At 42.5% G+C, this 57,671-nt stretch carries 45 protein-coding genes, 2 tRNA genes, 1 other RNA gene and 1 pseudogene (1 of these 49 only partly in view); 17 read left to right on the top strand and 32 right to left on the bottom strand.

The annotated features are described in order from the left end of the window. The 3 genes from mfd to B2863_RS05265 form a co-directional block, all read left to right on the top strand. Nucleotides 1-929, top strand: the end of a protein-coding gene (gene mfd, locus B2863_RS05275) for a transcription-repair coupling factor (RefSeq protein ID WP_296208014.1). It extends 2,782 nt beyond the left edge of the window; the window shows 929 of its 3,711 coding nt (coding positions 2,783-3,711); the start codon falls outside the window, past its left edge; it ends in the stop codon at nucleotides 927-929. A gap of 151 nt (nucleotides 930-1,080) precedes the next feature. After that, the gene (locus B2863_RS05270) at nucleotides 1,081-1,512 is read left to right on the top strand and encodes an HIT domain-containing protein (protein WP_057759208.1); all 432 of its coding nucleotides are present in this window, start codon (nucleotides 1,081-1,083) and stop codon (nucleotides 1,510-1,512) included. 310 nt (nucleotides 1,513-1,822) lie between these two features. After that, complete coding sequence (locus B2863_RS05265) at nucleotides 1,823-3,244, top strand: adenylate/guanylate cyclase domain-containing protein (protein WP_296208012.1); 1,422 nt, start codon at nucleotides 1,823-1,825, stop codon at nucleotides 3,242-3,244. Nucleotides 3,245-3,341: 97 nt separating this feature from the next. On the opposite strand, the gene fdx is transcribed toward B2863_RS05265, so the two are convergent. The 8 genes from fdx to B2863_RS05225 all read right to left on the bottom strand — a co-directional run bounded on the left by fdx (nucleotide 3,342) and on the right by B2863_RS05225 (nucleotide 10,506). Further along, complete coding sequence (gene fdx, locus B2863_RS05260) at nucleotides 3,342-3,680, bottom strand: ISC system 2Fe-2S type ferredoxin (protein WP_057759211.1); 339 nt, start codon at nucleotides 3,678-3,680, stop codon at nucleotides 3,342-3,344. Nucleotides 3,681-3,766: 86 nt separating this feature from the next. Continuing rightward, nucleotides 3,767-5,650: a Fe-S protein assembly chaperone HscA gene (gene hscA / locus B2863_RS05255; protein ID WP_296208009.1), complete on the bottom strand. Its 1,884-nt coding sequence runs from the start codon at nucleotides 5,648-5,650 to the stop codon at nucleotides 3,767-3,769. A 209-nt stretch (nucleotides 5,651-5,859) separates the two neighbouring features. Beyond that, the gene (hscB, locus tag B2863_RS05250) at nucleotides 5,860-6,441 is read right to left on the bottom strand and encodes a Fe-S protein assembly co-chaperone HscB (protein WP_296208007.1); all 582 of its coding nucleotides are present in this window, start codon (nucleotides 6,439-6,441) and stop codon (nucleotides 5,860-5,862) included. 175 nt (nucleotides 6,442-6,616) lie between these two features. After that, a complete protein-coding gene (iscA, locus tag B2863_RS05245; RefSeq protein ID WP_021814983.1) occupies nucleotides 6,617-6,937 on the bottom strand; it encodes an iron-sulfur cluster assembly protein IscA in 321 nt (106 codons plus the stop codon). A gap of 231 nt (nucleotides 6,938-7,168) precedes the next feature. After that, complete coding sequence (iscU, locus tag B2863_RS05240) at nucleotides 7,169-7,579, bottom strand: Fe-S cluster assembly scaffold IscU (protein WP_057759218.1); 411 nt, start codon at nucleotides 7,577-7,579, stop codon at nucleotides 7,169-7,171. A 154-nt stretch (nucleotides 7,580-7,733) separates the two neighbouring features. After that, nucleotides 7,734-8,960 carry an IscS subfamily cysteine desulfurase gene (locus B2863_RS05235; RefSeq protein WP_057759220.1) on the bottom strand — a complete coding sequence of 409 codons (1,227 nt, stop codon included), beginning with the start codon at nucleotides 8,958-8,960 and terminating at the stop codon, nucleotides 7,734-7,736. Further along, nucleotides 8,957-9,466 (bottom strand): Rrf2 family transcriptional regulator, encoded by a 510-nt coding sequence (locus B2863_RS05230; RefSeq protein ID WP_057759222.1) that lies wholly within the window; start codon nucleotides 9,464-9,466, stop codon nucleotides 8,957-8,959. Before B2863_RS05230 ends, B2863_RS05235 begins: the two co-directional genes overlap by 4 nt. A gap of 395 nt (nucleotides 9,467-9,861) precedes the next feature. Beyond that, nucleotides 9,862-10,506, bottom strand: coding sequence for a hypothetical protein (locus tag B2863_RS05225; RefSeq protein ID WP_296208003.1), 645 nt, complete (start codon nucleotides 10,504-10,506; stop codon nucleotides 9,862-9,864). Between the two features lie 524 nt (nucleotides 10,507-11,030). On the opposite strand from B2863_RS05225, the gene B2863_RS05220 reads away from it, so the two are divergent. Further along, nucleotides 11,031-11,303 carry an HU family DNA-binding protein gene (locus B2863_RS05220; protein ID WP_045445077.1) on the top strand — a complete coding sequence of 91 codons (273 nt, stop codon included), beginning with the start codon at nucleotides 11,031-11,033 and terminating at the stop codon, nucleotides 11,301-11,303. Nucleotides 11,304-11,654: 351 nt separating this feature from the next. After that, the gene (locus B2863_RS05215; RefSeq protein ID WP_296208001.1) at nucleotides 11,655-13,529 is read left to right on the top strand and encodes a SurA N-terminal domain-containing protein; all 1,875 of its coding nucleotides are present in this window, start codon (nucleotides 11,655-11,657) and stop codon (nucleotides 13,527-13,529) included. A 181-nt stretch (nucleotides 13,530-13,710) separates the two neighbouring features. On the opposite strand, the gene purH is transcribed toward B2863_RS05215, so the two are convergent. The 6 genes from purH to mrcB all read right to left on the bottom strand — a co-directional run bounded on the left by purH (nucleotide 13,711) and on the right by mrcB (nucleotide 21,857). After that, nucleotides 13,711-15,291, bottom strand: coding sequence for a bifunctional phosphoribosylaminoimidazolecarboxamide formyltransferase/IMP cyclohydrolase (gene purH, locus B2863_RS05210; protein WP_191114947.1), 1,581 nt, complete (start codon nucleotides 15,289-15,291; stop codon nucleotides 13,711-13,713). A 149-nt stretch (nucleotides 15,292-15,440) separates the two neighbouring features. Continuing rightward, nucleotides 15,441-15,803 carry a DNA-binding transcriptional regulator Fis gene (gene fis / locus B2863_RS05205; protein ID WP_238069125.1) on the bottom strand — a complete coding sequence of 121 codons (363 nt, stop codon included), beginning with the start codon at nucleotides 15,801-15,803 and terminating at the stop codon, nucleotides 15,441-15,443. A gap of 178 nt (nucleotides 15,804-15,981) precedes the next feature. After that, nucleotides 15,982-17,244 carry a DUF3426 domain-containing protein gene (locus B2863_RS05200; protein WP_296207999.1) on the bottom strand — a complete coding sequence of 421 codons (1,263 nt, stop codon included), beginning with the start codon at nucleotides 17,242-17,244 and terminating at the stop codon, nucleotides 15,982-15,984. 172 nt (nucleotides 17,245-17,416) lie between these two features. Then, entirely contained in the window at nucleotides 17,417-18,343 is a 927-nt protein-coding gene (prmA, locus tag B2863_RS05195) for a 50S ribosomal protein L11 methyltransferase (RefSeq protein ID WP_296207998.1), read from the bottom strand. A 133-nt stretch (nucleotides 18,344-18,476) separates the two neighbouring features. Further along, on the bottom strand, nucleotides 18,477-19,289 hold the full coding sequence (locus tag B2863_RS05190) for a tetratricopeptide repeat protein (RefSeq protein ID WP_296207997.1): 813 nt from the start codon (nucleotides 19,287-19,289) through the stop codon (nucleotides 18,477-18,479). A gap of 63 nt (nucleotides 19,290-19,352) precedes the next feature. After that, the gene (gene mrcB, locus B2863_RS05185) at nucleotides 19,353-21,857 is read right to left on the bottom strand and encodes a penicillin-binding protein 1B (RefSeq protein WP_414706887.1); all 2,505 of its coding nucleotides are present in this window, start codon (nucleotides 21,855-21,857) and stop codon (nucleotides 19,353-19,355) included. A 437-nt stretch (nucleotides 21,858-22,294) separates the two neighbouring features. On the opposite strand from mrcB, the gene B2863_RS05180 reads away from it, so the two are divergent. Next, nucleotides 22,295-25,090: a heavy metal translocating P-type ATPase gene (locus tag B2863_RS05180; protein ID WP_296207996.1), complete on the top strand. Its 2,796-nt coding sequence runs from the start codon at nucleotides 22,295-22,297 to the stop codon at nucleotides 25,088-25,090. 118 nt (nucleotides 25,091-25,208) lie between these two features. Here B2863_RS05180 and B2863_RS05175 read toward each other — a convergent pair whose 3' ends face one another. Next, nucleotides 25,209-25,931 (bottom strand): Bax inhibitor-1/YccA family protein, encoded by a 723-nt coding sequence (locus B2863_RS05175; RefSeq protein WP_296207995.1) that lies wholly within the window; start codon nucleotides 25,929-25,931, stop codon nucleotides 25,209-25,211. Between the two features lie 319 nt (nucleotides 25,932-26,250). Here B2863_RS05175 and B2863_RS05170 point away from each other — a divergent pair, with 319 nt between their 5' ends. Continuing rightward, on the top strand, nucleotides 26,251-27,255 hold the full coding sequence (locus tag B2863_RS05170; RefSeq protein ID WP_179798759.1) for an NAD(+) kinase: 1,005 nt from the start codon (nucleotides 26,251-26,253) through the stop codon (nucleotides 27,253-27,255). A 55-nt stretch (nucleotides 27,256-27,310) separates the two neighbouring features. Beyond that, nucleotides 27,311-27,622 carry a YeaC family protein gene (locus B2863_RS05165; RefSeq protein WP_057759241.1) on the top strand — a complete coding sequence of 104 codons (312 nt, stop codon included), beginning with the start codon at nucleotides 27,311-27,313 and terminating at the stop codon, nucleotides 27,620-27,622. A gap of 126 nt (nucleotides 27,623-27,748) precedes the next feature. Here B2863_RS05165 and B2863_RS05160 read toward each other — a convergent pair whose 3' ends face one another. The 5 genes and pseudogenes from B2863_RS05160 to B2863_RS05140 all read right to left on the bottom strand — a co-directional run bounded on the left by B2863_RS05160 (nucleotide 27,749) and on the right by B2863_RS05140 (nucleotide 35,107). Further along, nucleotides 27,749-28,123, bottom strand: coding sequence for a HopJ type III effector protein (locus tag B2863_RS05160; protein ID WP_057759243.1), 375 nt, complete (start codon nucleotides 28,121-28,123; stop codon nucleotides 27,749-27,751). 179 nt (nucleotides 28,124-28,302) lie between these two features. Continuing rightward, nucleotides 28,303-28,470: pseudogene (gene csrA, locus B2863_RS05155) on the bottom strand (carbon storage regulator CsrA); the annotation flags it as partial. 423 nt (nucleotides 28,471-28,893) lie between these two features. Further along, nucleotides 28,894-30,180 carry an aspartate kinase gene (locus B2863_RS05150; RefSeq protein ID WP_057759246.1) on the bottom strand — a complete coding sequence of 429 codons (1,287 nt, stop codon included), beginning with the start codon at nucleotides 30,178-30,180 and terminating at the stop codon, nucleotides 28,894-28,896. A 357-nt stretch (nucleotides 30,181-30,537) separates the two neighbouring features. Beyond that, on the bottom strand, nucleotides 30,538-33,210 hold the full coding sequence (gene alaS, locus B2863_RS05145; RefSeq protein WP_296207994.1) for an alanine--tRNA ligase: 2,673 nt from the start codon (nucleotides 33,208-33,210) through the stop codon (nucleotides 30,538-30,540). Between the two features lie 154 nt (nucleotides 33,211-33,364). Next, nucleotides 33,365-35,107, bottom strand: coding sequence for a DUF389 domain-containing protein (locus B2863_RS05140; RefSeq protein WP_296207993.1), 1,743 nt, complete (start codon nucleotides 35,105-35,107; stop codon nucleotides 33,365-33,367). A gap of 276 nt (nucleotides 35,108-35,383) precedes the next feature. On the opposite strand from B2863_RS05140, the gene B2863_RS05135 reads away from it, so the two are divergent. Next, a complete protein-coding gene (locus tag B2863_RS05135; RefSeq protein WP_057759250.1) occupies nucleotides 35,384-35,596 on the top strand; it encodes a hypothetical protein in 213 nt (70 codons plus the stop codon). Nucleotides 35,597-35,731: 135 nt separating this feature from the next. Here the strand turns inward: B2863_RS05135 and B2863_RS05130 are convergent, their stop codons facing one another. Continuing rightward, nucleotides 35,732-37,135, bottom strand: a complete 1,404-nt coding sequence (locus B2863_RS05130) for a L,D-transpeptidase family protein (RefSeq protein ID WP_296207992.1) — start codon at nucleotides 37,133-37,135, stop codon at nucleotides 35,732-35,734. A 340-nt stretch (nucleotides 37,136-37,475) separates the two neighbouring features. Here B2863_RS05130 and prmB point away from each other — a divergent pair, with 340 nt between their 5' ends. Together prmB and aroC are read left to right on the top strand one after the other, a co-directional pair. Further along, nucleotides 37,476-38,648 (top strand): 50S ribosomal protein L3 N(5)-glutamine methyltransferase, encoded by a 1,173-nt coding sequence (prmB, locus tag B2863_RS05125; protein ID WP_238053174.1) that lies wholly within the window; start codon nucleotides 37,476-37,478, stop codon nucleotides 38,646-38,648. A 144-nt stretch (nucleotides 38,649-38,792) separates the two neighbouring features. Next, a complete protein-coding gene (gene aroC / locus B2863_RS05120; RefSeq protein ID WP_296207990.1) occupies nucleotides 38,793-39,896 on the top strand; it encodes a chorismate synthase in 1,104 nt (367 codons plus the stop codon). A gap of 134 nt (nucleotides 39,897-40,030) precedes the next feature. Here the strand turns inward: aroC and B2863_RS05115 are convergent, their stop codons facing one another. The 4 genes from B2863_RS05115 to B2863_RS05100 all read right to left on the bottom strand — a co-directional run bounded on the left by B2863_RS05115 (nucleotide 40,031) and on the right by B2863_RS05100 (nucleotide 44,647). Beyond that, nucleotides 40,031-40,231, bottom strand: coding sequence for a hypothetical protein (locus tag B2863_RS05115; protein WP_201566951.1), 201 nt, complete (start codon nucleotides 40,229-40,231; stop codon nucleotides 40,031-40,033). A gap of 235 nt (nucleotides 40,232-40,466) precedes the next feature. Then, complete coding sequence (creC, locus tag B2863_RS05110; protein WP_296207987.1) at nucleotides 40,467-42,248, bottom strand: two-component system sensor histidine kinase CreC; 1,782 nt, start codon at nucleotides 42,246-42,248, stop codon at nucleotides 40,467-40,469. Nucleotides 42,249-42,264: 16 nt separating this feature from the next. After that, nucleotides 42,265-43,044, bottom strand: a complete 780-nt coding sequence (locus tag B2863_RS05105; RefSeq protein ID WP_296207986.1) for a response regulator — start codon at nucleotides 43,042-43,044, stop codon at nucleotides 42,265-42,267. 232 nt (nucleotides 43,045-43,276) lie between these two features. Beyond that, the gene (locus B2863_RS05100; protein ID WP_296207985.1) at nucleotides 43,277-44,647 is read right to left on the bottom strand and encodes a glycerophosphodiester phosphodiesterase family protein; all 1,371 of its coding nucleotides are present in this window, start codon (nucleotides 44,645-44,647) and stop codon (nucleotides 43,277-43,279) included. Nucleotides 44,648-45,105: 458 nt separating this feature from the next. Here B2863_RS05100 and B2863_RS05095 point away from each other — a divergent pair, with 458 nt between their 5' ends. After that, nucleotides 45,106-45,792, top strand: a complete 687-nt coding sequence (locus B2863_RS05095) for an alpha/beta hydrolase (RefSeq protein ID WP_296207983.1) — start codon at nucleotides 45,106-45,108, stop codon at nucleotides 45,790-45,792. A 70-nt stretch (nucleotides 45,793-45,862) separates the two neighbouring features. Continuing rightward, nucleotides 45,863-46,221, top strand: a transfer-messenger RNA (tmRNA) gene (ssrA, locus tag B2863_RS05090). A 203-nt stretch (nucleotides 46,222-46,424) separates the two neighbouring features. On the opposite strand, the gene B2863_RS05085 is transcribed toward ssrA, so the two are convergent. Continuing rightward, nucleotides 46,425-47,159: a LexA family protein gene (locus B2863_RS05085; protein ID WP_296207981.1), complete on the bottom strand. Its 735-nt coding sequence runs from the start codon at nucleotides 47,157-47,159 to the stop codon at nucleotides 46,425-46,427. Between the two features lie 508 nt (nucleotides 47,160-47,667). Between B2863_RS05085 and B2863_RS14690 the strand changes: the two genes are divergently transcribed. The 4 genes from B2863_RS14690 to B2863_RS05070 all read left to right on the top strand — a co-directional run bounded on the left by B2863_RS14690 (nucleotide 47,668) and on the right by B2863_RS05070 (nucleotide 52,469). Further along, nucleotides 47,668-47,781, top strand: a complete 114-nt coding sequence (locus B2863_RS14690; protein WP_372887653.1) for an Arm DNA-binding domain-containing protein — start codon at nucleotides 47,668-47,670, stop codon at nucleotides 47,779-47,781. Between the two features lie 698 nt (nucleotides 47,782-48,479). Then, the gene (locus B2863_RS05080; RefSeq protein ID WP_296207979.1) at nucleotides 48,480-48,659 is read left to right on the top strand and encodes a hypothetical protein; all 180 of its coding nucleotides are present in this window, start codon (nucleotides 48,480-48,482) and stop codon (nucleotides 48,657-48,659) included. A 258-nt stretch (nucleotides 48,660-48,917) separates the two neighbouring features. After that, nucleotides 48,918-49,946 carry a sialidase family protein gene (locus tag B2863_RS05075; RefSeq protein WP_296207978.1) on the top strand — a complete coding sequence of 343 codons (1,029 nt, stop codon included), beginning with the start codon at nucleotides 48,918-48,920 and terminating at the stop codon, nucleotides 49,944-49,946. An 894-nt stretch (nucleotides 49,947-50,840) separates the two neighbouring features. Then, complete coding sequence (locus B2863_RS05070) at nucleotides 50,841-52,469, top strand: long-chain-fatty-acid--CoA ligase (protein WP_296207976.1); 1,629 nt, start codon at nucleotides 50,841-50,843, stop codon at nucleotides 52,467-52,469. Nucleotides 52,470-52,758: 289 nt separating this feature from the next. On the opposite strand, the gene B2863_RS05065 is transcribed toward B2863_RS05070, so the two are convergent. The 6 genes from B2863_RS05065 to B2863_RS05045 all read right to left on the bottom strand — a co-directional run. Then, nucleotides 52,759-52,845 (bottom strand) — tRNA-Leu (locus B2863_RS05065). 124 nt (nucleotides 52,846-52,969) lie between these two features. Beyond that, a tRNA-Cys gene (locus tag B2863_RS05060) sits at nucleotides 52,970-53,043 on the bottom strand. A 181-nt stretch (nucleotides 53,044-53,224) separates the two neighbouring features. Further along, nucleotides 53,225-53,359 (bottom strand): putative transporter small subunit, encoded by a 135-nt coding sequence (locus tag B2863_RS14685; protein WP_414706886.1) that lies wholly within the window; start codon nucleotides 53,357-53,359, stop codon nucleotides 53,225-53,227. An 84-nt stretch (nucleotides 53,360-53,443) separates the two neighbouring features. Beyond that, nucleotides 53,444-55,093, bottom strand: coding sequence for a sodium:solute symporter family protein (locus B2863_RS05055; protein WP_339343189.1), 1,650 nt, complete (start codon nucleotides 55,091-55,093; stop codon nucleotides 53,444-53,446). A 783-nt stretch (nucleotides 55,094-55,876) separates the two neighbouring features. Beyond that, the gene (fdhD, locus tag B2863_RS05050; protein WP_296207974.1) at nucleotides 55,877-56,959 is read right to left on the bottom strand and encodes a formate dehydrogenase accessory sulfurtransferase FdhD; all 1,083 of its coding nucleotides are present in this window, start codon (nucleotides 56,957-56,959) and stop codon (nucleotides 55,877-55,879) included. 94 nt (nucleotides 56,960-57,053) lie between these two features. Next, a partial coding sequence (locus B2863_RS05045) for a molybdopterin dinucleotide binding domain-containing protein (RefSeq protein ID WP_296207972.1) occupies nucleotides 57,054-57,671 on the bottom strand: 618 nt, incomplete at its 5' end.

Here is a 57,671-nt window from a genome sequence, read left to right as displayed (position 1 = left end):
TGCAAGAGCGCCAACTTGAGCAGATCATGCAGCAGTTTTATCATAAAAAGTTCAACGTGTTGGTTTGCTCTACCATTATCGAGACAGGTATTGATGTGCCCAATGCCAATACGATTATCATTGAGCGCGCTGATAAGTTTGGTCTTGCGCAATTACATCAGCTGCGCGGCCGAGTAGGACGTAGTCATCATCAAGCGTATTGTTACTTACTAGTGCCTTCTCTGAAAGGCCTCAAAGGTGATGCCAAGCGCCGTTTGCATGCGATTGAGCGTGCCAATACTTTAGGTGCAGGCTTTATGCTGGCAAGTGAGGATTTAGAGATTCGCGGTGCAGGGGAGATATTGGGTAAGCAGCAGAGTGGCAATATGCAGGCGATTGGTTTTAGCTTGTACATGGATATGCTTGAGCGGGCGACTAAAGCCATTAAAGCTGGCAAGGAGCCTGATTTAAATACACCATTGTCGTTGACCAGTGAAATTAATCTACACAGCTCTGCTCTCATTCCAGAAGAGTATTTACACGACGTGCATCAGCGCTTATTGTTCTATAAGCGTATTAGTAATACCGATGATAAAGAGGCATTGACGGATATTCGTACGGAAATGATAGACCGCTTCGGGGCACTGCCAGATCAAACCAAGCAGCTATTCGCCATTCATGGATTACGCTTACAAGCAGAGCCGCTCAAGATCAATAAAATTGATGCAAATAGTACTAGTATGACGCTAGAATTTGCGCCAGATACTCCAGTTGATGCGTTAGCGATTATTAAATTGATCCAATCAAATGGTCAGCATTATCGTATGAATGGCGCATCTGGTATCCGTTACCAAAATAGCGATAAGTTAGCCACACCGCAACAGCGTGTGACGGTCATACAAGAGCTGCTGCGCTATTTTAGCGAGCACATGGTGACAGAGCCTGCTTAGTACATAGCTGGATATCAAGTAGGCTAGGTAGTCATACTAAGACAATAAGTCATGGTGCTATTTTATCAACCCGATAACTGATAAAATAGCCAAACTAACTTTTTAACTTTCTGTATTTTTATTTGCATTAAACAACAAGAGAACCGTCATTATGTTCCAACTTCATCATAAACTTGCTGCTGATAGTTTTTTAGTGGGGGATTTTCCATTATCCACTTGTCGTTTAATCAATGACTGCCAATTTCCTTGGCTTATATTGGTGCCGCGTGTATCTGGCATTAAAGAGTTATATGAGCTGTCTGAGGCAGACCAAACACAGTTTTTACGAGAGTCGAGCTGGTTGTCGAGCCAGTTAGCCAAAACCTTTCAAGCTGATAAAATGAATGTAGCCGCTCTTGGTAACCAAGTGCCACAGCTTCATTTCCATCATATTGTCCGTTATCAAAATGACATGCAATGGCCAAACCCAGTATGGGGTGTGCCAGCTGTGCCATATACTAAAGAAGTATTGGCGCAAATGCAGCAAACATTGATGATGGCATTACGTGGTCATCACCAAATGCCGTTTGATTGGCAAATGTAATTATCATTCTATCCTGCATTCAATAAGAATAGATTGAGTTTAAATTCTATATGTAAAAAGAGAGGCCAGATACTTAAGTGTATCTGGTCTCTCTTTTTAATTGAATTTGAATAAAACTATAAAACAGTGAATAAACTAGACAAAAGGTCGTCTTATAGTCATCAGTAACCTTGTTTAAACTTATTTCGAAAGTATAATATATTATTAGATATATCTTATGATAAATCGTCATAAGGACAAATAATGTACATATGTTAGTGTAGTATGCCTTTGTCTCTCAGATAGCTCACCTTATTCAAGTGAATCTCATATGACCTTCTCAGAGACATTCAAACCAATGACGCCGTTAAAGGACGCAGGCACATGTCATTTTGACTACCCAGAAGTGTTCGTGTTAATACTGACGGTTTTTTTACGTGCTATATACTACGACTTCCGCTCTATCTCAATGGCATTATTGGTTATTATCACATTGCCAAGCCTCATGATCCTGATATACAACTACCGACGCCAGACTAGCTTTTGGACGTCTAATATCGTTATTATTCTATTATCGGTTGTCATCGGATCGTTACAATGCTGTACGGTCATATCAATCAGTTTGGCTGCTTTGATTGGTGTACGTATCATTCTTAGCCGACCTGAGAATCACCTCAGACTGTTATCTGTATCTGTCGTGACCATTATTGTGTTTTTCTACGTTAGCACAGTCTTAAATACGAATAGTATGGACTTTGATGAAGGCTTATTACCATTGATAGTAATGGTGGCAAGCTTAGGCGTTATTTTGTACCAGTTCAGGCGTATCTATCAGCAACATATTACTTTTAAAGCACGTGCCCATCAGGCTGGTGGACGATTGAACACCATGGTATCGGTAATCAATAAACTTACCCGTTTTGTACCACCACAAATTTGGGAGCCTATTGTCAAATCGGATAGCCCTGTTAGAGTTTCTAATAAACGTGCAAAAATAACTATCATGTTTTCAGATATCGTCGGCTTTACCGAGCTGTCTGATAGTCTAAGTTCTGACAACTTGGCAGACATCCTCAATACTTATATGCATTGCATGACGTCGATCGCTGATAAGCATGGTGCAGTGCTTGATAAGTTCATTGGTGATGGCATGGTATGTTTCTTTGGTGAGCCAAATAGCCGCGGCTCGCGTCAAGATGCACTAGATTGTGTGGCGATGGCAATTGATATGCGCCGAGAAATGCGTACTTTACGTCAAAAATGGCGGTTGATGGGATTTGAAGGCTTATATATACGTGTTGGTATCACCACTGGCTACTGTCACGTTGGTAATTTTGGTAGTAATAGTCGATTAAGCTATACCATCATTGGTAAAGAAGCCAACCTAGCCTCTAGGCTTGAGTCCTGTGCGGGCAAAGATCAGATATTGGTCAGTGAAAGCACTTACGATTATATATGCCATAACTATGAGTGTGAGCACGTTGCCGCATTTTGCTTGAAGGGAATTGATGAAAAGGTCGATGCATGGCAAGTACTTGATCCTAGTGCCAGTACAGGTCATTTATCTAAATGGGTTGACCACACATTGCCCGGTTTCAATTTGCATTTGAACTTTAAAGATATGAAAGACAATGATTATCAAGATATTAGAGCTCGTTTAAATTTTGCGCTGGAACGCATCGAGCAAGAGGAAGAAAAAGTTGTAAAGGGCATAGCCGCAGAAAGTAAACGTGAGGATGCCAATCGCAAGTAAACGTTTCAAGCTTAATATATTAAAATCATATATAGAAAAAGGCCAGCTATCACATAGCTGGCCTTTTTTAATCTTAACTAGAAAGTATCATCAGTGTTTAATGATTTTCTTTAGCATGATTGAGGGTATATTTAGGAACTTCGATGGTCAAGTCATCATCATCAAGCATGACCTGACAAGACAGACGTGAGTCAGGCTCTAAGCCCCAAGCACGATCAAGTAGATCAGCTTCAATATCATCCATCTCATCTAAACTGTTGAAACCCTTACGTACTACAACATGGCATGTAGTACAAGCTTTCGACATCTCACAGGCATGCTCGATTTTAATGCCTTTTTCTAATAGTGCTTTGCATAAGTTTTCACCAGCTTGCAACTCAACTTCTGCGCCTTCAGGGCAAATTTCGTGATGGGGTAGTACGGTAACTTTTGGCATAAATTATCTGTCCGATGCTAATCAATTTAAAAAATATTAGAAATTAGCTTAACGTGTTAGCTAAGCTATATATGTCGATGTATTTATTACCAGTCTTTGGCACTAGTACCTGCCATACTGGTCTTGACGCTTTGATTCATAATACGTGCAGCAAAGGCATCACTATGTGGCTTGAGCTGTGCTTGTTGTGCTTCAATAAGCGCTAAGTCATCATCAGTGCTAAGAGAGTTACGTAGCGCCTGTATATGCTCTGCTAGTGACTGTTGTTCTTCAGTAGAAAGCAACGCTGCAAATTCGTTAAGTGCCGACTCTAGGGCAAGTACTTCACGTTCCGCTTCTACTTTGGTCTCAATTAAAGAACGCGCGTTTTTGTCTTCTTCTGCGTGTTTAAACCCTGCAACAAGCAACTGTTCTTTTTGCTCATCTGATAGACCATAAGAAGGCACAATCTCGATTTTGCTTTCTGTTTTGGTCGTAGTTTCTTGCGCACTGACAGTAAGCTGACCATTAGCATCAATACTAAAGGTGACTTCAATACGAGCAAATCCAGCTTTCATTGGCGGGATACCATACAGCTCAAAACGTCCAAGTGAGCGACAGTTTTCTACCGTTTCACGCTCACCTTGCACCACGTGAATCACCATGCCTGTTTGACCATCTTGATACGTGGTAAACACTTGACGCTTCTTCACAGGGATTGGTGTATTGCGTGGGATGAGTACTTCGACCAAACCGCCCATGGTCTCAAGACCTAATGATAATGGCGTCACGTCCAATAACAATAAATTATTATCACTATCACCATTGACCAATTGATGAGCAGTCTGGGCAGCACCTAAAGCAACAACTTCATCTGGATTCAGACGACAAAGTGGCTGCTTAGCGAAAAACTCAGTCACGACTTGCTGTACGGCAGGCATACGAGTCGAGCCGCCCACTAAGATAATTTCATCTAGATCTGTAGTAGACAGCTTGGCATCGCGTAGGACTTGTTCGCACACGCTTAGCGTACGGCGACTGACAGGTTCTACGATAGTTAGCACATCTGTACGGCTTAATACGCCTTGATAAGACTGACCATTGACCGTGAGATTGATATCTACTTGCTCAACGTCAGTCAGTGCTTGTTTATAAGCCTTGGCTTGTTGAGCTAGTATTGATTTGTCATGCAGGCTTACGTCTTTTGGATCGATATTTAATTGTTTAATAATCCAATTGGTAATAAGACGATCGATATCATCACCGCCTAGTGCGCTATTACCACCAGTTGCCAACACTTCAAAGACACCGTCTGTAAGCTTTAAGATAGAGACGTCAAAAGTACCACCACCCAAATCATAGATTAAGTAATAGCTTTCTTTCTTACTGTCTTCTGATGATTGGTCAAGACCATAGGCGACTGCCGCCGCTGTTGGTTCATTCAACAAGCGAAGTACGTTGATACCCGCTGCTTGAGCGGCATCTTTAGTTGCTTGGCGCTGTGCTTCATCAAAATAAGCGGGAACCGTAATTACGGCACCTTCAATGCTATCTGCAGGTAAAGCACTCGCTGCACGTTGCTCAAGAGCGGCTAGTATACGCGCCGATACTGCAACAGGGGAAACCTCACCTTGAGCCGTTACAAAGGCGGGCATATCGTCTTTGTTACCAGACAGCTCATAAGGATGAGAGAATTTGATATCAGCTTGACTACGACCCATAAAACGCTTAGCCGAGACGATCGTATTTTTTGGATCATCCGCTAAATGCGCTAGAGCGTCATAGCCAACCAATGGCGTACCAGTAGCTGGATAATAGACAACAGACGGTAATAATGTATCTGTCGCTGCGCCTGCCTCTAAGACTTGTGCCTTACCTGAACGCACCACAGCAACCAACGAGCGTGTAGTACCGAGGTCGATGCCCAAGCCAAATTTATGTTGGTGAGGTTGAGCGCTTTGATTGGGTTCAGCAATTTGCATTAAAGACATAAGGATAACTCAGAGATAAAATGAATAAGTGAAATAGAGCAAATATAGCATATGCAGTACAAGAGCTTAACGTCGGTAATCTCATTCCATGGTATATGGATTCTGACAGTTTGATGCGCTTAGACTCAAAGATTATACGGTATCACGGTCACTATTTTAACCAAATATATAGAATTTAGCTTGTTAGAGAGGGCCATAACCACAGATGCTTAGACGTATAAGTCATCGTCATCTGAATGCGATGAATTTGCAACGTCATCAAGCCCCGTCGTCACATCAGCATTTAGCTTAACTAAAAATTTTAGCTTCTGTGTCGCATCAATCGCTGTTTGCCAATCTTGATTTTGATAAGCATTATTGAAGCGTTCAGATTGATTTGCTAGACGATTTGTAATTTGAGGATGTAATTGCTGCAAGGCTACAAGATCTTTGTCTTCGATAGCATCATCTAGATCCATACGCATCTGCATCGCATCTTCCAAAAAGTCTAAATCTGCGATTGAGTGCTCTATGTTTTGTGCTTGATCTGCCATGTCTAATAAATAACCAGCACGGCTATCAGGAGCGCTTAGCGTTTGATACGCTTGATTAATTAAAGCCGACGCTTTTTCAGACTGCAACTGTGCTTGAACCATATCGGTCTGATTTTTGGCAACATTATCAGGATGATAGCGTTTCTGCAGCAGGCGCAAACGTTGCTCTAGACTGCTTTGGTTAATTTCAAATTGTACAGGCTGCTCAAATAGGGCAAAGAAGTTATCAAACTGTGGTTCTAAAGTAATATCTGTCATAATCTGATGCCTTGCTTTTTTATTTATTTTTGAAGTCATGACCTAGCTAAGAATATCTGAATCGCTTGGCTACCTAACTAAATTAGCCATTTTTCATAGCGATAGCAGAGATACTGTACTGTTCTTATGAAAGTTTATTGAAGCATAAATCTATCAGTTTTCAGCCATTGAACAATTAAACTGTAAAGGACTCACCGCAACCACATTCACCTTTCTGGTTAGGGTTGGTGAATTTAAAGCCTTCGTTTAAACCTTCTTTTTCGTAATCCATCAACAAGCCGTCTAAATATACTAGGCTTTTAGGATCAATGAAAATGCTAACGCCGCGACTTTCATAGCGCGTGTCGTTTTCATCAGGGGTATCTACAAACTCTAAAACGTAAGCCAAGCCCGAGCAACCCGCCGTACGGATACCAACTCGAATGCCTTCGCCTTTGCCGCGATTGTCCAAAAAGTCTCGAACATGCTGAGCGGCGCGTTCTGTCATTTCAATCATGCCAACTCCCATTGACTATTAATCATAAATATCAATAAAAAATCTAGATAAACTGACAACCAAAATTACAAGATTGCCAAAACCATAGGCTTGCGACTATTAGAAAACAAAAGGTGACAATTACATAAGTGTCATTGTCACCTCTTTAGCGTCAGTAGCGATTACACATTGCTACTTTAGCGTTGCTAGTACAACGTAGCGCATACGCTAGCAGGCTTAGCCTAACTTAATTTAGATCGCAGCTTCTTCTGCTGGAGCTGCTACGCCATGTTTACCTTTATAGTCGCTAATAGCGGCTTTGATGGCGTCTTCTGCAAGTACAGAGCAATGCACTTTTACTGGTGGTAATGCTAGCTCTTGAGCGATATCGTTGTTTTTGATTTCGCCAGCTTGATCCAAGCTCTTGCCTTTTAGCCACTCAGTAACAAGCGAGCTTGAAGCAATCGCTGAACCGCAGCCATAAGTCTTGAAACGTGCATCTTCGATAATACCATTATCGTCGACTTGGATTTGTAGACGCATTACATCGCCACATGCTGGGGCACCGACCATACCGGTACCAACGTTCTTGGCATTTTTATCAAGATTACCAACGTTGCGTGGGTTTTCGTAATGATCAATAACTTGGTCACTATAGGCCATGGGGTTTTCTCCTAGTTAGATGATGAGTAGTCGTTTATCAACTTTAAATGTCTAACTACTCATCGATAATTGGGGTCAAACGCTTAATTTAATTGTCTGATCAATTGTTTAATAAATATATATTGCTAGCTATACTAAAAAGCTATATTAGAAATTAATGCTCAGCCCACTCGACTGAATTTAGATCAACACCTTCTTGGTACATATCCCAAAGTGGTGATAGGGCACGTAGTTTGTCAACGGCTTCATGCATCTGTTTGATAACAGTGTCGATGTCTTCATCAGTGGTATAACGGCCGAAGCTGAAACGGATTGAGCTATGTGCCAATTCATCTGGGCGACCGATTGCACGTAGTACATACGATGGCTCAAGCGTCGCTGACGTACAAGCTGAACCTGATGATACAGCTAAGTCCTTAAGTGACATCATCAATGACTCGCCTTCAACGAAGTTGAAGCTGATGTTTACAATGTTTGGTACGCTATTCTCGAGATCACCGTTTAAGTAAATCTCTTCGATATCTTGTAGGCCATCCCAAAGTTTTTGACGTAATTTAGCTGCATGTGCATGGTCAGCTTCGTAGCTTTCATTAGCTAAAGCAAATGCTGCGCCTAGGCCAACGATCTGATGCGTTGGTAGTGTACCTGAACGCATACCGCGCTCATGACCACCGCCATGTTGCTCAGCTTTCAAGCGAATACGTGGCTTACGACGAACAAACAATGCGCCGATACCTTTAGGGCCGTATGCTTTATGACCTGAGAAGCTCATCAAATCAATTTTCATTTCTTCAAGATTGATTTTTACTTTACCAACAGACTGTGCGCCATCAACATGGAAAACTACGCCAGCTTCGCGAGTGATTTCACCAATCGCTGCAACATCAGTAATAGTACCAAGCTCATTGTTTACCATCATAAGTGATACTAAAATCGTATCATCACGTAGTGCTTCTTTTACTTGCTCTGGCAGGATAAGGCCTGTGCTTGGCTGTGGTTCAAGATATGTAATCTCAAAACCTTCTTGCTCAAGCTCACGGCAGGTATCTAATACAGCTTTGTGTTCAATTTTACTGGTAATGATATGTTTGCCACGAGACTGATAAAAATGTGCTGCACCTTTAATGGCTAGGTTGTCAGACTCAGTCGCACCAGAAGTAAAGACGATTTCGCGTGGATCAGCGTTGATTACTTCAGCAACTTGACCGCGAGCAGTTTCTACTGCTTCTTCCGCTTGCCAGCCGTAACCATGTGAGCGTGAAGCTGGGTTACCAAAGACACCATCTACAGTCAAATACTCGCTCATTTTAGCAGCTACTGATTTAGCAACTGGGGTAGTGGCGGCATAATCTAAGTATATAAGGTTGTTATGTTGGCTCATGCTGGGTTTGCCTCGCTGTTCGATAGAGTAATAGTATTAATGTCTTTTATGGAAATATCTTTTGTAGAGGTGTGCTGACGCTCTGAGACTGACTGCACGTTTTCCATATCTAATAATTGCGCTAATGTTATATTTTTCAAGTACTGTTCGATATGATTTGATAGTGCACACCACAGATCGTGAGTTAGGCACATTGTACCACCTTGACAGTCACCGCGTCCTTCACACTGCATCGCGTTTACTGACTCATCAACCGCAGATATGATGCTCATCACATCTATCTCATTCAATGGCTTAGCTAGGTGATAACCACCTGCCGCACCGCGAATACTAGTGACAAGGCCGCGTTTACGGAGTTTAGAAAATAACTGTTCAAGATACGAGATTGAAATCGATTGCCGTTTGGCGATATCGGATAATGATACAGCACTGTCTTGTTGGCTAGTCTGCAATGCCAAATCTAATAATGCGGTAACAGCATATCTGCCCCGAGTAGTCAAACGCATGTGTTATCTCCAAACTTGATGTCATTTATGTTTAACAACGATCTTAGCCAAAAGTCTTAATAAGTACTCATAAGATAAAAAGAGCAACCAATAATACGTCAGCTAAGTTTTGTCTTATCGTTATTGAACAACAGATGATTAACCCGATGTGTGCAACGATTAAGGTAATTATACTTAATCCCGAGTAATTTAGTCAAGATTAAAGTGTGGTTCAATGGTTAATCAAGCTTATTGCTGTAATTGATAAAAACAATGATGTTTAGAAGAGATATATGAGTGAGACATAAGTAGCTTCATTTGTCTGCTACAGATACATTTAACGAAGTAAAAAATAAGCGTTCAATATCTATAGAAGACATTGAACGCTTATTTGTAGGTAATTCAGCGAACCAAAACTAATTCATTAATAGTGCGATGATTGAGCCGATCATAATGACAAGCGCGACAACAGTGACAATCATCAACGTCTTTTGTTTGCTTTGAAGCTCTTTTACGGTTGTTTCAAGTTCACGATTTTTGATAGTTAAGGTATTAATCTGTGTTTGCTGTTCTTTAATACGAAGTTTGTAGTTGTTCTTTTTTTCTTCCAAGTCAGCTTCGGTAGGTTTGGTTTTATTTTTATCACCCTTTATCTTTTTAATCAGTCCTTGAATCAAGCTGCCAAGCCCAAGTTGCATAATAAACTGTTTGACCAGTTGTACTTGAATCGACTCACCGCGCATCTGTAGCTTTTCGGTGGTTTCGCTATCATGAGTCGTGATGGCGTTGATAACTTGAATGCTATAAGCGTTGATAACCACGTCAGGCTCACTACGACCAATCGGCAGTTGCGCATCTAGTAACACGCCTTTGGTACTAAACGTGGCAAATACCTCTACATGCGGTAAATACAAGCGAAGCGCCACCACGGTGCCTTGCTTGGCGAGCGGATAAGCGGCCTTACGCAATTCAGGATCCAAACGTAACAGTAATGTCAGCGCCGACTCGATAAATACTAAAATGATATTAAGAAAAGAGTGAGACAACGTAGAACGCTTCATGTAAGTAATCCGTTTTTTATTTAGCAAGTTTTAGATATTGAGCAAACAGAAGTCTGTATTTGCCCAAGACTTGCAGTGATATTTTGCTTATAGTAACGTCTTTATAATAAAAAGTAACGCTAGTTTCTGTAGTGGCTAAACTATTACATTACAATTTAGCAGTCAATAAAGACACTCTTATTTATGACCAGCAATATACAAACTTAATGTATAGCAATGCACAGACGGCAATTGACAAATCTGTCAAAGCGTAGAAAATAGGAAAGCCAATCGTCTCAGTTATGCAGACTCGGTTATATATAAATTCCTAACGCTTTGCGTAACATTAGGTGTCAAATACGTAGTGTAGAGCACAAAAATATGTAAAATCGCTTGCGCTCCTTATGCTGCCTTGATATAAAGACGATAACAAAGAAGAACCTGTTAATGCGCCAGTTAGGTAGTTTTTATTGCGTAAGCACCATGAGAGCGTTACAATACTTGGCGTGAGCATTTATTACCCCCTTAAACTTGAAGGAAATTTTATGAATAAGTCAGAATTAATTGATAGCATCGCAGACAAAAGTGGTCTAAATAAAACCCAAGCTGGTGATGCATTAAACGCTGTTATGGAAAGTGTTGGTGAAGCGCTAGAAGCTGGCGATAGCATCTCATTAGTTGGCTTTGGTACTTTCAGTGTGAAAGACCGTAAAGCACGCACTGGTCGCAATCCTAAGACTGGCGAAGAGCTAAGCATTCCAGCAAGCAAAGTACCAAGCTTCAAAGCTGGTAAAAACTTAAAAGAGCGCTTGAACTAAGCCGATTTTTTAAGCATAAAATGATAGTCGGTGGTCTATAGCTGAAGTAATGAGCTAACCATCGAAGAGAGCACCTAATATTTAGGTGCTTTTTTTATCGCTATAGTTTGTATCATGCGTCGTGAATATTTTGAGTCTGCATGAAAAATCACGTATCATAGGGCGCGCGATAGGTGTGTCATTTAAGTCAGATTTCTTTAGTAAATTTTGTTTTTTACTATAAAATGCATACGCTCTTACTCTTACCATTGCTAGCTTAAATAGTACTGATGTTGGCAGGTTGCACTTAACAGCTCCTAACAGTATTACAATGGTTTTTCATCAATATAGGTTAATAAAGCAGAGATAACTATGGATAAATTGCGCGATTTCTTAAAAAGCTGGCCAGGTCGCATTTTATTGATTTTATGCCTATCGCCGCTCGCTCTCTTGGGTGTCGAAAGCTATTTTGGCGGCAACGTCGATCCCAACCAGATTGCGCAGGTAGGTGAGGCAAGCGTAGGAATGTCCGAGTATCAAACTGCTGTCAATAGCCGTCGTTCTGAAGTGCTAGAGCAAGTCGAAGATGCCAGCTTGTTAAATGAAGATGTGCTTCATGAGCAAGTATTAAAAGGTCTAATCGACCGTACGTTGTTAGAGCAGCAAGCAGGCAAGCTTGGTATGACCGTGTCTGACGACACGATCAATCGTCTGCTGCGTCAAGAAGAAATATTCCAAGATGCAGAGGGTAACTTTTCAAACGATCAGTTTTCAAACTTCTTGCGTCAGCGCGGCATGACTAAAAACCAGCTATTTGCAGAATTTCGCAATCAGTTAAGCTTGGATCAATTAAACGCCAGTATCGTTGGGACGGCCGTCTATCCTATGCAAGCGGTCAGTCAATTAATTGATTTGCAACTTGAGTCGCGCAACGTTTGGGTGCATCGCTTTAATTGGCAAGACTATGCTGACAAAGTTAAGCTTAGCAAAACAGACATTCAATCCTATTATGATGCTAACAAAGACACATTGAAAAGTGCAGCGATGGTTGACTTGGCGTATATCCAGCTTAGCCCGCAAACTATCAAGGTTGATGAAGTAACGGCAGAAGAGTTGCAGCAACAGTACGAAGCTTATAAACAAAGCATCGCGGCTACTGATGAGCGTAAAGTCAGTCAGATTCTGTTTACTGGTAAAGATGCTAAGACACGAGCCGATAAAGTGAAAGCACGTCTGAATAAAGGTGAAGCGTTTGCTGCGCTTGCTAAAGCAGAGTCGGACGATCCATCAGGAGAAACAGGTGGTGATATCGGACGCTTTAATCCGTCAGTGTTTGGCAGTGATGCAGATACGGTGCAAGAGGCACTAGAAGGGTTGAGCGTTGGTGATGTGACTGCACCTATCAAAACCAGCTTTGGTTATCAGATATTTACGGTTACTGAAGACAATGGTAAAAAGATTCCAAGTCTAGACAGTATGCGTGATGAGCTGACTGCGAAAGCAAAAGAGTATAAACGTCAGGAAATCTATGCTGATAAAGTGACATCAATCAATGATTTGGCAGCAGATGGTTTCAGTATCGAAGATATTGCACAGCAAGAAAATGTAAGTCTAAAGCGTATCAAAGATTATCGTAAAGTGAATAATAAGTCTGCACTACCGCAACCAGCAGTGGTTAAACAGGCATTTGATGAGTTTACTATTCAAGATCAAGCGGTAACGGCGGGCGTAGAAGTTGGCAACGGTACTGTATGGTTACAGCCAAGCAATTATCGTCCTACTAAGACGCTTGCTCTAGCAAATGCAACTCCAAGAATCACTCAAATACTCCGTCAGCAGAAAGCGACAGCATTAGCTTTAAAAGACGCTAAAGCATTGGCTGCTAGTATCAAGACGCCAGCTGATATCAGTAAGCAGTCGGTAAGCTTCCAAGCACTGGGTGAGATTAACCGTCAAACGACGCAGCTAACAGACAAAGAGCGTGGATTGGCATTTAGCCAGCAAGCCGCTGATAACGGTGTTGTCGCGATCGCTAGCGAGACTGAGATGGGTGCAACGCTATTGGTTGGAGACCGTATTAAAACTGAGCAGCAGTCGCCACTGTCTGATATGCAAAGAGCGCAAACAGCCAGTATTATCCGTGACAATTTAGGCCAAGACCAGCTGCAAGACTATTTAGATTATCTACGTATGGTATATACGGTTGAGATTAATGAAAGCAATATGGCAAATGCACAAGGACGCTAAGTATTTGCTAGTTTATTATTCTTAGATATTAAAAAAGCCACTGTATCAATTGATACAGTGGCTTTTTTTTGGATGATGCTTTAACTATAATTATCACGAATATTATAGAGACTAAAAATTAGTCGCAGTAATAAATACAATTGCTGCGACTAATTCCAGTCTTAAACTAATAGGTGATTGTTTAATGGCGGAAATGGCGCATACCCGTGAATACCATCGCGATACCATGCTCATTAGCAGCAGCAATGGTCTCGTCATCACGCATAGAGCCACCTGGCTGAATGATAGCAGAGATACCTACTTCAGCAGCATTGTCGATACCATCACGGAAAGGGAAGAACGCATCTGATGCCATAACAGCGCCTTCAGTTGCTAGTCCAGCATGTTCTGCTTTGATAGCCGCAATACGTGCTGAGTTAACGCGGCTCATTTGGCCTGCGCCAACACCGATAGTACGTTGGCCTTTTGCGTAGACAATGGCGTTAGATTTGACGTATTTTGCTACGTTCCAGCTAAACAGTAGATCTGCCACTTGCGCTTCAGTTGGTTGTACATCAGTGACGATTTTTAGGTCGTTAGCCGTGATTAAACCAAGATCTTGCTCTTGTACCAGTAGGCCACCGTTAACGCGCTTATAGTCAAGTTGGATATCACGCTGATCTGGTGCTGGTAGCTCGCCGCATACCAATACACGTACGTTTTTCTTAGTAGCTGTCGCTTCAAGTACACCGTCTTCGATACTAGGTGCAATGATTACTTCTACGAACTGATTGTCGATAATGGCTTTTGCAGCAGCAAGCGTCAACGGACGGTTGAATGCGATGATACCGCCAAAAGACGATTCAGGATCGGTGCTAAAAGCAGTACGATAAGCAGCTACTTGGTCATTATCAACCGCGACACCGCAAGGGTTGGCATGCTTAACGATAACGCAAGCAGGCGTGCTGAAAGCTTTAACGCACTCAAGCGCAGCATCGGTATCAGCGATGTTGTTATAAGACAATGCTTTGCCTTGTAACTGTTTAGCTGTTGCGATTGAAGCTTGTTTGCTTTTTAAAGGCTGGTTTTCAGTATAGAAAGCCGCGTTTTGATGCGGGTTTTCGCCATAGCGTAGGTCTTGTGCTTTTTCAAGCTGTACATTGAATGTACGTGGGAAGTTTTCTGGCTCTTGAGTGTCGTTGACACGGCTACCTAAGAAGTTGGCAATCATACCGTCGTACTGTGCCGTATGTTCAAACGCCTTTACTGCCAAGTCATAACGTAAAGCAGTCGTCAGTTCAGTACCACCGTCTAAGGCGTTAAGTACACGGTCATAATCAGCTGGATCAGTGACGATACCTACATGAGCATGGTTTTTCGCCGCTGAACGTACCATGGTAGGGCCGCCAATATCGATGTTTTCGATAGCGTCGTTCATAGTCACATCCGCACGTGCGATCGTTTCAGCAAACGGATATAAGTTCACGACGACCAAGTCGATACGTTCGATCGAATGATCACTCATAACTGCATCATCTGTACCGCGGCGTCCTAGAATGCCACCGTGAATCTTAGGATGTAGCGTTTTAACACGGCCATCCATCATTTCAGGAAAGCCTGTGTAATCTGATACTTCAGTCACGTCGACATTGTTTTCTGTGAGCAAGCGATAAGTACCGCCAGTAGATAATAAACCAAAACCTGCTTTGAGAAGGCCTTGAGCAAACTCGACGATATTAGACTTATCGGAGACCGATAGTAGGGCAAGTGGGGTTGTACTCATAAGAAATTTTCCATAAAAAAAGCCTGACGTAAACGTCTGGCAAGGTGATGATGACAACGGTATGCCGTATCATGATAGATAAAGCGCGGAACATTTAATTGCCATACATAATGATAGTCAATGATGATGGGTAAGCTCATATAACAATGCTACATTAAATCATAGGTCTTCATTTTTTTGCGCAAGGTGCCTCGATTCAGACCTAATATCTGAGCACATTTGGTTTGGTTGCCCCTTGTTTTTTCTAGAACGACAGACAAGAGAGGCTCTTCAACTTGCTTCAAAATCAATTCATATAAATCAGTGGGCATCTCATCTCCTAGCATCGCAAAGTACTGACGTACCACACGCTCTACATGAACCCGTAGAGGTTGCTGCGCACTATTTGTATAGTGTTGACTAGCAAAATCAAAGCCGTGCGTAGGTGGTTGGTATTCGTCTTTATTATAATCGGCAGGGTGCTCAGAGCTTTTAGCAAAATGATTGGCATTATGCTGTGCATGAGGTGCCATAAAATAATATCCTTGAGATGAAGAAAAATTCTGATTGTGAGGGGTCAGAACCATAGTATATCAAATTAATATCGCCTAGCGCTGATAGATTCATCGTTATCTTGGCTATCACGGTTTAATTGAAAATGAATTTACAGTATGTTTTCTACTCACGCTTATCTATATATGACAACTTAATTTAATAAAGAGCGGTCATAGTAATGTCGCGAATTTGCGCGTTAGCAACAGGGATAGTAAATAATAGCTGTCTATCTGTATTGGCAGCTAACTGACTTTGCTTTCCTAGTAAATAATCGTTTGGATCTGCAATAAACTCTCCAATAATCTCATCTTTACCGTAAACGCTTATTTTTACATTGGGGTATAGTTGTGCCTGCGGGCTGCCATTACTTAGAGTAGCGCCTATATCACTAAATGTACCAGCAGTTTTAATCTGACTGCTTCTATAAAAGGTATTGTTGATAGTAAGCACTGATAAGTCTGCACTGGGCAAGCTGCAGGCAGCGACAGAGCAGATCGATTGGAGACGCTGAGCATAGGCTGGGTTTTTGACTAAATTTTCTAAGTTAAAAATAACATACTGAGCCGCGAGTAGCAGTGCTAAGACCAAACAACCTAATATCCATAATAGTGATGCAATTGAACGTGTCGTTTGGGTTGGTGCAAATGGTAGCTGGGTTTTTCTTAAACGATCGTCGGCAGCAGGCTCTTCATCTTTAACGGGTACTCCCATATCGGATAGAAGCTTCGATAAGTCTGTATCATCTGGCGGTGTTTCTTCGTCTTGATTTTGTTCTTCTAATAATTTTTGCAGCCACGAATTGTTATCAGTACTCTCAACATTGGCATGAATATCATTGGCCGCTGCCGAGCTAAGTATATCCTGTGTTGATGAGGATGCTGATATTGTACTAGTAGATGGTTTCTTGGTTGATGAATTAGAGCTTTTGATAGTTTCTTTAGAAAGGGGCGCTTTTGGTTTTTCTGTGGTTGCTACGCTAGGACTGGTATTACTTGCTTGAGTCAACCATGCATCCATACTATCTAAAGAGTCATACTCTTGAACGTCTTCTTCTGGATCGTCTATATCCATATCATCATAGATTAAGTCGTCATGAATCAAAGTATCAGATGATTTTTTCTTATTGGTTGAAGATGTAGGGCGATTTGGCACATTCTGAAGTTTATGCTGATTGCTACTAGTATTCGCTTTTTGCTCATTTGATATTGGTTGAGTTTGAGCTTTTTGTTGAGCAGGAATGTTTTTTTGTGGTGTTGGTTTTTGAATAACCTCAGAATTTACCACAAGATGCTTATTGACCAAAAAACTTTGCTGGCACCGATCACAGCTGATGGTAGCATTGACTTGATTTAGTTGAGTTTGTTTAACGCTATAGCAAGCTTGGCAATGGGGGCATTGGGTTTTTATTGGCGTGGTCATAGAGGCGAATCCAAAAAAGTATGGTTATCAATACCGCTTAGCCACTCACCAATAGCTGCCCACAATACTCATTTTACTTATTTAATTTCGATGAATTATGGGCACAGACAGAGTGGCGTCAAACACATAACATTTGACTGCCCTCTATCGTAACAGATGTAATTAAATGTTGCTAGCTGGTAAATGTACCTGATAAACGCTGCCAATGTTGGTCTTCTTGCGCAGTAAAAGCATGCTTAGGATCCAGTGCAAAATATGGTTGATAAGCTTCAGTGACTTGCTCGGTTTGTGACTCAATCAAACCTGCCAATACGATACGGCCCTTTGGCGCAATCAGTGTTGCAAAGTAAGGTGCTAAACCAATAAGCGGCTTTGCTAAAATATTGGCAACGATCACTTCTACAGGCAAAATGTCATGTTGCGCGCAATACTCTGTAAATTCTTCTGGCAAAAATGCCTGCAAACGATCGCCTACATTGTTGCGTACCGCATTCTGATTGGTAGCAAGTACTGCCTGCGGGTCAATATCGACTGCATATACCTGACGTGCACCCAATAGCAAAGCAGCAATCCCTAGAATGCCTGAACCACAACCATAATCGATAACCACTTTGTCTGTTAGGTCTTGCTCTGTTAGCCAGTCTAGGCACAGGCGAGTCGTAGCATGATAGCCAGTACCAAATGCTAAGCCTGGATCCATAATGATATTGGTGGCTTTAGGGTTAGGCGGCGTTAGCCAGTCAGGCACAATCCATAAGTCATTAGCGCATTCGATAGGGTGATAGTTGCTCATCCACTCGCGCTCCCAATCCTTATCATCAACAGCCGTTAGCCAAATACGAGTAGCCTGTACTTGTGCAGCAATTTCATGACTTAATTGCTCAACCGCTTGACGACTACCAGCATCAGTAGTCGCATCAAACAATCCTGTTAGTATCACCTCATCCCACAGCGGTGATTCACCTGGAAGTGGCTCAAACAAAGGTTGATCGCCAGCATCGTCTAAAGCGATTGATAATGCACCTGCCTCTAATAAAAGCGCTTCAGCCAAGTCGACGTTTGATTTTTCACATTGTAAATGCAGTTGTTGCCATGCCATAAAGATAACCTTAAGCGGAAATAAAAATAAATGTAGGTGTTAGGGAATGCCCTAGATGAATCTACATACAATGAAATGCATGCTGTATATAGATGTTTTAACTAATGAATCTGAAATGTGCAGATATCAGCTATTAGCGTAGTGCTTGTTTTGCTTCATTGACCACGCGTGAGTTACCTTGAGCTTGTCCTGATTGCAATATAACTTGCCATAGTGCTCGTCTACGATTGCTATCTTGAGAGACGCTAAGACCACGACGTGCCATCGCTTCTGCCTTACGAGGCTGGTTCTTTTTTAATGCTACTTGTGCCAAATAAAAATATACCGCCGATGATTTGGGTGCTAGACGCTGCGCACGGGTAAAGCTGCTCTCGGCATTGGTTAGATTGCCCGCTTTCAACTGACTGATACCTACTTGCATCAAATTGCGAAACGCAGGCAGATTACTATTATTGCTGGCAGATTGTTGTGTACGTTGCTGCGAGTTTCTTCGAGCATGTTCAAGTAACTCATTATGCGACGGTACCGATGGCTCAGAGATTATATAGTCGTTACGAGAAGGCGCAATGATAACAGGGTCAGGCTGCATTATTTCTGGTGCAGGAGGCGTAAATATAGGTGTCTCTTGTGTTAATGGATTTGGCGTTTCAGGCTGGTCAACTGCATCGTAAGGCTCGGTTGGATAGTTGCTTTGATCATTTGCTTCAGTGATAGGCGCTTGAGCAGTTGTTGTTGATGGCACAGTCGGTTGTGACATTGGTAATGTTTGAACAGGCGTTGTTTGCACTGTAGTCGATGTGCTAGGTGCTGTTTGACAAGCACTTAGGCTTAACATACCAACGATCGCGCTGCCTACAAGTAAGGTATTGCTTGACGTAATTTTATTACGCCATAGCACTATGGTTTGTTTTACTGAAGTAGTTGTCCGTAAAGATGACACCATCATGTTAAAACCTTTTTTAAATATTAAAAGCTAAATACCAAAAACACTATTAAAGCCATTCAACAGCTAGAACCATTCAACAGCGCGGTCATACCAAGTATCAGCACGGTTTTCATCGCCTTCATTTTGCTCACTGCTACCTTCTGCCTCATCAGACTCAACAGCTTCGCCATTTGGAATCTCTAAACCTTCGCGGCGACGTTGTTGATTGATATCACCTTGCTGATTTTGGAATTGTGTCTGTTCACGAGCGCGATCTTGCTGATACAGGCTCAGCGCACAACTGCTGGCTTCTTCTGGTAGATGAGCTGACATTACTGGTAGGTAGCGAGCGTTGGCACAGCGCTCACTAGACAGTTTGCCTGAGTTGTTCTCTAGCCATAACCACTCGATACCTTCTGGCTCTGGTAGAGCAACCGGAGTCAGTTTTAGGCGTTTCATATAATCTACCCAAACTGGTAAGGCGCCAGTACCACCACTCAAACCAATCGGTTTATTGTCATCACGGCCAACCCAAACAACACTTACATAGTTGCCACTATAGCCTGCAAACCAAGCATCACGGTAGTCATTTGTCGTCCCCGTTTTTCCGGCTAGGTTTAAATTACTGCCGAGCGATTGGGCGCGTCTGGCCGTACCATTTGAGACGACTTGCTGTAATGCATAGTTGGTCAAAAAGTTGGTTTCAGGTGGAATACTGCGCTGAGTGTTAAGCCCAGTACGCTGTAAAATACGGCCACGATCATCAATAACAGTACGGATACTGTGAATAGGCGTACGGAAACCACCAGTGGCAAATACTTGGTAAATACCAAGCATATCCATTGGGCTCAAATTAACTGAGCCTAGTAATGCTGATGGATAAGGTGGGATTTTTTCTTTGATACCCATGCGCTGTAATTGCTTAGCAAAGGTATTAACACCGAACTCCATACCTAAGCGTACTGCTGCTTGGTTATACGATTGAGACAATGCCGTGGTAAATGGTACATAGCCATGATCCCTGTTGTCGTAGTTTTTAGGGTTCCAGTCAGTACCGTCGTTTAGATTGACCGTAATAGGGGAGTCATCTACTGAACTGGCCAAGTTATAACGACCGCTCTCAAGCGCAGTCATATAAATGATAGGCTTCAGCAACGAGCCAACTTGGCGTTTGGCATCGACCGCGCGGTTAAACCCTGTAAATTCACTACCACTACCCACGACAGATACTAGCTCGCCAGTCTCAGGGTTGGCACTCACTAACGCGCCTTGTAAATCTTTAGTTTTGCTACTGTTACGGCGCAGCTCACCAAGTTTTCTATCAACGGCTTTGTCTGCGGCCAATTGAGCGATAGGGTCTAAGGTACTGATAATAATCAGACCTTCGTTCTTGAGATCGTCAGAATAATAAACGGTATTTAGCTCACGTTTAACAATATCTAAGAAGTCAGGGAACTGGCTTTTGCCCTCAGCAGGCTTATCCACGATACCAAGCGGTTGTTCTAATGCTTTGTCATAGTCTTCTTGGCTCAGTGTACCCATTGTCAGCATATTGTTAAGCACCACATCACGGCGTGCTTTTGAGTCGTTTGGATTACGACGTGGGTTATAGATACTTGGGCCTTTTGCCATACCAACCAGCATTGCTTGCTGATCTAAGCGCAGCTCATTAAGAGGTTTGTCAAAATAAAACTGTGATGCCAGACCAAAACCATTGATAGAGCGATTGCCATTTTGACCCAGATAAATCTCATTCAAATAGGTCTGTAAAATCTCATCTTTGCTGTAATGCAGCTCAAGTAACACGGCCATCAATGCTTCATTGGCTTTGCGTTTGATAGTGCGATCTGAATTGAGATAGAAGTTCTTGATCAGCTGCTGGGTGATGGTCGAGCCACCTTGTCTGGCACCACCAGTAAAGTTATTGATTACGGCACGGGCGATACCACGTACCGATACCCCTTTATGCTCATAAAACGCGCGATCTTCGGTAGCGATGAGGGCATCAATCAACGGCTGAGGCACTTCGTCCAAAGACACAACCATCCTATCTTCATTGCTGTCGGGATAGATACCACCGATATTGACAGGCTCTAGACGAATGATACCGCTTTTGGCAGGTAGGGTACTTTGGATCGATTCTACTTTATTACCAGAAATCGTCATTTTGATGACTTGCTCGGCATCTTTGTCATTAGCACTATACGTAAAGCCGCGCGTGTGAATAAAGTAAGTATTGCCAGTCCGGTGATAAGTACCTGTGCGGTCATAAGCTTTGTTGCTTTGATAGTTGAGCAACTCTAGCCATGTCTTCATTGTGTCTCTATCGACATTGGCGCCTTGATACAGCTCAAGCGGCTGCGAATACACTTTGGCTGGAATGTCCCAGCGCTTACCCTCAAACTTATGAGTAATGGTGCGATCAAGTTTGATCAAATATAGCGCCAATAGCACCATGCCTGCGATGATGATAATTAATAGCAGACTACTAAAGACCAAGCCGCGCTGCTGCGAGGGTAGCGTGTGCATAGCAGACTTAGATGACGCTGATAACTTGGTATTTGGTAACTTGTAATTAGGTTTTTGCACGGATGTCGCACCATTTTTGGATAAAAAACTGCCTCATAATGACGCAAATTGACAAATTTTTCAATCTATCATCGTCAACGCGGGCATTTATTGGTCGTAGGCCATGAGCGACGATACTGCTCATAGCGATAGCTTATAGTATAATCTCTATTAAAATACCGATACTTGTAAGAAAGCGTCAGTCACTTTCAATCTGGTAGATAAACGCCATATAAGATAACAATTTACGATTGTCCTCACGATGTATTTTGTATGAATTCGCTGTTGCTAATTGTTTGCTATTAGCCGTTTGTTATTAATACTATGCTACTAATAGTAGTAATATTCATGTGATTAAAAACGGCTTTATTGCATGACGTACAGTACAGTCAATACGAGCAAGTTTGCTTTAAATGAATGCATTTTGAGCAAGCCTGTCAAAGGAAGTAAGCGCGACTATGTCTAGTATCCCATCATCAGTATCATCTGCTACCAATCATTCTTATGAAGACACTTCTATCATCGAAGGCTTAGTGCTCCCGCTGGCTGACCACTGCTTTCATTGTGGTGATCCCGTACCTCAGCCACCGTTTCATGCTGATATATTAGGTCAGTCACGAGAGATGTGTTGTATGGGCTGTCAGTTAGCTGCCCAAAGCATTGTAGAGGCTGGTCTTGAACAATATTATCTTGACCGTTCAGAGATTAATCGCACGGCAAGTTTGCCAACTCAGCTGACGCGTCTCGAGGTCTACGATCATGACGAGATAAAATCACAGTTCGTTTACGCGCAAGATGGCATGTCAGTAGCAGAGCTGTCTGTTAATAACTTACGCTGTGCTGCCTGTACTTGGCTGATTGAGTCGCGTCTCGATGAGTTAGAAGGTATTGGTAAATGTCAGGTAAATTTGACCAACCAGCGCATGCGGGTCATTTGGGATGAAAACAAATTACCCATCAGTCGTATTTTAGCGGTCATCAACGAAATCGGCTACGAAGCCAAGCCTTATCGCCAAGATACTCATGAAGCCATGCTGGCACGTCATAATAATCAAATGCTATTGCGTCTCGGCATTGCTGCACTAGGTTCGATGCAAGCGATGATGTATGCCGTTGCGCTTTATTTTGGCGAGTATAGCGACATGTTGATATTTCAGCGTGACTTTTTGCGTTGGGTGTCTTTATTTGTGAGTACGCCTGTATTTTTCTATGCTGGTATTCCTTTCTTCACCTCCGCATGGTCAGCGATTCGTGCGCGCCAAGTGAATATGGATGTGCCCGTCAGTCTTGCGTTGATTATTACTTTCTTTGCCAGTCTCTACGCTACCATCACTGGGCAAGGGGAGACATACTATGACTCGGTTAGTATGTTTATTTTCTTTTTGCTGGCAGGGCGTTATATCGAGCATAACGCACGTTTAAAAGCTGCGACCATGGCTAATGATTTGGTAGTCGTCGAGCCGGTATTGGTACAAAAAATCGCTGAAGACAAATCAGCAGCTGAGCATATTTTACAACTGCTGAAAGAAAATGCGTCTCAACAAGATGAAGTTATCGAAAATGAGGCTCAAAAGGCATTAGACGCGACTGAAGTCATGCCTGATTTTATGCAGCGTATGGACGCCAATGTTCATCAGCTCACATCGCGTATCGCTCAAGACTGGCAGCAGTCACGCAACCAACAGAATGCGCAATCACAAGCAGAAGGCGATATAGAGTCGAAGCAAATGGTCACCGCTCATAGTTTACAAGTGGGCGACATCATTTTGGTTGAAGCGGGTTCAGAGATTATCAGTGATGGCATCTTGCTAAGTTCTACTGCAACGGTGTCACAAAGTCTACTAACGGGCGAGGGTGATTTAATCATCAAGTCTCAAGGTGATTATATTGTTGGCGGTGCACAAAACGATAGCCAGCCGTTTGAAATGCTAGTCACCGCTTTGCCAAAAGATAGCCAGATAGGTTTAATTGATCGATTGATGAATCGCGCCATGAGCGAAAAACCCAAATTGGCGCAGCAAGCAGATAAGCTGGCACGTTGGTTTGTCGCGCGTATTTTGGTGCTGTCAGTCTTGGTATTTGTCGGCTGGTATCTCGTTGATCCAAGCCAAGCGATTTGGGCAACCGTGGCAGTCTTAGTAGCTACTTGTCCGTGTGCATTGTCATTAGCGACGCCGATTGCCTTGACCGTCTCAACCAATCGTCTGGCCAGCTATGGTTTTTTGACGACGCGTGGACATACACTACAAACGCTAGCTGAAATCACACATGTTGCTTTTGACAAGACGGGAACACTGACTTATGGCAAACCAAATTTATTAAATATTGAGTTAATCCCACCAAAAAGCCAGACCGAAATTGACGATTTATCATTAATAGCGCAAAAAGATACGCTGTTGGCCATTGCAGCTGCATTAGAAGTGGGGAGTCGTCATCCAATTGCCCATGCGGTACTGACGGCGGCCTATCAGTTACATCTACCATCGACGCAAGCCGTACAACATTACCCAGCAGGCGGTGTAGAAGCGATAATTGATGGCACTGTATATCGAATCGGTCACAAGGACTTTGCGTTAGATAAAACAGATAATAGCGCCAATGATATAGATGCAAATAATGATATAACCATTGATCTGGTAGCTCAGCGAGCCAGCTCAGCCGTGGTATTGTCTTGTCAGAACACTGATGATAACGGATGGCAAGTGCTGGCATGCTTTTATTTCAATGACAAGGTACGTGATAGTGCGCAGTCGATGCTCGATACGCTCAAAGGACTAGGTATCGAGACTGTTATGTTGACAGGTGACCCAAGCCCGCAAGCGCTAGTCATGGCTGAGAGTTTAGGTATGCAAGCAGCGTACAACGGACTATCACCGACTGATAAGGTCCATCATATCCAGCAGTTGCAAGCTAACGGTGCCGTGGTACTGATGGTAGGTGACGGCATTAACGATGCACCAGTGTTAGCAGCGGCAGATGTCTCAACCTCGATTGCAGGTGCGGCAGACTTAGCACAAGTATCCAGTGATAGTATTATCTTAAACGGACAAATCGAAGCTATCACTGCGGCTAAACGCATCTCTGATAAGACGGAACGTATTATCAAGCAAAACTTTCGCTGGGCGCTCGCTTACAACAGTATCGTCCTGATACCAGCGGCTTTAGGTTATGTACCACCTTGGCTTGCTGCAATTGGTATGTCGCTCAGTTCGCTATTTGTCGTATTAAATGCATTGCGCTTAAAACGTGCGTAGTCTCTTTAAAAAGCATTTAATATAAACAGGTCTGTAAAGTTTGCTCATAAAAAAACCGCCTTCCATAAATGAAAGGCGGTTTTTTCTATACAGAGATACTGTTAGATAGCTCTTAAAATTAGTCTTGCAGATAGCTTAATAGACGCATAAATTCGATATACATCCAAACTAGGGTCGCAAGAATACCAATACTGAACAACCACTCGTAATCTTCAGAAACACCCATCGCAACACCGCGATCAATATTATCGAAATCTAATAGCAAGGTGAAAGAAGCGATAACGATGACAAATAAGCTAAAGCCAATAGCGATAGCGCCACCTTCAAATAGGAACGGTAGTGATGAACCAAACGCTAGAGAAAGTACCCACTGTGCTACATAAACAAGCATAATGGCAATAACCGCCGAGGTCACGATAGAGCGGAATTTTTCAGTAACTTTAACTAGACCTGAACGATATAGACCAAGCATAACTGCAGCTGTGACGAAAGTTGCACACATTGCAGTGACTGGTACTGTTGGATACATTCTCATGAAAAATAATGAGATGCCACCCAAAAATATACCTTCTAACAAGGCGTAAGGCACTGCCAAAGTCTTGGCTTTTTGCGGCTTGAAGGTAATAAAAAGAGCCAGAACAAACGCAGCAATCATGCTACCAAAGGCTGCCATCGTAATAAAACCTTGCGATAAACCTACCATAAGCGCATAAAAGAAAAAGCCCACACCAGTAATGGCTGATAAACCAAGTAACAAGCTGGTCTTTTGAATTACGCCCTTGACCGTCATTGGATTACCGCCGATCGCAAGTTCTGCGCGACTGACAATAGGATTGGCCATACATAAGTCCTTAATAATAAAATATAAAAATAGTGATGTTAGTTACTTTAGCAAAACCGCCATTATTGTCAACTGTGTTTGCGTGACAACTGTTGCGGTGCAACCTCAGGCTGCTCATTGGCTAGCACATCGGGCTACTGTATCGCTCAATACACTAATTGAAAAACTGAACAGACAGATTCGGCTAAGTAAAAAATTCGATAGCTTTTATATGGGGTCAGTTACGACAGTTAACAACGATAATTCATAAACATGCTAGTCTAAGCGCGCATTTATCGCTATCATTACCTTGTACTTCACCGTTATACCGAGTCGTTTTATGGAAAACTCAGCGCAGTCAGCAAGATTGCCACACTTACATGAATCAGAGCTATTCCACGCTATTAAAAACCCCGCCTTTAGGCGTATTGGTCTAATGGGCCGTGCTGGTAAACGTAGTGTCACTCAAAGCTTGGTACAGATTGCCCAAACCGTCAATGATATGAATTTGACATTAATAATGGATGTACAAACGGCCAATTTGCCAACACTTGATCTCACAGATATAGAAAGAGTCAAAATCGTCAAACGTGGTTTGATTGGTGAGATTTGTGATTTGGTTATTGTGGTTGGTGGTGATGGTTCGATATTACATGCCGCTGAGGCGTTAGCACGCTACCGTGTACCTGTACTAGGGGTAAACCGTGGCCGTTTAGGGTTCTTAGCAGATGTAAAACCTGATGAAGCTGCGTTTAAGTTACGCCAAGTATTGATGGGAGACTATCAACTGGACCATCGGTTCTTATTGACGATGGAGATACGAGAAGGGCGCAAAATTATCCATGAAGACATGGCGCTGAACGACATCGTACTGCATGCTGGTAAATCGGTACATATGATTGATTTTCAGATGAAAATTGATGGACATGACGTTTATAGACAGCATAGTGATGGCTTGATAGCAGCAACACCGACTGGCTCTACCGCTTATGCCTTATCAGGTGGCGGTCCAATCATTCATCCAAGTATGGACGCTATTTGTCTGGTGCCAATGCATCCCCATACATTATCTAGCAGACCGATTGTGGTCAGTGGTAATAGTGAGGTCTGTATTCGTATCCACGAAGACAATCGTACTCAGCCGATGGTGAGTGCGGACGGTAAGCCAAGCGTGCCACTTGAGCAAGAGCAGCGCCTACATATTCGTAAGCATCCTGATAAGCTTACCTTGTTGCACCCGCCTGGGTTTGACTTTTATGAGGCCTGCCGTACAAAGCTGCACTGGAACGTACATGCCGAAGAATTCAGTCTTGATGTCGATGATGATATTATAGACGATGAATAAGCATATCTATTAGACCCAAATATGATGCAAAAAATGGTAGTGGAGAGTAGGCAAGATGGATAAACAAACAATACTAGCAAGTCTAACGCCCGAAGTGGTTGATAAGTTTCGTATGGCGATTGAGCTAGGTAAATGGCCTGACGGTCGTAAGATCACCGCTGAGCAGCGTGAGACTTGTATGCAAGCAGTGATGGTATGGGAGCATGAGCACCTACCGCCAGCCGAGCGTACAGGTTATATTCATAAACCTGTAAAAGATGATGGTTCTGTCGTTGGTGCTGAATGTGACGTCGAGCACGAGCATCACTATCCTAATATGCCGAATCCTAAAGGTGCGGTACAGCCTGTTAAATTTCGTGATAAATAGATTTATAAATAAGTTGTAATAGTTGTTATAAAAACACTCATCATAAAAAAGCCACGCTATATAGCGTGGCTTTTTTTACTTTACCAATAATTAAATGATCAGAAATAGCTTAATCATCATAAATGATTAAATAGCAGTCGTATCAACACTAGGACGAACCGTTAGCGGGTTCTTTTGCATCAAAAATCCTTGCCAGCCCCAATGTAAAAAATTACGGATATTGGCATGATCGGTACCGTTAGGCGTTGCTTGAACCTTGGCATAATGTTCGCCAAATAGTTTAAGCGTGTCCAATTGGTTCAGGCCATGGTGCTTAGCAAAACCAAAAATCTTTGCGCTACCTTCGTTCTCACCGGCTGCATTATGTACCATCCCATTTACGAAAGGGGCAGGCGCATAGCGATAAAAATCATCGATAAAGCTGATGACATCATTGAATCCAATGGCTTTTTTGTTCAAACCATTAAGTAATGCCGATACATCTGATTGGCGGATACTCATAAATAAATGACCTCAGAGCAGATTAAAAAAACAATATAATATTTATGTGTGCTCAATGATGATAGTAGCCGTTGAGCGTTCAGCATTATAATTTAGCTAGCTTAGCGATTAAAGTAGTCTTCGTCATCAAACGAAGGCGAAAAGTTGCCTTGCTCAAGATGCTGCATTTGCGACTGTACAGAACGCTCATGCTGAATACGTTGATAAATCTCTTCGCGGTGTACTGCAATATCTTTAGGTGCGTTTACACCGATACGTACTTGATTGCCTTTGACGCCTAGAACCGTCACACTTACTTCGTCGCCAATCATTAGCGTTTCGCCCACGCGGCGTGTCAAAATTAACATGCGTCACACTCCTTATGTCGCATCAACAAATTATTACTCATCAGATTACTTCTCAATTGCAGAACATTACCGCAGCACCAAACACGCAATATAACCATTATCACGATGCCAGATATCGTGCCAATAGCGGTAATGATAGGTAGATTCATTTAGCCCAAATGAAAGCCCCATTATAGGCGGCATAACAGATACTGTCACGGTTTTTCACAAAACTATTAGGTAAATGCTCATTTCAACTATGCTAAAAAATAAAAATAGGACCTAAAAAGATCCTATTTTATTTAAGTACTGTTTTTATTTAGATACTATTAATTTAAAAGCTATTAATTTAAATGCTGTTTATCTACATACTATATAAAGTCATTAATAGCGGTTAATAGATAACCATCAATGCTAATGCTATATTTTAACAGTTTTTATGTCTTATAGCCCAGCGATTTTACTTTCACCGTCTTCACGATCTAGGCCAAATGCCGTGTGCAATGATTTAACGGCTTTTTCTAAGTGTTGATCTTGAATCAGAACCGACACTTTGATTTCGCTGGTTGAAATCATTTGGATGTTGATGTTGTTTTCAGCCAGTGTTTGGAACATAAGGCTAGCGACACCTGCGTGTGAACGCATGCCAACACCAACCAATGACACTTTAACAACTTCACTGTTGCCTAATATTTCTTTGGCGCCAATTTCATCTTTCACTTCTTCGTTAAGCACTTTTAGCGTCTTATCTAAATCAGTGCGGTTAACCGTGAAAGTAAAGTCAGTCGTACCGTTATCCGAAAGATTTTGTACAATCATATCGATTTCGATATTGGCACGACCAATTGGGCTTAAGATAGCAGAGGCGATACCAGGATGGTCAGGCACGCCGCGTACCAATATTTTTGCTTCGTCTCTGTTGAACGCGATACCTGAGATGATTGCCTGTTCCATATTGTCTCCTTCGTCTATCGTAATTAGGGTACCCACGTTGTCTTGAAATTCTTGGTCAAAGCTACCGTCTGTGTTTTCATCAAAGCTAGAGAGTACACGTAGCGGCACGCCATATTTACCAGCGAATTCTACTGAGCGAATTTGTAGAATCTTGGAGCCAAGACTTGCCATTTCAAGCATTTCTTCAAACGTAATTTTTTCAAGCTTTTTGGCTTTTGAGGTCACACGAGGGTCAGTGGTATAGACACCATCAACATCGGTATAAATTTGACACTCATCAGCGCCTAAGGCCGCAGCAATCGCCACACCTGTGGTATCAGAACCGCCGCGCCCTAATGTGGTCGCGTTGCCTTCTTCATCGATACCTTGGAAACCTGCCACAATAACGATATTGCCAGCATCTAATTGCTCGCGTATGTTTTTGTCATCGATGCTTTCGATACGGGCTTTGTTATGGGCGTTGTCGGTCTTAATCGCGACTTGGCGACCAGTCATTGAACGGGCACCAATACCAAGCTCTTTAATGGCCATGGCAAGTAGTGAGATAGAAACCTGCTCACCTGTTGAGACCATTTGATCGTATTCGCGAGGATCAGGCTGCGTGCTAATTTGGCGAGCTAGATCAATCAAACGGTTGGTTTCGCCGCTCATGGCTGAGACCACGACGACCACTTGATGACCATTGTCATGCCAGCGTTTGACTCGTTTGGCGACGTTTTTGATGCGGTCGATACTGCCCATCGAGGTGCCGCCGTATTTCTGTACTATTAACGCCATAAAAATCTACCTATTTATTCAATAATGACTTTTTATTGTCATTGAGGAGAGTCAATGTGATGCTCGTCAATGCTTGTATAGATAAAGCCAGATGATAAGAGTTATGCCTTTAGGTGTTTCGTTCTTCTAATGGTATCTATCAACCTTATGGAATGAACAATATGCCCAAACGTTGACCTTTATACCATATCTACCGCATAACTTTAAGCCTCAGGAGCGCTTAGATATATGGCGATTGGTTATAGTAGTTATAACCAATCATGTATTCTATGCGTAGTAGAGTAAAGCTATACAGTAAATATAAGGTACATTGTGAGACGCTATGCCAATATATTCGCGAGTTTAACATTCACTAGCTTAGCTAAGCTGGGTTTCAATCCAAGCAGGTAGAGCGCTGATAACCGCTGTACTGTTGCCAGACTTCGGTGCACCGCCTTGAGCGTAGTCAGGCTTACCGCCACCTTTACCACCAAGCTCACCTGCCAAATGACGAATAATATCACCAGCCTTCACTTTGGCAGTAACAGATTTTGCGACGCTCGCTGCGAGTGCTAATTGGTCATCTTTATTACCAATCAATACAATCACGCTATCAGGCAGTTTTGATTTGATATCGTCCATCAGTGTACGGATAGATTTACCATCGATACCGCTTAATGTACTGATAAGAACTGGCGTACCTGCGATCGTTTGTACATCATCAAGCAAATTGGCTGCTTGAGCGCTGGCTATTTTTTGTTGCAAACGCTCTAGTTGTTTTTCTAGGTCACGTTGCTTATCAGCCATAGTACGAACACGCTGCGCCACTTCAGGACGTTTTACTTTCAGCTGACTTGCCAATTCGCTCAGTTGTTGCTCGCTTTGCTGAATATTTTTGACTGCGTTCATGCCAGTGACAGCTTCAACTCGGCGGATACCAGCAGCAATACCAGACTCACTGGTGATTTTTAGCACACCAATATCGCCCGTACGCTGTACGTGCAAGCCACCGCATAGCTCGATAGAGAAAGGCTTGCGCTGACCATCAACGATACGGTCTGTACCCATGGTTAGCACTCGAACGTCACTACCGTACTTTTCGCCAAACAGTGCCATAGCGCCTTGGTTCATCGCTTCGTCAATCGACATGTGCTCGATACGGGCAGGGGTGTTGGCTTGAATTTGCTCATTAACGAGACGTTCGACACGCATGATTTCAGCGGCGCTAACAGGCTTATCGTAAGCAAAGTCAAAACGTAGCACTTCGCTTGAGACTAGTGAGCCTTTTTGCGTGACTGCGTCGCCCAATACTTCTCTTAGCGCTGCGTGCAATAGGTGAGTGGCTGAGTGGTTTTTTGCACTGGCTGCACGAATGCTGGACAGTACTTGCGCTTCAGCGGTTTGCTTAGTGCTGATATCGCCCATGGTCACGACACCATAATGGATAATCGCCTGACCAGATTTTTTGGTATCTTGTACTTCAAAGACACCAGATGCCGTACGGATTTCACCAAGCTCACCAACTTGCCCACCACCTTCAGCATAAAATGGGGTGCGATCCAATACCACAACGCCTTCCATGCCTTCTGTTAAGCTGTCTGCTGGGTTACCGTCTTGATAAAGTGCGTCAATAGTCACGCCGTCTTCTTCAAGCTGCTCATAGCCGATAAATGTCGTTGGTGTTTCTACTTGGATGACACTGCTGTAATCGACGTCAAACTTGCCAGCATCACGCGCACGCTCACGTTGTGCTTGCATATGCTCATCAAATTCCGCTTCATCAATAGCAATACCACGCTCACGAGTGATATCGGCGGTCAAATCAAGTGGGAAACCATAGGTATCATAAAGCTTAAATGCCGCTTCACCAGATAGCGTATCGCCATCTTGCAAGCCTTCAAGTTCGCTGGCAAGTAAACGTAAGCCTTGGGCCAATGTTTTAGCAAACTGTGCTTCTTCTTTTTGAATGGCGTTTTCGATGACGCTCTGCTTGTCTTGTAGCTCAGGATAGGCAATGCCCATTTCAGCGACAAGAGGCGCTACCATCTTATAGAAGAACTCGCTATCAGCGCCAAGTTTGTTGCCATGACGTACCGCACGACGAATGACACGGCGCAATACATAACCGCGACCTTCATTACTTGGCGTGACACCATCAGCGATCAAAAACGCTACGGCACGAATATGGTCGGCGATGACTTTTAGTGATGATTGTTGCTCGTTATTGATCTCTAGGATTTCAGCCGCCGCATCCATCAAATGGACAAATAAATCGATCTCGTAGTTGCCATGAACGCCTTGCATGATGGCACTAATACGCTCAAGCCCCATGCCTGTATCGACGCTAGGTGCTGGCAGTGGTAATAGCGTGCCGTCTTTTTGACGATTGAACTGCATGAATACGCAGTTCCAAATCTCAATATAGCGGTCGCCGTCTTCTTCTGGGGTACCTGGCAAACCGCCTTCGATATCAGCACCATGGTCATAAAAGACCTCGGTACAAGGGCCACAAGGACCCGTGTCACCCATCGTCCAAAAGTTGTCAGAAGCGTAAGGAGCACCTTTGTTATCACCAATACGAATGATGCGCTCACTTGGAATGCCGATGTTTTTATTCCAAATCTCAAAGGCTTCGTCGTCAGTCTCATAAATAGTGACATAGAGACGATTTTTATCAATCGCTAACCATTTATCCGAGGTCAAAAATTCCCAGATATACTCGATGCCTGCTTGCTTGAAATAATCACCAAATGAGAAATTACCAAGCATTTCAAAGAAAGTATGATGACGGGCAGTATAGCCGACATTATCCAAATCATTGTGTTTGCCGCCAGCACGTACGCACTTTTGAGAGGTTACCGCACGTGTATAGTCACGTGGTTCCATACCCAAAAAGGTCTCTTTAAACTGATTCATACCGGCATTGGTAAATAGCAATGTCGGATCATTGTGTGGAATCAAGCTAGACGATGAAACTTGGGTGTGCTGCTTGCTTATGAAAAAATCGATAAAGGCTTGGCGAATATCGGCTGAGCGAAATGGCTGGCTCACAGCGGCTCCTTACTGACGGATAGAATTGAGTAAATGACATAAAATAATTTTGCAAGCGATTTTAGCACAAACGCCCAAGCTCTTGGTACAAGAGTTATAACTACTAGGTTATTATACGTGTGCTAGTCACTGCCTAATTTGTAGCGTATGCAGACTAGTTGGTCAAAATTGCCGCATCCGTTTCATCCAATTTGTCTTGCGTGGTTGGATTGGACTCGATTACTTGTACAGGCAAATAACGTAATTGGAGCTTGATTGGCAAGTACTCTGGGAAGTTCTCTGCCATATCATTAGTAATGAGTGTCTCAATCTGGCGTACGTCATATGAGCTTGGTAAAGTCTCTCCACGCACGATTGCCCGCACCACTTGGTTCTCTTCTGAGGTATCAAACTGCGTATTGGTCAATACATTGCCTTGGTCGATAAAGTAGTTGTTGATCGCTTCTTTGACACTACTCTCAAATACTTGCTGCTTGGCATTGGTCTGTAGATTGATGGTCAAATAGGCACCTAAGCCCCCAAGTAGTAATAAAGTCACGGCGTTCCGCTGCAAAAAGGTCAGATAGGTATTGGACTTATAATCGTCATCGACCAAACGACGAAACCCTAAGACCCATAAGACAAGCGCATTGGTAAACTGGATAGCAAGAATGTTGGTCGCTGCCAATAACAGAGCACCAAGCCCAAGCTGCATCTCGCCATTAGCGAGCAAGATACCGCTAGCAGCCAGTGGTGGTACCAAGGCTGTGGCAACCGCAACGCCGACAACAGCAACCGAGAGATGCGGAGATACCATCGCATACGCACCAGCAGTACCACCTGCTAAGGCAATCATCAGATCCATGGAAGTAGGCTGGGTACGTGATAGGATTTCTGCCGTTAGCGGTTGGTCTTTATGTAACCAACCAACGATAAAGCCGACCAATACCACCAGCGAGACACCGATAATGACGGTAAAAAGCGACTTGCGTAGCAATGGCATACGGTGATCGATAATTGCTAGCGCTATACCCGTGATAGGGCCTAGCATCATCGCAACTAACATCGCTCCGATGACCACGGCTGCTGAATTAGTCACTAGCCCATAACTGGCAATGATGGCAGATAGGATGTTCATGATGAAGTACATCTTGCTAGGCAGCGCGTTTGCCTCAATCCTAACCCGTACTTCTGGGTAATCTACCTTTTGATTGCTGAATTGCTCGGCGACAAACTGCTTATAAGACTCAAGTTTGGCTTCTTTTTTCTCTTGAACCTCATCCTCGTCATTTTCGTTTTCTACATCGCTATCTTCTACATCAGTGTCTTTACTTTGGCTTTTATCTTCTGAGTCATTATTTTGATGGTCATTATTGCGACTAGATTTGTTTTTTGTTTTTTGTTGATTGGCTGTTTTGTTATCCGATGACTGTGCTGCGATGTTTGTGTCATCAGCAGGGTCATCGGCAGTGTCGTCTTCTGCTTCTACCGTTACCTCAGCATCACTATCGTCTTGAGCACCCTTTTCTATTGTTTCTGCCGTATCCGACTGGAAGAAATCTGACTTTTCTTTCGCTTCTATAGTTTCTGACTCTGCAATCTCAGACGCTTCAGTATTTAATTGTGACTCAGGTTCTGTCGATTCTAAGGTTGCTACGACCACATCGTCACTGATGGTTTCCATGGTTATCTCAGCGTCAGGCGGCTGCGCACATTCAGTGTCTACTTCGGAGTCTGTTTCGCCATCTGTATCAGTCGATTGCTTGTGTTGATTGTCTTCGCTGTCATTATTGTCTACAGTGGCATCATCAACTACTGGGTCAATTGTTGCGTTTTGATTGTGAGAAGCATCAGTAATGATTGGTGAATCATTTTGATCCACTGAGTTAGGCGCAGTATTTTTTTCAGATGAGGACATAGCAGATAGCGTTCTTAGTAGATAAAGAAAGTCATTATTGTAATGATAAATAGATAAAGATATAGGGGATTCTTGAAAGTTGTAAAAAAGAGTAGAGAGAAGATGGGGGTAAGAACTGATGTTTCTTATGATTAAGTCTAAAACCTTAATAATAGCATGGTTTTTATTCTAAAGTCATTCAATATAGCTGCTACAAGGGTTCACGGTAAATACTTACTTTTTTTGTGGGTTTAAGGTTAAATATATTATATCCACAATAAAGATAAGGAATAACTTATGAACTGGCCATTATTTTCTGTCATCTACTCAATGACAGCCACCGTGACTATCGGACTTTTTATGATTGGTGCTCTCATTACAGGGTTCGATGAGATATTTCATATTCAAATAGCGGTTGGATTGGGTGTTTTGGCTTCGATACCTGCAGGATTATTCTTTACCAAAAAAATTGGTAGTATTACTGGGAATGAGGAAGGCTATAAAACATAAAGACAAGCAGTGTTATCGATGTGAGGTGGAACCGCCTATCAGCAAACAAAAAAAGACCTCAATATTGAGGTCTTTTTTATCATCATTAAAAATACTTGATAACTAGCATCGAAGCTAGATTTGATAAGGTTCTATTTATTGAAGTTCGACAACCGCGCCATTTTCGATATTGGCATACACTTCTAACACATCCCAGTTGGTCAAACGAACACAACCTGCTGAGCCCTGACGACTGATACCTTCAGGTACTGGTGAGCCATGTAAACCGTAAGAAGGCTTAGATAATCCCATCCAAACGACACCGACTGGATTGTTTGGTCCTGGCGCTATCATATGAACTTTCTTTTGAGCGCCTTCACCGACGGTTGATTTATACCAAGGCATTTTCACTTTATTGATAATTTTGAACGTGCCTTTTGGAGACGGTGTGGCATCGCTACCAACGGTCGTCGGATAAGTAGCAACCAATTTGTCACCATTGTAGGCATACAACGTTTTGTCGGCTTTGTTGGCGACAACGCGATTGATACGTTGGTTCAGCTTGTCACGAGTATTTAGCACTGTGATAGTCTCGCCAACAGCGTACTTTTTATTTTTATTGAGTTTGTCTAAGTAACGTACATCCATATGGAAACGTTCACCTAGCATCTCTTTAATATCTTGATAATAAAGACCCTTCATTTTTGATTTCGCTTCTGAACCAGAAGGGGTAGTCGCAAAATTGGTATTGATATCGTCTGCGGTCAACGTATAAGTGACCAGTACAGGTTTGTTCGCAGGGATATTTTTAACCAATGCATCCCAAGTTTTTTGATCCATTTTACCAGTTGCTGGCAAGCCCTTCATCGTTTGGAAGTTAACGAGAGCTTTTTTGCTGTTCATGCCCCAACCGCCATCGATAGGACCAGGAGAAGCATGGTTCCAATCGAGCAGCGCCTGCATTTTGATCGTCATCGCTGAGTTGACTTTCATATTAGGTGACCAGACAGCACCGTTCACTTGCTTAGCATAGTTCGATAAGTTCAGCGTTGTATGCTTCTTACCATCCTTATCTTCGATGTTTTTGATGGTTGGATCATCGCTAAAGTCTTGACGCTTCTCACTCTCTGGTAATTCAAAAGCGAGTGGATCAGAAGAGTCGATAGATGATAGGTCGCTAGGCGCAGCAACGGCTTGACCTTCACTAATGTCATCGTTACGGTCAGCTTGCTCGTCTTTACGCGTCAGTTCTGCTGCACTCATATTGTCAGCAGCTGGGGCTAGCGCGTTTTGACTGGCTTCTTGCTTATTATTAATAAGCTGGTTCATGCTGTCGACTGGTTTCGCTTTCTCTGTATTTAACTGTACAGTAGCAGCGCCATCTGAGCGACTACGGTTCTCTTGCACATTCAGGCTAACCTTTTTGGCAAGACCTGGCATAGCGTCAGCCGTGCGTACTGGCAATGTGCGAGTACTATCGGCCGGTGCAGCAATTGCGGCTACACTGGCACTTACAGCTGCGATAGATATGGCAGTAATAATTGGCTTTATTTTCATCATATTGAGTCACTTGTGGTTGCTACTAATGCGGCTATTATGCGCATAATTTGATTGCATCGCAAACTTTTGACACATCTTTTTGCATTTAAGACTTACCAAACGTCAACTGCTGACGTATTCGCTACAGTTGGGTAATAATTTAACCAAGGTGTGTATGGGGTCGTGCTCGATTCTTACGCAAACTGTTCATTATTCGCACTATTTTTTGTGCAAGTAAAAATGACAGTTATTGGCGCTACTAGAGGTTTACGTCTATAATGTATGACTGAATTTTATTTAATATAACGATTTTTAGCAAAAAGCAATTTAACCCGCTAGCAGTTAATCCACAAGGTGCGATATGTCAGAAGACCAAACAATGAGTGCAGAAGAGTTTCAAAACCAATACTTCAACGATGAGTCTGAAGGCTTAGACGGTGAGATGGAGTATGATTTAGAGACTGGACTTCTTGGTGAGCACGATGAATTTGCTAACTTACATGCAGAGCTAAACGAAGCACGTGAGCAGCTTGTCAGTATTCGCGACTTTATTCGTTTTTCAGTCACGCAGCTGCGTAACTACGACGTCGTTGTTGCACAAGGCACGACCGATGAGTTTGCAGAAGCGTCAGCCATTGTCCTGCATTCTTTGTCTCTCGATTGGTCTGCCAATGAGCAGATTTTAGACTGTCGTCTGACCACGTCTGAGAAGCAGTTGGTACTAGGGCTGTTAGAAGAGCGTATCGCTGAGCGTAAGCCGCTCAGTTATTTGATTAACTTGTCATACTTCTGCGACTTGCCTTTTTATGTCGATGAGCGTGTTCTTATCCCTCGCTCACCGATTGCAGAGTTGATTCGTCAGCAGTTCCATCCGTACTTTGAAGTTACCGAGTTGGCCAAACCATTGGGCGTCAGTCCGAACGAAAAGTCAGCGGTATTTTATGATCATGGCTTGGATGTGAAGCAATTGTCACAGCCTGAGCGTATCTTGGACTTGTGTACTGGCTCTGGTTGTATCGCTATCGCGCTTGCTACCCGTTTCGTTGATGCGTTGGTCGATGCTGTTGATATCGATAAAGGCGCGTTAGAAGTGGCAATGGTCAATGTCGATCATCATGACCTTGGCCATCAAGTAAACGTAATCGAGTCTGATTTGTTTGCCAAGATACCTGCTGAGAACCAGTATGAGCTTATCGTCACCAATCCGCCGTACGTAGACGCTGCTATCATGGCAGATTTGCCGCCTGAGTTCTTATATGAGCCTGAGCATGCGCTAGCAGCTGGCCAAGACGGTTTGGATTTGGTACATCGTATTTTATTTGAAGCGCCAGATTATCTTAGCCCAGATGGGTTGCTGATCTGTGAAGTAGGTGATAGCGAATGGGCCCTAAAACAAGCCTATCCTGAAATCCAGTTTGATTGGTTGAAGTTTGCACATGGCGGTCATGGTGTCTTTGCGATTACCTACGATGAGCTAATCTCAAACCGTCAATTGTTTGCCTCTTATGTTCAGCTATTAGATAGCCTTCAATAGACAGATATTAGGTTAAATAGACGTCGGCTTCATGAGCCGAAACTATAAATAACAATACAATCACTCATTAAAATCAGTATAAGCAATGACCATGAGTGATTGGTTACATAGTCATCAGTAGCGTTTACTTGTTTAAGGACAGTTATGGCAGGCAATAGTATTGGGCAGGTTTTTACGGTCACCACCTGCGGTGAGTCACATGGCGCAGGCCTTATGGCCATCGTTGATGGCGTACCACCAGGTTTAACATTATCTGCAGACGACCTACAAGTAGATTTGGATCGTCGCAAACCAGGTACGTCTAAGTATTCAACCCAGCGCCGTGAGTCTGATGAAGTTGAGATTATCTCTGGCGTATTTGAAGGCAAAACCACAGGTACGTCTATCGGTTTATTGATTCGTAATACCAATCAAAAATCCAAAGACTATAGCGATATCAAAGACACTTTCCGTCCTGGACACGCTGACTATACTTATAGTATGAAATATGGCTTCCGTGACTATCGTGGTGGCGGTCGTTCGTCAGCGCGTGAGACAGCTATGCGTGTAGCAGCTGGTGCTATCGCCAAGAAATACTTGCAAGAACGTCTGGGCGTACAAATCCGTGGTCACGTGACTCAGATTGGCAATGAGCATAGTAATGTCTTAGACCCAAGCCAAATTGACTGGGAATTCGTAAATAGCAATCCGTTCTTCTGTGCAGACAAAGAAGCGATTGGCCGTTTTGAAACCTTGATTGATAACTTGCGCCGTGAAGGTACCAGTTGCGGCGCGCGCCTTGATATCATTGCGAGCGGTGTGCCAGTAGGCTTAGGTGAGCCAGTATTTGATCGTTTAGATGCAGATATTGCTCATGCTATGATGAGTATCAATGCGGTCAAAGGTGTCGAGATTGGCGATGGGATGGCGGTGGCAGGTCAATTCGGACATAGCGCTCGTGATGAGCTGACCCCAGATGGGTTTGCAGCCAACCATGCTGGTGGTGTCTTGGGCGGTATCTCATCAGGTCAAGATATCCGTGTGAGTATTGCTTTAAAACCAACGTCTAGTATTACTACTGCTGGCAAGAGCATTAACACTCAAGGTGAAGCAGTCGATATGCTAACTAAGGGTCGTCATGATCCTTGCGTTGGTGTGCGTGCCACGCCTATCGCCGAAGCGATGCTAGCGATTGTAGTGCTCGATCACTATCTACGTCATCGTGGTCAAAACGCGGATGTGCAGCCGCCAGTACAATCGATTACTTAGTATTTTTGTCGTAGAGTAATCAGCCCTTTGTTGTTTCCAGTGATTTGTTACTAGAAATGATAAAGGGCTTTTTTATGTCCAAATAAAATACAGGTGTTACCTAAATACAATTAATGTGTTGAGCTAGCTAAGTATCAGGCTGCCAGTTGATACTCATCAATAGCCACACACTGCTGATGTCGAAATACCAATAACAACCGCTGACTAGGAATCGCTAGCCAATGCCCAAACTCAATACTATCGACGCCTTGGCTCGTTAATGTCTGTGCACAGTGATGACGGCTAAAGCCGATTAGGTTATTGATAAGATGGTTATCCTTTAATTGATGTGACATAGATTTTTTACTCCTAATTTACTTTACGAATTTGACGGTTCAACAGATCCTAGTACTATCGTAAAACAAAGAAGTAGAAATCCTGTGTAGTCATGATGGAAAGTTGATGAATCCATATATAGTCATTCCACTATAAAAGTATTACAGCGTTAACCTCGCTTGAAGTATCACATATACATCTGCACTCGGTTGCCTTGTACTACTCTTAAATTGAATCGACTATAAGTTATTATTTTCAGGCCAATGGCAGGGTGATACTAACCATCACACCAGAACGCTGGTTTTTACTAGTATCAGTGTTATCAGGTGTAGCTTTATCAGCATTGGCATGGACATTATTGATGGCTACCTGACCACCATGATGTTCAATTACTTGCTTCACTAGTGTTAGACCAAGGCCCGTGCCCTTTTTAAGCGTATTACTACTATGGTCAGTCTGCCTCGGCTCAGTCGTTGGATATACCGAGTCTGTATTTAGGTCATTGCTGTCTGTTTGATTCGTTGTTTGAGATGATGGTAGGCTTTGATGAGACAAGCTAAAGTAACGCTCAAATGCTTTTGCGACAGCATATTCGGGTAGTAGTTTACCATCATTGAATATATCGATAGTGACGGTCCGAGCAGTGCTATGCAATGAAATCTCAACGGTACGATTTGCAAAGTGTATCGCATTATCAAGCACATTTTGCAGTACCTGTATTAACCAAAACTGGTCAGCATACACACTGGTTGATGCCAGTATTTCTGCTGGCAAGTTTGCAGTATTGGTCACATTCTTATTATCAATATGTATATCGATAGGGTATAGATTCTGCTGTTGCTGCTTGGCCGTATTATCTTTGATCAAACTTTGCAAAAGCGGTAATAAGGGAGTCAATTGTTGGTTGAGTTTAAAGGTAGGCTGTTCTACTTTAGCAAGCAACAGAAGTCGGTCGATGAGCTGTTGCATTTTTACGCTTTGCTCACCAACCGTCTCAATGAGCATCTGCCGATCTTCATCATCTAGTTTATTGCCATCTAGTCCATCGTCCTCTAACAGCTCACTACTGGCACGTATCGCAGTCAAAGGGCTTTTTAGCTCGTGGGTCAAAGTATGGACATAATCAGTGACGTAAGCACGGTTTTCGAGTCGATGCTTCATAGTCTCGATGGTATCTGTCAAGCTATTCAGCTCATGCCCTAGATAGAAATAGGGCTTTTTGGTGTCTTCTGCCAGCGCACTGGTATATTGAGTCACTAAAGTGATGCTTTGCTTAAGCCACCATGCTACTAGACCTGCCAGTATAAGGGCGGCGATGCTGATAAGTAGTGCGGTAATGAGCATGCGGTTACGTGTGTTATCTAAATAAGGCAATACGCTAGCGACAGGCTTACCGACACTGACCACACCGATGATATCTCCAGACGGATTTTTTATGGGCTGAGCCACATACATGACCGAACCATCACGCCGCTGATAGTCTCGCAGCGTGCTTCTTGCGCCGTATTGTCCCTTTAACGTGAGATAGACATCGTTCCAGCGTCCATAGTTCTGCCCTTCATTATTATCAGGTTTGGGCAGGGAGTCGTAAATGACTATGCCGCTACTGTCTGTCACATATACGCGAAAGCTACTGTAGCTTTTGGTTTGATCGACAGGACTGAGCGTTTCATCCATCGCTGGCATGCCGACAAATGCAGCATCAAGTTGCGCTTGATAGTCCTCGTCATATAACTGTCCTGTAGATAACGGCACCTGTAGACTGGCCGCGAGTAGTTTACTGGTGTCTAGGAGCGTGTCTTCGATGACTTGCTGCGCGGTTGGCTTGACGTAGCCAAACAACTGAGTAAACACGACCACGCCGCATATAACGAGCACCAACGCAACGGCTAGCCAAATCCTAAAAAATATACTTAAATTGAGCAGTCGTTTGCGTTTAGGGGCTTGCTGAGCAGTACCAATGGGGTGCAGTTTGGCATACCAATTGCTTTGGTCATTATGAATAGCATTTTCAGCAGGATTGGTTTTATTATTCATAAACTAGCAGCCACTGTTAAGCGGGACATAATGCATAACCCAGTCCGCGATGCGTATGGATGACATCGACATTAGCATCTACCATAGCGAGCTGTTTACGAATTGATTTGATATGACTGTCTATAGTTCGCGCCAAGCGGTGGTCAGGATAGTCGCTTACAGCGCTAAGTAATTGCTCACGGCTAAAGACTTGCTGCGGTGCTTGTAATAGTGTCAGCAAAATTTTGCGTTCTGTATTACTAAGCTCAAGCTTTTGCTCTTGCCACGTTAATGAATAGTTGAGCGGTTGATAATGCCAAACACCAGATTGGTTTTCAAACGTTAATGCTTGTCCTGATAGATTATTCGAGGAAGTAGTATCAGTACTGTTATCTGAGTTTATGGTATGAGAGCCTGACTGTTGAATCAGCTGTTCACGTCGCCAAATGGCTTTTAAACGCGCGACCAACTCACGTGGACTAAAGGGTTTGGCGCAATAGTCGTCACCGCCCATCTCCAATCCCAAAATACGATCGACCTCATCGCTACGTGCAGTCAAAAACACGATAGGCAAATCTTTTAAGGCGTCGATATCAGGCGTATGACGTATTTGCTGACATAGGCTCAAGCCGTCACCATCTGGCAGACCGACATCCATAATGATCGCCGACAGATCTTGTGCTTCATGACTATGCAGCATGGGTAACACGCTACTGGCATTATCCAACCAAGTTATCTGCCAACCTTCGCGTTTGCAGGTGACCTTGAGCGACATCGCGATCGCAGGATCGTCTTCTACCAGTAAAATATGGGTCATAGTCTCTACATCATCTTATAAGCTTAGTAAATTATCGTAGCACAAAACAGCAGGCTGCTCTTGCTGCCACGAGTCAAATGGTGTGAAAAGTTAATGAAAAAGTAAGGTGCTCAGTAGATAGTGTACGATGTAATTATTTTAATACATTCAACAAAAAGGCCAGCTCAATAAATAAGCTGGCCTTGATAACGAAGATTAAGCGTGATTATCTATTAATAGACTAAGCGAAAACCTATTTAAGACCTTTGCAGTTGGCATAGTAGCTCACTGTAGCGGGCCAATCTGAAAAAATGCCTTGGACACCGACGTCCTGCGCTAGTACGTCAATATAATTCATCATATCACCGTCATTGTTGATAGCATCACCAAGACCGCTATAGTACCAATCGCCACCATCCGTTAATGGCCCTGAACGCTCTATCGACCAAGTAATGATTTTTAGACCATTGGCTTTGGCTTGTTTTGCGTATTCTGATGGTTGCATATTTCCCTTACCATCAGTAGTGACTAGCAACCAAAGTGCTGGAGCAATGGTGTTAATGCCGCGTGCTTTGATATCAGCCAATGAGTGCTTCCAAGTGGTTGCGTCATTTTTATCAAATGTTTTACTCTTAGCGGTCTCATTGCTGTCATCAATCAGATAAACGGCATTAGCCCCATAAGCTGGCTCGTTTTTGATCCAGTAATCCAGATCTTCTATATTGAATGTCTGGGCAAATACATCGCTTGCAGGTACATTTGCTGCCTTATAAGTATCTATCAGCTGTTGGCGATAATCGTCCAAACGATAGCCGTTAAACGGCATAGTCACTACAGGTGCTTTTAGCTCAGGCGTGTGCTTCATACCCAGCTTGCGAGCCAACGCGATATGCTCTTTCAAGGTTAATACTTTGCCATTTTGCGAGTATAAGTCCGTTCGCCAAGGCGCAGTCGCATTCATATATTCACTAAGGCTGGTTGCTTTTTTATTGGCAGCATCCATCTTACCCGTCAAGGTTTTAAACTGAGCAGCGCTGATATCTGAGGTGCGACATTCGATACTATCGGCATTGGTAAGTTTGCCTGTAGCGTCCAATATGGGCGGTACAGTGCATTGCTTGGCTATTGGCGTGGTTAGAATATTGGTAGTGGTGTGCAAATCGTTTTGGGCATGACGACATACAAGCTCACCGTTATTGGTAAAAGCGACATCACATTCCAAGATGCCAGCACCCATTTGTGCTGACGCCACGTAGCTATCATAAGTATGTTCAGGCAACTGTAATGGCGCACCTCGATGCGCAATAGAGAAGTCTGTCTTACTTGGCAGTTGCCCCCTGCACGCCTGTAGCTCTTCTTTTAGTGGTCCCTCATCCATATCATTGATCAGGTAAAACGGACGCACTCCATAGGTATATGCGACAGGTGAGGACAATTGTGGCTGCGATTGTGGTTGCGCTGTCGATAAAGGGGCTTTTGATGTGAGTGTTGAGCGGCTATCGGTAGTGCAGCCTACTATCAATAATGAGCTGATCAGCGTTAAAGGTAAGGCGAGATTAATCTTATTAACCTTAGCCGGCGTCTGCTTACTCAGCTCAAGCGCTGATTTATTAGAAATTGTCATGTAAAATGTTCCTGCAAAATTATAAAAAATCCCATCGGACGTATGGATAGGAATTGAAAAATTAACGTTTGACTATTGATTGCTACTTGCTACTTGCTGTTTGCTACTTGCTGTTTGCTAAAAACCACTAAAGGTCGTGACATTGTTGTAAGAGCCTAGCCTTGTAGGAAATTGGCCTTGTAAAACCTTAGCATTAATGCGGATACAATTGTAGGCACATGTACTAAAGAATAGACAGCTGACAGTATTTGAGCTTGATAGTACTGAGCTTATCGGTCGTAAAGTCATACGTGTCTTCTTATACTGTTCACATTTTTGCTATTGTCCATTTAGTACCTCACTATTGACCATACTCTCAAACTAACAGATGATATTGACCATATAATGACACACACATTATCTTGGCAAAAAATATAGAAATGCTTAAGGCATCTCTCACTACATTATTAAGGATAACTATGAATAACTATCTAGACGCAGTCGTCGTTGAGCACAATCCCTCTCAAAAAAAGATAGATCGCGCAGTGATTTGGCTACATGGCTTAGGTGCTAGCGGTCATGATTTTGAGCCAGTTGTACCGCAGCTTGGGTTGGCTGATGATATGGCAGTACGTTTTATCTTCCCACATGCACCTAAACGCCCAGTCACGGTAAATGGCGGCATGGTGATGCCAGCATGGTACGACATCATAGAGATGAGTCTGGAGCGTAAAGTAGATGTGGCTCAGATTGAAGAGTCTGCTCAGCAAATACAAGATTTGATCAGTCGTGAGATAGAGCGCGGCGTGTTATCAGAGCATATCGTCATCGCAGGGTTTTCGCAGGGCGGGGCAGTTGCGTATCATGTGGCACTTGGCTATCCAGAACGTTTGGCTGGCTTGATGACGCTCTCTACGTACTTAGCAACCAATGACAATATTGAGTATAGTGCTGCCAATAAAGATATGCCGATTTTGATTGAGCATGGTTCTCATGATCCAGTCGTGCCTGTCATCCTAGGTGAGCAAGCCCAGCAGTTATTGTCGGCGAAGGATTACAATGTGTCCTACAATACGTATCCGATGGCACATCAAGTCTGTATGCCGCAGATTCAAAATATCGGTAAATGGTTAAACACTGTTTTGGCGCAAATTATTAAGCTGTAACGTAATGTAATGCAGGCTACTTATAGGTTGAAACATAACTGATATCTCCTATATAATAGCTAGTCTTATTGGGGATGTTCTGGCTTCGACGCTGGTGATGAAACTCAATGATGCATGTCGAGAGTGTATGTCCTCTCGTTAATCAAACATATATTGTTATAGTCGCAAACGACGAAACTTACGCTCTAGCAGCTTAAACCCTGCTTACTTAGTTGCTGATCACCTACAGTTGGTTAACTAAGTTGAAGCGTCCGCATGTAGGCTCGCCACAAGTGATTGTCTCAATTGCTTGGGTTCAAAAGTAGAGAATCGTCCAATCCATCCTGACTGTCGGATCGGTGCGGATTAAAACTAAAGACAGAAACTAAACATGTAGATTCATGAGCGTAATGCTGGCGGACGCGGGTTCAACTCCCGCCATCTCCACCATTTACATAAAAGAACAAATCAGTAATAATTGTTATTATTAAAAACCCCTCTAGGCATAATGCTTAGAGGGGTTTTTACTGTCTATGATACTAGCTTAATTAAAAAGCTATATATTGAAAATGCTAATTAACATGGCTGTCCTACACACATGTGGCATTCCAATCTACACACAGAAAAATACTATTTATTAACTTGTGAAACTTTTATTTTAGCCTACGTTTGTATTCGATAGCCACGCCACAAACTTCGAACTCCATGTGACGGCTATCGATTAATGGATAGTCTTCATGCTCAGCTACAAGTTGTTCATACGGCTTGCCTGTCATTTCATTAAAGCCACGCGGCCTCCATCTTCTAAGAAGCAATCCTTTATCATCATTCATGCATGCCAGTACAAAGTCACTAGGTGATGGTTCTAGGTTAGAATCGATCAGTACAAGATCGCGGCGTTTAAAATAAGGTTTCATGCTGTCATCTTCTATTATGATCCAATAAGTATTGTTACCATAAAAAGATCCTACGACTGGTTCGAAAGAATCAGCAAGAGCAATCCTTTTTGTTCTGTGTAAATGTTCCGCTTGGGAGAAGTTAAGCACTGGCACATAATGCAAGTCTTCGACATTCCTCACGATACTGTCAGTATTATTTTTATTAGTAGTGCAGCTAGGCTGAGTTCCACTATCAAATCCCACCTCACTGCTTTTTGAAAGCTCGTGAACTTCAACACCATAACTTAGATAACTTGCGGTTGTGCTAAGTGCCTCCGCTATCAAAAGTATTTTTTCTTCTCTTGGTGTAGCTTCACTGTTTACGTATCGCCTAACCATCTCATAGCTAATGCCAGTCATTTTATGCAACTTCTTCTTACTAACGCCCTGCGACTCCATTTTAGCGCGAAGGCGCTTTGGAAAATCAGAATCATTTTTATCTGTTCTCATATACTTTTAACCTAACCCTATGTTCATCACTTTACTTATAAAAGCATAGAATACTACAGTTGGTAGTGTTCTAAAATTCAAAATCTACTACATTATGGGTAAATTGGATTATGGATAGGTCTATAACTACCTAAATAACAGTTTCTAGTGGAATCGTTTTAATTTAAACATAATATTAGATAATATTTAGTAAATCTCCTTACACACATATGACACACAAGAGGCTAAGATAAAGTAAAAATCTTTAAGTATCAACGCTTGTAGTAGGTTAACTCAACTCCCGCCATCTCCACCAAACACTGATAAAGGGCTGACCGTCATAGACTGTTAGCCCTTTATTTTGGGCGTTTTTTGGGTTTTCACTACCTCGTAGGGGTATGGCGAACCATATAGAATGTTGGTATTATTTTTGGTATTAAAGTTTATATACGCTCTCAATACTAACAAAGGATAGCCCAATGCCCTTAACTCATACCGTCATTAATAAGCTATTACTTAGTACACCTCGATTGATACAAAGCGACCTGACAAGCATAGTGACGGTAACGGGCTGCAATTACGGGTGCATTACACTGGCGTTAAGTCATGGGTCAGCGCATACCGTTGGCAAGATAAGCAGTAAGCCCTCACTGTTGGTAATTATAGAGATATAGTAGCCCTTCATGATACAACCATACTCGATCTACAAACTGAGATATGGCACGGATCTGAACCATTAACTGGAACAAGCCCACGGCCATACCCTATCGATGCGTTCACAGGCTTACTACAGTATGTTGTTAAGGCAGTAGCACACTATACGCAAGCTCCGACAGCTATTACAGACCAATGCGTTTTAGGGGCACTGGCATACATGGGGCAAGGATTTATTGATACAACACAGACTCATGCTAACCATCCTAATATTAATAGCAGAGGGCGGAAGCGGTAGCGGCAAGTCACAAGCTATGGAATTAACTAGCTTCAAAGTACGTAAGTACAAAAGCAGCTATATGCTGATTATCTTATTAAGCTATCATCGTGGGAAAATGACAAGGCAAGTCTAAAAGATAAAGAGCTAGCCGACTTTTTAGAATCCAACCCAAAGCCCCAAGAACGTTTTAAAGAAGTAACTATTGAGCCGATACTCGATAAGTTTATTGACGGTAGTATCAGTAATGCTTCATAAATGACAGACAAAGCAGCCCAATTTTTTAATGGTGATACTGCAAGTAATGTCTTATCATCATTGACGACCCTTAATGGTGATGATGAGGTGTTTCGTTTGTGCTCGCTAAAGTCTGCCTATGCAATACGCATATAGATGCCTACAACGTGCGTATGACGCTATTAATACAGGGGCAGTGCTTTATCCTAGAGCTAGCACTAGCTGACCCTATAATGAATGGACAAGGGTTTTTAGCCAGTGCCTTGATTGCATGCCCTGAAGATTTGCACAGTCAAAGAGTATGGTGCGATGAGCAGCGCAATAATGACAACCCTTACTTAATAGACTACTAGACACGCTGCCAGAGCTTACTTGATACATTATCAGCCAATCTACCCAGTGACAGTATAGGAATACCGAAACGCATTAAAATGCAATAGGAAGATAACGGACTTTCTTGAGTCCATAAAAATAGCATGAAATAAGTAAGCGATATTAATTATAAACAATATGCTTTCAACAGTAGATGATAAAATGTTCTATCGCTTAAACAATGAGGTGTTATCTTGCTAAGTAAGTTGCTAATAGCACTATTTCTTGGGTTTTCATCAATGACAGTTTTAGCAGATGAAAAAAATCAAGATTTGTGCGTAAGTTTTAATGATGCGTCACACTTAGGCTCAAATAGCTATCGCAGTAAAATTATCTACAACGAGAATTACGATGCATTTCCTTACGCAACCAAAATAGGCAACAGTATTGTCGGTATTTTTAGCACTGGTACTGCGCACGCAAAATCAGATAAACAGGTTATGTTTAGATCAGATGACGGCGGTGACACATTTAGACTCAAAGACTTTTTTATCAATGACGACCAAACTTATGATTTTAGCCTAATAGCTGATTTACTAAGCGAGGGGAAATCGGTTGATTTGAAAGTTTGGAACTTGAGAAAAAATGCAGGTTTAGTTAAAGCAACAACTACGAGTAAAGCTGATGGGTATTCTATTTGGTCAACACCTAAGAATGCAGGGACTAGGCTCTATCGTACTGGTTATAACGCTAAAACTTGGCAAACCGCGTTGCTTGAGTCATTAGATGGTGGTATTACATGGAGATTTAAGAGTGTCATAGCTCCTGCGACAGCAGGTAGGCAGTTTAGTGAGGCTGACATTGTCAACACACATTCAAACAACTGGATTGCTTATATTCGTGAAGATAAGGGTAAGCATAATAATCTTTATAGCTCAATTTCTACCAATAATGGTAATACGTGGTCAATTCCTACAGCTTTAGACCCTAAGCTCATCAATGGCCGTCAACCAAATTTGACTAAACTAGATGATGGCTCGATTATTCTAATCACAGGTGATCGAACAGGCAAATCAGGTTACGCAGGCGGATCAGGCGATATAGTTTATGGCAACGATACGACAGGTATAACCATCTTTAGAAGTACAGACAATGGCAAAACATGGTCAATTAGAAAAAGAGTAAGCCCGATTTATAGTACTGATGGTGGTCAGCCTTTTGTGGTTGATTTGGGCAGAGGAAAGATATTTATCGTATGGTATGCACGCAAGACAACAAAGGGTAAGCCATCAATTAATAGCTGCACTGTTGATATTAATAACTTGTGAAAAGGAATAGAAAAAGCAAGATTGTCGTGAAAGTGAGTATAAATTGATACACAAGTTATTCTAACCTTGGAAAGTTTGAGATAGTTTTTGATGTCCATAAAAAGAGCACGAAATAATTAAGCTAAGATAGGACAAAGTAAAATCACCTAATGATTTAGATAACATTTAGAGATAACGACCATGCGCACATTGAGCGACTATATACATCTAAGCATTAAAGCCTGCCGTAACAGCTACAAAGCAATGAAGCCCACAGCATGGCAATGAGCTATGAATATAAGGGCAAGACATATCGCTATAACATCGAGCTATTAAAGACTCAATGCAACTATGACAGTTATCGGTAGTGTTTAGCGCGATTCAACCCCATGCAAGAAATTTCCAAGTAAGAAATAATATTCCTAAGTTGCTAGCACGTTCAGCATAACTTTAATATTGCAAATAATTACAAAATAATATTTAGTTGATAGGGTTGGCATTGAATAACAGCAAAATAAAAAATGATTGTTGGTATTATGGTTGGTATCGTCTATTTTTAAATTATTAATAATGTTTATTATCAGGTATTTATAACTATAGTTTAGTTTCCGCCATCTCCACCAAATATTAAAAATCCGATCACTTAGGTGGTCGGATTTTTTTTGTCTAAATTTTATGGTTAATTAAAGAAACAATGATACCAATGAACTTTGAATGAGAAAGTAAAAGCTATTTATATAGAGTAATCATCAAGTCTTTGAAATTGAATCACAATTTTTCGTTGGCTATGGAGAACATAATATTAACTTGTCTTAAAGAATAATTCTGATTATTCTTAGTTGAGGCCTATTCTTCGTATCAGGCGATGCAGTAGCAAGAATAAGCGGACTTTCAAATAACTACAGGGAATGTATTATGTTAGGAAAAATGATGTATCAGCCATTGTTGATTAGTGGTCTAATCGAACACGCTGCCCGTTATCATGGTGATACGGCAGTTTTGTCCAAAGAAGTCGACGGACAGATGACTCATACCAATTGGCGCACTGTCTCGGATAACTCAAAACGATTGGCCAATGCGTTGGCTGCACTGGGACTTAAATCATCAGAACGCATAGCGACTTTGGCTTGGAACAACCGTCGTCATTTAGAAGCTTGGTATGCGATTTCAGGTAGTGGCATGGTTTGCCATACTATCAATCCACGTTTGTTCCCCGAGCAGCTTAGCTACATTATCAATGACGCTGATGATCGTGTACTATTTTTTGATACTACTTTCCTACCGCTAATTATGGCAATCAAAGAGCATATCAAAGGTGTTGAACACTTCATTTGTCTAAGTGATCGAGATGATAGTATCGTAGAAAAACTGCCTAATGTACTGTTCTTTGATGAGCTATTAGCAGAAAATTCTACTGACTTTGACTGGCCTCAATTCGATGAAGCAACAGCCAGCTCTTTGTGCTACACATCAGGAACTACTGGTAACCCTAAAGGGATTTTATATACGCATCGCTCTTCTGTGCTACATGCGATGGCGTTATGCATGCCTGATGTCTCCGCGCTCTCTGCACAAGACGTTTTGCTACCCGTCGTACCGATGTTCCATGTCAATGCGTGGGGCACACCTTACGCGGCTGCCTTGACTGGTTGCTCTCTTATACTTCCTGGTCCAAATCTCGATGGTGACAGCCTAGTATCTCTCATTGATGATTGTCATGTCACGGTTGCTTTAGGTGTTCCAACGATTTGGCAAAGTCTATTGACCGCTGCCAAAGCCAGAGGTAGTAAGCTTGATAGCATGACGCGTACTATCGTCGGAGGAGCCGCATGCCCACCATCGGTAATCAAAACGTTTAGAGAGGATTTTAATTGTGATGCAGTACATGGTTGGGGTATGACAGAAACCAGCCCACTTGGAACGATGAATCAAATAAAAGCCAAGCATAAATCGCTGAGTAAAGATGAGATTAATGAGTTGCGTAACTCTCAAGGTCGTCCACCCTACGGCGTTCAGCTACGTCTCATAGATACTGACGAGCCACTACAGCGAGTTGAAGAAGATGGTATGTCTCAAGGTCGTCTACAGATTAAAGGGCATTGGATCATCAACGATTATTACACAGAAAATCCTGATGCGATAACTGAAGACGGTTGGTTCGACACAGGCGATATTGCAACCATTGATGCCGATGGCTATATGAATATTCGGGATCGCTCAAAAGATTTGATTAAATCTGGTGGGGAGTGGATATCGTCAGTAGAGCTAGAAAACATCGCAGTCGCCCATCCGCAGATAAGAATGGCGGCCGCTATTGCTGCAAAGCACAAGAAATGGAGCGAACGTCCAGTACTGATTGTAGTGAAGGAGCCAAATTCAGAAATCGATGAGTCGCAAGTACTGAGCTTTTACGAAGGTAAAATCGCCAGTTGGCAAATACCCGATAAAGTCATATTTGTAGATAATATCGTGCTGAATGGTGCTGGAAAAATGGTGAAAAAAGATCTGCGTGATGACTATGGCAATATATTGTTGGATAGTTAATTCAGCTATAAAAAGCGTAAATTGACAATGCTACTTGCAAAACCAAGTGCGTAATCTAGTTAGATTTCTCTAAGAATAGTGGTATAGGTGAATAGAGTAGTTGAAATGCTCGTCATCCATATCACTTATCATGATTAATATTCTAAATGAGCACTGGGAGATGAATGTACATCAGATGCATGGATTAGGATAGATAGAGTAGGACAGTATAGAACGCCAGATACAACAAATCCCCTGATATTATATCAGGGGATTTAGCTGTTCTATAAGATAGTATAGGACTATGTAATGGTACCCGGAGCCGGACTTGAACCGGCACGCTATTGCTAGCGAGGGATTTTAAATCCCTTGTGTCTACCAATTTCACCACCCGGGCAAAACTTGTTTTATCTAACATGTAAACTAGCTGATAGACCATCTAGTTACTAGATAAGTGGTCGCTATTATAATCGGTTGTGATAATAATGCAAGCCAAAATTAACGTAAAGTTAATAAATAATTGGAGGCTGGAGTCGGAATCGAACCGGCGTTAACGGAGTTGCAGTCCGCTGCATGACCACTCTGCCATCCAGCCAATCAAGGTCGCCTATATTAGCAAAAATATAGTAAATTACAAGTCCTTTTTTAATTAAAAACAGCTTATTTATTATCTTATCTATATTTAGCCCCAATTTCAGGACATTTACGCTATTAATAGGCTTTTTCAAGCCGTCAGTAAACTAGCGTGTAATGACGATTGTTTAAAATATAGTGCGCTAAACTATATCTCTATTGTCACGTTTAGCACTTTTCACATCGCGATAAGTGGCCGTGCAAATTAATATTAGTACGCCAAGAGTAATGGCAGGCCAAATTAAGATATATAAGCCGTAGATAAAAACGTTGTCCATGATATCTCCTTATAATATTGCTAAGTAAGTAGCGATTAGCCAGATACTCCTGACTAATCATTACTCGGATAAAGCGACTTTGGTTTAAGATTTAAGTGACGATGGGATTTCCGACTTTTTATCGTAATTGCCCACACGCTGCTTAATTAAGTCGAAGTCGAAGTGTTCGTCTCCCATCAAGCTGATAATCACACAGACGACGGTACTAGCGCCGTAAGCCGTTAGAGAGGCTAGCAGGACCATATATTGACGTAAGAAGCCAGTAGCGAAAATAAGCATCAGCACAAGCGTGATAGCTGCGGCGACCATGCCAACCTTACGACCTAGGAACCCAAAGACCATTAGACCAATAACGACTGCTGCACCAACACTTGCCAGTATTTCAAAGAATAGGGCCGTGGCACCTGTGATTGGGAGTAATTCGAAACGGGCAACGCAAAATAAGAGTAGTCCGACGATAACTGCTGAGGTAAAGGCAGTATTGGTGACGCGATTCCAAAACACACTGGCAATAACAGGAAAGACAATAGCCCCCCATAGTGCACCAACAAATACTAGCATGACGAGAATATCGAGCTTAAAGCTCGCAAAAATTAGTCCAGCTGCTGTCGCAACAATCATCGTGCCGCGACCAATTAGCATCATCGTTTTAGGTTTAACATGGCCTTTTTTGGCGATGTTTTTACCGTAGACATCCGCCATCATAATGGTTGATAGCGCTGATAAATCTGAGTCAGCGGTCGAGGACAATGACCCAATCACTAAAATGAAGAATAAGGCGATAAAGACAGGGTGCAGATAAGTACTGACCATTTGAGGGATGAGGTTATTCATATTGCCATCGAGTGGCTCGACGCCAATCGTTACAGCCATTAGTCCAATCATTCCAAGACCAATAACGATACCAGCATAGCCGACTGTAGCAGTGATAAACGTCGCTTTAATCTTAGTTTTATCAATCGCAAATAATCGCTGAGTGATGGTTTGATTACCGATAGCATATGCTAATACAGCGACGAAGTAAGGCGCACCTTGTTGAAAGAATGCCTCAGAGGAGAAGAAGTTCTGCTGCTCTAATGTCAGGTTTGATAGGCCGCTGACCATGACCTCAGGGCCACCCATAGCGAATAATACGGCGGGAATAATGACAATACCAATGGCCATTAGAGCGACCAACTGAGCGAAATCCGTAAAGACAGATGCTCTAAACCCTGATGTCAATGTGTAACTCAGTACACCGATACCTGCGATCATTACCCCTGTTTGGAACGATAATGGTGATAAAACCGACACCAATGCTCCAGCAGCGGTAAAGTTGACCATCAAGCTAATTAAACTGCCCATAATATTGGATATGGCTAAGATTAATTGGCTTGATGAACCGTGGCGGGCATGAATAAGTTCACCTAGTGTATGACCGTCTGGTGCCAATTCACGAAAGCGCATACCGAAAGGATAGATGAATAAAATCATCAATGCACCCCAAAAGCCATAATGTATCGGCCCTGAGACGCCATATTTATAACCAGAAGTAGCCGCAGCATAAAATGAGGCGGCCCAAATCCAAGTGGCGGTCATGCTGGCTGCACCCATACCAAAGCCAACACCGTGACCTGCGACCATAAACCCAGAAGTTGTCTCTTTATCTTTTTTGATTAATAAAGACAGTAAATAGGTGCCGCCATAAAATGCTAATAATAATAAAATAATCGTCAATGATGAAAATTGGAACAATGACTCAGTTTTCAAACTCAGACCTCGCAATTGTTAGTTGATGAATAAAGTTCAGTAAAAATGAAAGATACCAAACCATTAGGAATACAGCATAGCCTACACAGCCCTCATACCGAACGTATGTGGCTAATATAAATAGCGAAAATACCAGCTGTGATGGTAAGCAAATGCTAAGTGTCACGCCCAAATCTTAATGAGACAAATAGTGTCAAATCAAAAAGACAGGGACTACTTTCAATAGGTGTCAGTTAATGGGTAAACCACCACGCTATTAATAGGCATACACAAAGGTAGCTACATGCTAAAGAAAACTCATTTGATGAGTGTCTATAGCGGAATTACGAATAAGCACTAAGCCATGATGGCATGACCCGAACTCGATTTAGACAGCCTTGTCAGCTGTAATAAGCAATAGGTAGGAAGTCTCTACTTATCTATTGCGATTGATGTATTACTAAGCGGCATTAATAAATAAAACTACATATTCGTTAAGTGCCTGTAACATATTTGCGCGATAAGAGTAACCTATTATGTCACCAACCTCAAACATTATCCGATATTTACCAGACAATGACCGAAGATGACATATAAGTATTTGTTTAAAGAGATTTAATAAGATGTTTAGTAAAGTATTGAAAGATAGGGTTTTATTATGAGCAGGATCGAGTGATATATCGCTATGAGCTAAATGATGACTATGAGTAATTAACTGAAGCTTTCACTAGAAAAAATAGATAATAAGCGATAGACGGGTGCTCTCAATGAACAAGTAGAAGTGAATTTTTATATATTATCTTGTTTGGTGTAGTAAGTGACTCGGTTATCACGTAAAAATCCAGCCAATCCAAGTCCGTAACGCTCAGCCACGCGCACGGCTGTACTGGTAGGTGCTGACATGCCAATTAGCCACGGGATTTGACTTCGAATAGACTTTTGAACCAGTTCAATAGAGAGACGCGAAGTCATAAGCACACAGCTAACGTCTGCTTTTTGGCGTAATTGCCAACCGATAAGTTTATCGAGTGCATTGTGGCGGCCTACATCCTCAAATAAATACAGCTGCTGATTATGTATCGTTGCTGCGGCATGTACCGCACCTGTCAGCTGATGTGTATGCTGCGCGGCATCCACTTGTTGACGCAGTGCCAGTAGGTAGTCAAGACTTGGAACAGTCGTCTTAGCACTATCGTTGCTTGTCGATTGATTATGGTCGGACTGTAGACTGCTTTGAGAGTAAGCACTTAAATCAGGCAAAGCTTGTGTTAATCCAGTAATACCGCACATACCGCAGCCTGTGCGCCCTGCGAGCTGCCGTTTTTGTGCTTGGATACGTTGATGGCAGCGTTGGCTCAATACCAACTCCACGACATAGATATCGTAATCTTGAAATTGTTCTAAGCTTTGTTCAATCGATACTGAATCAAGATCTTCGTCATTCGAATCTTGAGCAAACTGCTGATAGCTAGCTAGATCTGCAAGGTGAGTCACTTCCCAGTCGAGTAACTCGTGACTGTATTGAATTAATCCTTCGCTAAATAAGAACCCAACAGCCAAGTACTCTAACTGATGAGGACTAGCCATCAGCACAGCATAATGAATCCCATTAATAATGATAGAGACCGCAGCTTCTACGGCTAAGCTGGTGCTCTGAGATTCGATTTGAAGATGAGAGTCATTATTAGGGTCACTAATAACTGAAGGGTAATGATGCTTTTGTGCTAAATGATTACGAGCAAGTGGTGTCTCTGACAACCTATCACCGCTAGGCAATTCAGGTGCAACTATCTTAGAGCTAGTTGAATTATCTATTATAGTAGGGTCAATAAGAGCCTCACTTTGTGCAGCATTATTTTCAATGGTTATCACGATTTATTATGGCCTAAAATTATGAGTGTGCTTACGGTCACTTAAAGGGAGATCCAATGAAAATGTCATTTTTATTGACTCTCCACAGTATGATTTACGCAGGCGTAGCGGTCGACGTATTTGCCTCTACGCGCTCTAAAACGACGGTGGTCGATTTGTATGCTGGGATATGAGAGTCTGGCGCATGTGTCTCTAAATCAAAGAGGTCATTGCATTCAGGATAGTAAGCGGCAACAGCGTTGGAGGCAATATCCATCTCGCTCAATACCAATGGGCCCAATATGCGTGGTTGCTCTAGGCTATCTTTAGCACGCTGGCGAGTAACCATAACACGGTCACCTTTTTGCCAACCTAAACGACTTATTTCATCGGGATGCATGAATAGCACGTCACGGCGATCCGTTTGACGATAGCGGTCTTTAAACCCAAAAATCATAGTGTTGAATTGGTCATGGCTGCGGACACTGGTCAATTGCCAAACCTTTTGTGCTGTATCTGCATGGTCATCGATATCATTTGCGGCTGCCATTTGTGCAGCGACAAAAGTAATCGGATATTGTGGTACTTCAAACTGGGCTTTGCCGCTTTTGGTATTCCATACACGATGACGCGCCGCATGATACAAATGAAAGCCACGCTCAGAGGTGCGAATACGCTGATTAAAGTCTTCAAATCCGTTAATAGCTTGAGCGATATAGTCTCGAATAATATC

The organism is Psychrobacter sp. UBA3480, assembly GCF_002377945.1.
Taxonomy (GTDB): Bacteria; Pseudomonadota; Gammaproteobacteria; order Pseudomonadales; family Moraxellaceae; genus Psychrobacter.
Note: the sequence above shows the minus strand (reverse complement) of the source record. Positions and strands in the feature narration are given on the sequence as shown.

Bases quoted from the DNA above. Each gene is read 5' to 3' on its own strand.
- B2863_RS05270 (WP_057759208.1), top strand. From the start codon at position 1,081: ATGTTCCAACTTCATCATAAACTTGCTGCTGATAGTTTTTTAGTGGGG.
- B2863_RS05265 (WP_296208012.1), top strand. From the start codon at position 1,823: ATGACCTTCTCAGAGACATTCAAACCAATGACGCCGTTAAAGGACGCA.
- fdx (WP_057759211.1), bottom strand. From the start codon at position 3,680: ATGCCAAAAGTTACCGTACTACCCCATCACGAAATTTGCCCTGAAGGC.
- hscA (WP_296208009.1), bottom strand. From the start codon at position 5,650: ATGTCTTTAATGCAAATTGCTGAACCCAATCAAAGCGCTCAACCTCAC.
- hscB (WP_296208007.1), bottom strand. From the start codon at position 6,441: ATGACAGATATTACTTTAGAACCACAGTTTGATAACTTCTTTGCCCTA.
- iscA (WP_021814983.1), bottom strand. From the start codon at position 6,937: ATGATTGAAATGACAGAACGCGCCGCTCAGCATGTTCGAGACTTTTTG.
- iscU (WP_057759218.1), bottom strand. From the start codon at position 7,579: ATGGCCTATAGTGACCAAGTTATTGATCATTACGAAAACCCACGCAAC.
- B2863_RS05235 (WP_057759220.1), bottom strand. From the start codon at position 8,960: ATGAGCCAACATAACAACCTTATATACTTAGATTATGCCGCCACTACC.
- B2863_RS05230 (WP_057759222.1), bottom strand. From the start codon at position 9,466: ATGCGTTTGACTACTCGGGGCAGATATGCTGTTACCGCATTATTAGAT.
- B2863_RS05225 (WP_296208003.1), bottom strand. From the start codon at position 10,506: ATGAAGCGTTCTACGTTGTCTCACTCTTTTCTTAATATCATTTTAGTA.
- B2863_RS05220 (WP_045445077.1), top strand. From the start codon at position 11,031: ATGAATAAGTCAGAATTAATTGATAGCATCGCAGACAAAAGTGGTCTA.
- B2863_RS05215 (WP_296208001.1), top strand. From the start codon at position 11,655: ATGGATAAATTGCGCGATTTCTTAAAAAGCTGGCCAGGTCGCATTTTA.
- purH (WP_191114947.1), bottom strand. From the start codon at position 15,291: ATGAGTACAACCCCACTTGCCCTACTATCGGTCTCCGATAAGTCTAAT.
- fis (WP_238069125.1), bottom strand. From the start codon at position 15,803: ATGGCACCTCATGCACAGCATAATGCCAATCATTTTGCTAAAAGCTCT.
- B2863_RS05200 (WP_296207999.1), bottom strand. From the start codon at position 17,244: ATGACCACGCCAATAAAAACCCAATGCCCCCATTGCCAAGCTTGCTAT.
- prmA (WP_296207998.1), bottom strand. From the start codon at position 18,343: ATGGCATGGCAACAACTGCATTTACAATGTGAAAAATCAAACGTCGAC.
- B2863_RS05190 (WP_296207997.1), bottom strand. From the start codon at position 19,289: ATGATGGTGTCATCTTTACGGACAACTACTTCAGTAAAACAAACCATA.
- B2863_RS05180 (WP_296207996.1), top strand. From the start codon at position 22,295: ATGTCTAGTATCCCATCATCAGTATCATCTGCTACCAATCATTCTTAT.
- B2863_RS05175 (WP_296207995.1), bottom strand. From the start codon at position 25,931: ATGGCCAATCCTATTGTCAGTCGCGCAGAACTTGCGATCGGCGGTAAT.
- B2863_RS05170 (WP_179798759.1), top strand. From the start codon at position 26,251: ATGGAAAACTCAGCGCAGTCAGCAAGATTGCCACACTTACATGAATCA.
- B2863_RS05165 (WP_057759241.1), top strand. From the start codon at position 27,311: ATGGATAAACAAACAATACTAGCAAGTCTAACGCCCGAAGTGGTTGAT.
- B2863_RS05160 (WP_057759243.1), bottom strand. From the start codon at position 28,123: ATGAGTATCCGCCAATCAGATGTATCGGCATTACTTAATGGTTTGAAC.
- B2863_RS05150 (WP_057759246.1), bottom strand. From the start codon at position 30,180: ATGGCGTTAATAGTACAGAAATACGGCGGCACCTCGATGGGCAGTATC.
- B2863_RS05140 (WP_296207993.1), bottom strand. From the start codon at position 35,107: ATGTCCTCATCTGAAAAAAATACTGCGCCTAACTCAGTGGATCAAAAT.
- B2863_RS05135 (WP_057759250.1), top strand. From the start codon at position 35,384: ATGAACTGGCCATTATTTTCTGTCATCTACTCAATGACAGCCACCGTG.
- B2863_RS05130 (WP_296207992.1), bottom strand. From the start codon at position 37,135: ATGATGAAAATAAAGCCAATTATTACTGCCATATCTATCGCAGCTGTA.
- prmB (WP_238053174.1), top strand. From the start codon at position 37,476: ATGTCAGAAGACCAAACAATGAGTGCAGAAGAGTTTCAAAACCAATAC.
- aroC (WP_296207990.1), top strand. From the start codon at position 38,793: ATGGCAGGCAATAGTATTGGGCAGGTTTTTACGGTCACCACCTGCGGT.
- B2863_RS05115 (WP_201566951.1), bottom strand. From the start codon at position 40,231: ATGTCACATCAATTAAAGGATAACCATCTTATCAATAACCTAATCGGC.
- creC (WP_296207987.1), bottom strand. From the start codon at position 42,248: ATGAATAATAAAACCAATCCTGCTGAAAATGCTATTCATAATGACCAA.
- B2863_RS05105 (WP_296207986.1), bottom strand. From the start codon at position 43,044: ATGACCCATATTTTACTGGTAGAAGACGATCCTGCGATCGCGATGTCG.
- B2863_RS05100 (WP_296207985.1), bottom strand. From the start codon at position 44,647: ATGACAATTTCTAATAAATCAGCGCTTGAGCTGAGTAAGCAGACGCCG.
- B2863_RS05095 (WP_296207983.1), top strand. From the start codon at position 45,106: ATGAATAACTATCTAGACGCAGTCGTCGTTGAGCACAATCCCTCTCAA.
- B2863_RS05085 (WP_296207981.1), bottom strand. From the start codon at position 47,159: ATGAGAACAGATAAAAATGATTCTGATTTTCCAAAGCGCCTTCGCGCT.
- B2863_RS05080 (WP_296207979.1), top strand. From the start codon at position 48,480: ATGACGCTATTAATACAGGGGCAGTGCTTTATCCTAGAGCTAGCACTA.
- B2863_RS05075 (WP_296207978.1), top strand. From the start codon at position 48,918: ATGACAGTTTTAGCAGATGAAAAAAATCAAGATTTGTGCGTAAGTTTT.
- B2863_RS05070 (WP_296207976.1), top strand. From the start codon at position 50,841: ATGTTAGGAAAAATGATGTATCAGCCATTGTTGATTAGTGGTCTAATC.
- B2863_RS14685 (WP_414706886.1), bottom strand. From the start codon at position 53,359: ATGGACAACGTTTTTATCTACGGCTTATATATCTTAATTTGGCCTGCC.